The following is a 55261-nucleotide window of genomic DNA, read 5'->3' as shown; positions in this document are numbered from 1 at the left end:
TTCAGCAACCTCAGTCTGGCCTCAGACCCGGTCGCTATCCACTCCCCATGGAATCTTCGCTGCGCTCGCAATGACGATGTGGAGACGGTGTACTTGCACAACGCAAGGAAAAAGGCCGGGATCGCTCCCGGCCTTCGTCGTTCTCGGATGGCGTGGGCTGGTACGCCTTACTTCACTTCCGCGCGCTTGGGCGGGGAGGCCGGCCACGACTTGATCAGCGTGTCATAGTCGACCGTTTCGCCCTTCGGCTTCTCGTTGGCGAGCTTGCGCTGGGGCGCGATGGTGCCGTCCTTCTCGGCCTTCGCGAACCAGTACTCGGCCGACTCCTTCTTGTGGAGCTTCGGACCGCAGGCGCCCTGCACGCCGGACTTCTCGATGCGTTCCATGACGGCGTCCTGGGCAGCAGCGAGCGAGTCCATCGCGGCCTGCGCGGTCTTGGCACCCGACGACGCGTCGCCGATGTTCTGCCACCAGAGCTGCGCGAGCTTCGGATAGTCAGGCACGTTGTTGCCGGTCGGGGTCCACTGCACGCGCGCGGGCGAGCGGTAGAACTCGATCAGGCCGCCGAGCTTCGGCGCACGCTCGGTGAACGACTTGTCCCAGATGTCGGATTCACGGATGAAGGTGAGACCGACATGGCTCTTCTTCAGCGACACCGACTTGGAGACGATGAACTGGAGATAGAGCCAGGCCGCCTTGCGGCGGTCAGCCGGGGTCGACTTCAACAGCGTGAGCGAGCCCGCGTCCTGGTAGCCGAGCTTCATGCCTTCCTTCCAGTACGAGCCGTGCGGCGAGGGAGCCATACGCCACTTCGGCGTACCGTCCGCGTTCATCACGGCGATGCCCGGCTTCACCATGTCGGCGGTGAAGGCGGTGTACCAGAAGATCTGCTGCGCAATGTTACCCTGCGCCGGGACCGGACCCGACTCGGAGAAGGTCATGCCTTGCGCCTGCGGCGGGGCATACTTCTTCAGCCACTCGAGATACTTCGAGATGGCGTAGACCGAGGCCGGGCCGTTGGTGTCGCCACCACGATCGACGCTGGAGCCGACCGGACGGCAGCCTTCCATGCGGATGCCCCATTCGTCGACCGGCAGACCGTTCGGAATGCCCTTGTCACCATTGCCGGCCATCGAGAGCCAGGCGTCGGTGAAACGCCATCCGAGCGACGGGTCCTTCTTGCCATAGTCCATATGGCCGTAGACCTTGACGCCGTTGATCTCCTTGATGTCGTTGGTGAAGAACTCGGCGATGTCCTCATAGGCGGACCAGTTCACGGGCACGCCGAGCTCGTAGCCATACTTGGCCTTGAACTTGGCCTTGTAGTCGGGGTTGGTGAACCAGTCGTAGCGGAACCAGTAGAGGTTCGCGAACTGCTGGTCGGGAAGCTGATAGAGCTTTCCATCCGGCGCGGTGCCGAAAGACTTGCCGATGAAGTCGTTGACGTCGAGCATCGGGTCGGTGACGTCCTTGCCCTCGCCGGTCATGTAATCCGACAGCACGATGGTCTGGCCGTAGCGGAAGTGCGTGCCGATCAGGTCGGAGTCGTTGATCCAGCCGTCGTACACGTTCTTGCCGGACTGCATCTGCGTCTGCAGCTTCTCGACGACGTCACCTTCCTGGATGATGTCGTGCTTGAGCTTGATGCCGGTGAGCTCGGTGAACGCCTTGGCGAGCGTCTGCGACTCGTATTCGTGAGTCGTGATCGTCTCCGAGACGACGTTGATTTCCATGCCCTTGAAGGGTTCGGCGGCCTTGGCGAACCACTCAAGCTCCTTCTTCTGGTCGTCCTTCGACAGGGTCGAGGGCTGGAATTCCGCGATCCACTTCTGGATCGTGGCGTCATCGGCGGCGCGAACCGGCGCCGAGGTCGCGAATGCAGCCGCAATGATAGCTGCGGCACTGGATACCGTCAGAAAGCTAATCTTGGTCAATGGACCTTTCCTTCTCCTAAACTGTCGCATGTTGTTCCTCCGTTGCAGCGACAAACTCTAACAGGCCCGGGTTGACCCCGGATCTGGTCTTCTTCGCGAGCTTCAGACCGTGCGGAATATGAGCGCGGCCGTGACAAGCGAAATTCCTGATGCGAGCCACAGGCTCGACAGTTCAAACCCCTCCTCGCCGATCGGCAGCGTGCCGATCGTGTCGGTGCCGACGAGGCCGATCCACGCGAGATGGATGACGGCGGCCGCAATCAGCGAGATGAAAAGGCGATCGCCGCGCGTGGTCGGAATGCGCAGGACGCCCACGCGCTCCGCCTCGGGATAGACCGCAGCAAGATATGTCATTACCGCGAGCGTGCAGGCGAGCGCGCCGAAGAAGATCGCGGTCGGTATCGTCCAGGCCATCCATGCGATGGATTCCATGGTCGCCTCCTTAAACCCGGCCCAGCGCGAAGCCGCGCGCGATATAGTTGCGGACGAACCAGATCACGAGCGCGCCCGGAATGATGGTGAGCACGCCAGCGGCAGCGAGCAGCCCCCAGTCCATGCCGGCCGCGGACACCGTGCGGGTCATGATCGCCGCGATGGGCTTGGCCTGCACCGAGGTCAGCGTGCGCGCGAGCAGGAGCTCGACCCACGAGAACATGAAGCAGAAGAAGGCGGCGACGCCGATGCCACTTGCGATCAGCGGGATCAGGATCTTGACGAAGAAGCGCGGGAAGGAATAGCCGTCGAGGAACGCGGTCTCGTCGATTTCGCGCGGCACGCCGGAGACGAAGCCTTCGAGGATCCACACCGCGAGCGGCACGTTGAAGATGCAGTGCGCGAGCGCCACCGCCCACGGCGTATCGAACAGCCCGATCGCCGAATAGAGGTTGAAGAACGGCAGCGCATAGACTGCGGCGGGCGCCATGCGGTTCGACAACAGCCAGAAGAACAGGTGCTTGTCGCCGAGGAACCGATAGCGCGAGAAGGCGTAGGCCGCCGGGAGCGCCACGGTGATCGAGATGAGAGTGTTGAGAACGACGTATTCCAGCGAGTTGATGTAGCCTGAATACCAGCTCTCGTCGGTGAAGATGCGCTTGTAATGCTGCAGCGTCGGCGCATGCGGCCACAGCGTCATCGTCGAGACGATCTCGCTGTTGGTCTTGAAGCTCATGTTGACGAGCCAGTAGATCGGCAACAGCAGGAAGATCAGGAACAGCGCCATGATGACGCGTCGGCCGGGGATCGAGTGCATCAGGCCACTCCTTCCTTGGGCTGAAGCGCATGCGCGGGCTGGAGCGCGCCGGCGGGCTTGAGCTCCGCCGCGGGCTCTTTCTCGGCCTGCGTCTTGCGCTCGACGCCGGCATTGGTCATCACGGTGTAGAACACCCAGCAGACGATCAGGATGATCAGATTGTAGACCAGCGACAGGGCCGCGGCCTTGCCGAGGTCGAACTGGCCGAGCGCGATCTTGACGAGCTCGATCGAGACGAAGGTCGTGGAGTTGCCCGGACCGCCGCCGGTGACGACGAACGGCTCGGTGTAGATCATGAAGCTGTCCATGAAGCGCAGCAGCACCGCGATCAGCAGCACGCGATTCATCTTCGGGAGCTGGATCGCGGTGAACACTGCCCAGCGCGAGGCACCGTCGATCTGCGCCGCCTGGTAATAGGCATCGGGAATCGACTTCAGGCCGGCGTAGCACAGAAGCGCAACCAGGCTGGTCCAGTGCCAGACGTCCATCACGATGACGGTCAGCCAGGCATCGATCTCGTTCGACACGTAGTTGTAGTTGATGCCGAGACTGTTGAGCGTGTAGCCGAGCAGGCCGATGTCGGGACGGCCGAAAATCTGCCAGATCGTTCCGACCACGTTCCACGGAATCAACAGCGGCAACGCGAGGATCACGAGGCAGGCGGCCACCGTCCAGCCCTCCCGCGGCATCGACAGCGCAATGACGATGCCGAGCGGCACCTCGATGGCGAGGATGACGAGCGAGAAGAACAGGTTGCGGCCGAGCGAAGCCAGGAAGCGGCCGCCCAGATCGGTCGAGGGGTCGAGCAGCTCCTTGAACCAGCCGACGCCGTTCCAGAAGAACTGGTTGTTGCCGAAGGTGTCCTGCATCGAATAGTTCACCACCGTCATCAGCGGAATCACCGCGGAAAAGGCGACGACCAGGAACACCGGCAGAACCAGGAACCAGGCTTTTTGATTGATGGTCTTGTCCATCAGACGGCTCCCTCTACCAGAAGGCTGTCCGCATAGACGTGGACATGCGACGGGTCGAACTTCAGCCCGGCGGAGCCGTCGGAGCTGGTGAAGCCGCCCGGCGCGCGGGCAGCGAGCTTGGCATCGCCGACGCGCACGCGGGCGAAGCGAATGCGACCGAGATCGTCGATCCGGTCGATCTTCGAGGTGAGCAGCCCCGGCGCCGGCGCGACCACGTCGACGAATTCCGGACGCACGCCGATCTCGATCTTGGCCCCCGTGGGCAGATTGTCGTAGCTGCGGTTGAGCGCGATGACGTGGCCGTCGATCCGCGCCTCGCGGCCCCTCACCTCCGCCGGCAGGATGTTCATGCCGGGCGAGCCGATGAAGTAGCCGACGAAGGTATGCGCGGGCTTGTCGAACAGCTCGGCCGGCGTGCCGCTCTGCACCACGCGGCCGTCATGCATCACGACCACCGTGTCGGCGAAGGTCAGCGCCTCGGTCTGATCGTGGGTGACGTAGATCATCGTGAGGTCGAGCTCGCGATGCAGCGCCTTCAGCTTCGAGCGGAGCTGCCACTTCAGCTCGGGATCGATCACCGTCAGCGGCTCGTCGAACAGTACGGCGGCAACGTCGTTGCGCACGAGGCCCCGGCCGAGCGAGATCTTCTGCTTGGCGTCGGCCGTGAGCCGCGTCGCCTTGCGGTTCAGATACGGCTCGAGATCGAGCAGGCGGCCGATCTGGGTCACGCGCTTGTCGATATCGGCCTTCGGCACGCCGCGGTTCTTCAGCGGAAAGGCCAGGTTCTCCCCCACCGTCATGGTGTCGTAGATCACCGGAAACTGGAACACCTGGGCGATGTTGCGCTTCTGGGTTGACAGCGGTGTGATGTCCTTGCCGTCGAACAGGATTTTTCCGCGCGAGGGCGTGATGATGCCTGAGATGACGTTGAGCAGCGTGGTCTTGCCGCAGCCAGAAGGCCCGAGCAGCGCATAGGCGCCGCCCTGCCGCCAGGTCATGGTCACCGGCTTCAGCGCAAAGCTCTCGGGGGCGGCATCATTGCCGCCGTAGGAATGCGCGAGATCGACGAGGTCAATGCGGGCCATGGCGCACCTCCCTCACGTATTTATGGAGCTGGGCGCGGCGACCAGGCGGTCGGCCGCGTCGAACACGAAGACATCCTGCGGATCGAGCACGGCGTCGAGCGTCTGGCCGGGCTCGAACTCGTGCACGCCGTGCAACACCGCAACCCAGTTCGATCCGTCGCGGGTCAAATGCACGAAACTCTCCGAACCGGTGATCTCGGTCACCGTCACTGTGGCGTGGAAGGCGTGGCGATCGGCCTGGCCATTGGCGATCCCGAGCTGGTGGGCGCGAAAGCCGACGCGATAGGGTCCGTCGGCGAGCCCGGCGTAAAGGCCGGAGGCCGGCGCCGAGCTGCCGCCGGCATAAGCGACCTGCCCGTTCTTCTTCTCGATACCGACCAGATTGAGCGGCGGGTCCGAAAATACCTGCGCAACGCGGAGCGTCTGCGGACGGCGGTAGACGTTGGAGGTCTCGCCCATCTGGAGCGCGCGGCCCTCCCACATGCAGACGGTGTTGCCACCGAGCAGCAGCGCTTCGGACGGCTCGGTCGTCGCATAGACGAAGATCGCGCCGGAGGCCTCGAAGATGCGCGGCAGCTCGGCGCGCAGCTCCTCGCGGAGCTTGTAGTCGAGATTGGCGAGAGGCTCGTCGAGCAGCACGAGATCGGCGCCCTTCACCAGCGCACGCGCGATCGCGGTGCGCTGCTGCTGGCCGCCGGAAAGCTGAAGAGGCGTGCGCTTCAGGAACGGCTCGAGCCGCAGCAACTTTGCGGCCTCCGCGACACGCTTCTCGATCTCCTCGCGCGGCTTGCCCTGGACACGCAGCGGCGAGGCAATGTTCTCGTAGACCGTGAGCGAGGGGTAGTTGATGAACTGCTGGTAGACCATCGCGACCGAGCGCTGGCGCACGTCGATGCCGGTGACGTCCTTGCCGTTGACCAGCACCCTGCCCGTGGTTGGCTTGTCGAGGCCCGCGAGCAGCCGCATGATCGAGGTCTTGCCCGACAGCGTCGGCCCGAGCAGCACGTTGAGCGTGCCGCCGTCGAGCATCAGCGAGACGTCGCGGATGTGCGGAACGCCGTCCACAGAACGGCTGACGTGATCCAGTGTGACGGTCATGAGCGTCCTCCTGCTTCGAGCAGGGGACTTTGCGGCACGGCATGGCTGGCGATCCAGTCGTCAAGTGCCGCGATCTGATCGGCACTTAGTCGCAGGCCAAGCTTGGAGCGCCGCCAGACGATATCCTCGGCGGTCACCGCCCATTCGTTGTTCATGAGATAGCGCACCTCACGTTCCGTCAGCGTGGCGCCGAAGGACTGGCCGAGATCGGCCAGCGACTTGGCATCGCCCAGGAGCTTGATGGCACGGGTTCCATAGGCCCGCGCCAGACGGCGGGCATGCTCGACGGAGAGGAACGGATAGCCGCGCTGGAGGTCCGCGATCAGGGCATCGACGGCCGACACGTCCATGTCGCCACCGGGCAGCGGCCATTTGCCGGTCCAGCCCTCGCGCGCCTTGGCGCTGCGCAAATAGGGCGCGAGACGCTCGAGCGCCTCTTCGGCGAGACGGCGGTAGGTCGTGATCTTGCCGCCATAGATCGAGAGCAGCGGCGCGCCACCGGGCGTGTCGAGCTCGAACACATAGTCACGGGTCGCGGCCTTCGCCTCGCTGGCACCGTCGTCATAGAGCGGGCGGACGCCGGAATAGGTCCAGACGACGTCCTCGGGCTTCACGGCCATCGCGAGATATTCGCTCGCGGCGGTGCAGAGGTATTGGATCTCTTCGGCCGTCGCCTTCACCTTGGCGGGATCGCCGTCATAGTCGCGATCGGTGGTACCGATCAGCGTGAAATCATCCTGGTAGGGAATGACGAAGATGATCCGGCCATCCGCATTCTGGAACATGTAGGCGCGGTCGTGGTCGTAGAGCTTTTTGACCACGATGTGCGAGCCCTGCACCAGGCGGACTTTTGCCTTGGCGTTCACTCCGGCGCCGCGGCCGAGCACGTCCTCGACCCAGGGACCGCCGGCATTGACCAGCGCGCGGGCGCGGATTGTCGAGCGCGCGCCGGTGATGGTGTCGACCATGCCGACGGTCCAGACGCCGTCGGACTGACGGATTTCGGTGGCACGGGTGCGGGTGCGGATCTCCGCCCCCTTGTCGGCGGCATCGCGCGCGTTGAGCACGACGAGGCGGGCGTCGTCGACGAAGCAGTCGGAATATTCGAAGGCGCGTGAATAGCGGTTCGGAATCAGGGGACGGCCGACTTCATCCTTGGTCAGATCAACCGAACGGGTCGCCGGCAACAGGTGACGGCCGCCAATATGGTCGTAGAGGAAAAGGCCAAGGCGAAGCAGCCAGGCCGGGCGCAGGCCGGCGTGATGCGGCAAAACGAAACGCAAGGGACGAATGATGTGGGGTGCGACGCCCCAGAGGATCTCGCGCTCGATCAGCGCCTCGCGGACCAGGCGGAACTCGTAATATTCGAGATAGCGCAGGCCGCCATGCACGAGCTTGGTCGACCAGGACGACGTCCCGCTCGCCAGGTCATTCATTTCACACAGGAAAACCGTGTTGCCTCGGCCGACCGCATCGCGCGCGATGCCGCAACCGTTAACACCGCCTCCAATGATGGCGAGGTCGAAAATACGCTCCAACAGACGCATCCCCCGGCGACCGCCCGTTCGCTTGGGCGATTTTGCTTTCGGTTTCGATTAGATCAGAACCAAAAACGAAAGCAAGACGAAAGAAAGCGAAGATGGAACTTTTTTCGTGGGCAATTGGGGGGTTTTTGGTGGGCAATTGGATGAAAGGGTAGGCACTCGCGCGCACCCTCTGGAAGGCGGCTCACATGGAGCGCAACCGAATGTGGGCCGAGGCTGCGGCGATTACCTCAGCCGCACCACCGGCGTGGCTTCTGGCGCGGAATCCTGTGTTGGTTCCGCCGCCGCGTCGTCGTCGGGCGAGCCTTTCGGCATTGCCTCGACCACCTCGATGCCCTTGCTGTGGCAGATGGTGGCGAGGCGCTCGGGCAATTCCTGGTCGGTGACGAAGGTCTGGATCTGGCTGATATGGGCGATGCGCACCGGCGCGCTGCGCCTCAGCTTCGTGGAGTCGGCGACCAGCATGACGCTGCGCGCATTGGCAATGATAGCCTGCGCCACCTGCACCTCGCGATAGTCGAAGTCGAGCAGCGCGCCTTCTTCATCGATCGCGGACGCACCGATGATGGCATAGTCGACCTTGAATTGGCCGATGAGTTGCGTCGCGGTCGAGCCGACCACCGCGCCGTCGGCGCGCCGCACCGTGCCGCCGGCGACCACCACCTCGATGCGGGGATGGCGATAGAGCAGCATCGCGACGTTGAGATTGTTGGTGATGACGAGCAGGTCCTCGTGCGAGGTCAGCGCGCTTGCGACCTCTTCCGTCGTGGTGCCGATGTTGATGAAGAGCGAGCAGCCGTTCGGAATCAGCGAGGCGGCCGCGGCGCCGATTGCCTTCTTCTCGTCGGCGGCGACGAAGCGCCGCGCTTCATAGGCGAGGTTCTCGACGCCAGAGGCGATGATGGCGCCACCATGGATGCGGGTCAGCGAGCGGCGCTCACAGAGATCGTTGAGATCTTTCCGGATGGTCTGCGCCGAAACCTCGAAACGGCGCGCGAGCTCCTCGACCATCACCCGGCCCGAAGCGCGGGCGATGTTGAGGATTTCGGCTTGGCGATGGGTTAGTCCGGTCACGGCAGCCACCTCAGATCAGAGTTTTGCATGGTGCGGCGGTTCGCCGCCGCGGTCAACGAGAGAGCGGAGCAAGGTTAACGGCGGCGCGAGCGCCTCTCCCCTGCCCTCACCACTTCATGGCGGCCGCGACCAGCTTCATCAGGGTGTCATCATCGTAAGCAAAGGCCGAGGCGACGGCGCCGGCAGCGACCAGATCGTCGTGACTGAGCGAGGTCCGCATTCCGATCGTTGGTATGCCCGCGGCCGAGGCCGATTGAATTCCGGAACGGGAATCCTCGAACGCGATCGAGGCATGGGCAGCAGCGCCGGCGAAGCGCAGCCCTTCCAGATAAGGCAGCGGATGCGGCTTGCCGTGCGGCAGTTCGTCGCCGATCACGATCGCCTTGAAACGATCCATGATGCCGAGACCCGACAGCAGCATCTCCGCATTCAGCCGCGGCGCGTTGGTGACGGCGACCATCGGAATGCCCGTCGCGTCCGCCTTGTCGAGCAGCGCCATGAGACCCGGCACGGGTTTGATCTGCCCGGCCACCAGCGTGCGGAAGATGTGCTCCTTCTCGTCCATGATGGCTGCGCGGGCTTCGAGGGATTCGCGCGGCAGGAACCGCTCGCCGATCGAGGCATTGGAGAAGCCCTGCAACTCCTTCGAAAAACGGGCGTGATCGAACACATGACCGCGCGGGCCGAAGATCCGGTTGAACGCCTCGCGATGCAGCGCGTCGGTATCGGCGAGCGTGCCGTCGATGTCGAACAGCAGCGCATGGCCCGTGGCTTGCGACATTTCAAATGATTCCTTTTCGTCGGGACGCACCAATAGCCGAGAAAAACTCGTTCGTCATTCCGGGGCGCGGCGTAAGGCGCGGGCCCGGTATCCATTCATCAGCAGTCTGCAGCGGCTCAATGGATTCTCAGATGCGCAATTGCGCCTCATAGCTCGCGCTTCGCGGGCCCCGGAATGACAAAAGTGGGTGCTCGACAAAATCGAGCGTGACTGCAACACTACCTGCAAGAGCAAAAGGAGCAAACGATGACCATCAATCGGCGCGAACTGGCCGTCTCGGCCCTTGTACTGACAGCAGTCGGCGCGGCCCCCGCGCTCGCCGCCTCGGTTGACGAAGAGGCGGTCGCGAAAAAAGTCGAGGCTTTTCGTCTTGCCCAGATCGCAGCGGATCCCAAGGCGCTCGGCGCGCTCTGCTGGGACGATCTCAGCTACAGCCATTCCAGCGGCAAGGTCGAGGACAAGGCGACCTTCATCGCCAACGCCACCGATGGAAAGTCGAAATTCCTGTCGATCGAGTACAAGGACCCGACCATCAAGGTGGTCGGCCCCGCCGCGATCGTGCGTTTCCACTGGATCGCCGAGCAGGAGATGGTGGCTGATGGGAAAAAAGTGCCGACCAACCTTCACATCCTGATGAACTGGCAGAAGCAGGGCGACGACTGGAAGCTGCTGTCGCGCGCCGCGACGAAGCTTTAGCGCGAAACTTTCACCGATACGTCATTCCGGGGATACGTCATTCCGGGGCGCGCCGTGAGGCGCGAACCCGGAATCCATTCATCAGCAGACTTTTCATCAGCAGCCTTTGCGGCCCGATGGATTCTCGGATGCGCAATTGCGCATCATGGCTCGCGCTACGCGCGCCCCGGGATCACGAGGCAACGATCTGCAAGTTTGGCCCCTCACGCCGCTTCCTTCAAATCGCCATTCGCGAGGCGTCGCGCTGCGCGTTCCGCTTCGCGGGCGTTGCGGAAGATCTGGCCTTCGAGGCGGTTGAAGCGGTGGGAGGAAGCGAAGAAGCGGTATCCTTCCGGGTTGCGTACGACGATACCTGCGGTCTGCGAATTGACTTCGATGATGTAGCTGTCCGGCATTGCCCGTGATTCCTCGAGTGCGGGCAAATAACGGTGCTCTTGCCCAAAGGTTCCTATGGGCATTGCCGCCGTTTCCACCCCGAATCGACACGCAATGGAGTACGCTGCGACCTCATCCGTTTTATGACTTGTTCTTGGCGAAGCCGCGACATCCGCGGCGCACGATCACCACATGCGTTAAGGCAACGCATGCGTTGAGGCTCCGCGCGCCTACGTCGCGATCGGCGGCTCGGTGCGGCTGACGGTCTGCGGGCGGCCATGTTCGTCGATCGAGACATAGGTGAAGTTGCCGTCGGTGACGAGGAACGGATGCTCTTCGCCGCGACGCAGCGCCCAGGCTTCGAGATTCACGGTGAGCGAGGTACGCCCCACGCGCACGAGATTGGCGTAGACCGAGACGAGATCGCCGACATAGACCGCCTTGCGAAAATTCATCGCCTCGATCGCGACCGTCACGGTGCGCGACTTCGCGACTTTCGAGGCGAACACGCCGCCGCCGACGTCCATCTGGCTGAGCAGCCAGCCGCCGAAGATGTCGCCATTCGCGTTGGTGTCGGCCGGCATCGCGAGCGTGCGGATGCAGAGATCGCCGCGCGGTCCGGTGTGGGTCTGTTCGGTCATGCGTCTCTCGTTTGAAAATATTTTCGTAGCCCAGATGGAGCGAAGCGCAATCCGGGGAGCCGCGCAAGAATATCCCGGATTTCGCTGCGCTCCATCCGGGGTACCCATCGACGAGAGAGAGGCAAGATCAATCCGGCCTGAGCATCTCAAACATGTTTTCCGGCTTGATCTCGAAATAGTCACCGCGCCGTCCCGCACGGACGATCGGACGGGGCGCAGCCGTCTGGTAGACGCCATCCTTGATGAAGGCCTTGTCGATGTGGACGGCGACGACCTCGCCGAGCGTCAGCCAGGCGTCGGCCTGCCGGCCGTCGGCGCCCTTGAGGCGCACGATGTCGGACACCCTGCACTCGAAGGCGACCGGGCTTTCGCCGACGCGCGGCACGTTGACGAGCCGGCCGGGCACCGCGGTGAGCCCCGCAATCCTGAATTCGTCGACCTCGGGGCCGACGTGGGCGGCGGTCGCGTTCATCTGTTTCGCCAAATCCATGGTGGCGAGATTCCACACGAACTCCTTTGTGGCTTCGATATTGCCGACGGTGTCCTTCCAGTTGGTGGAGGAGAAGCCGATGATCGGCGGGGTGTAGCAGAAGGCATTGAAGAAGCTGTAGGGCGCAAGGTTGACGTGGCCGTTGGCGTCACGCGAGGAGATCCAGCCGATCGGCCGCGGCGCGATGATGGCGTTGAAGGGATCGTGCTTGAGGCCATGGCCCTTGGCGGGCTCATAGAAGTGCAGGTCTTTTTCGGTCACGCGCTGCTTCCTTTTCGCCACTGCGAGCGAAGCGAAGCAATCCAGACTGCCTCCGCGGCAAGGATTCTGGATTGCTTCGCTAGGCTCGCAATGACGGAGTGTGTCGATCCGTCCTGACCTGCCATCAGGCGGTCAGTCCGCGGCGGTCGACCCATTTATAGGAGAAATTCCTGCCCCGTCAGTGACGCGGCGACAGTCCTGCGATGACGAAATCGATCATCTGGTCAATCGTGGGCCCCGGCTTGGTGGCGCATTGGGCGATCATCTGGGGATGAAAGAAGCGCATCATCGCGGTGCAGGCGCAGAGCGAGGCCAGTTGCAGGTCCGGAGCCTCGAATTCGCCGGAGGCAGCACCTTGCGCGATCACCTGGCCGATGATCGAGGCGATGCACTCCATATGGGCTACGCAGACGTCCCAGTCCTCCTGCATCGCGATCTCGACCATCTCATGCAGCTTGGAATCACCGACATAGCGCTCGGTGTTCATGCGATGGATGGTCGTCAGAAGCTGCCGGAAGCGGTCGCGCACCGGACCGGGCTGGGCCACGATCCGCTGCGCCTCGAGTTCGACCTCGCCCATCAGCGCCCGGGCGACGGACTGATGGATCGCCTTCTTCGATTCGAAGAACCGATAGACGTTGGCCGGGCTCATCCGGAGCTCTTTGGCGATGTCGCCGACAGTGGTCTTCTGGTAGCCGATCTGGCGGAACAGCCGCTCGGCCACCTCGAGAATGCGCTCCCGGGTGTCGCTTTCGATATGTTCCGAAACCAGTGTCATCTGTCAGGACTCGTCAGTAGTCACTCTTCATCTATTCAGCGGCCTCAGCAAGCGGAAATGCTGGCTCGGCATCGCTGCCATGCTGCGGTGCCGCTTCCGGATGCTCGGCCGAACCGGCCTCGTCGAGGCTCTTGCGGAACCACAGGGCATAGAGGCCCGGCAGATACAGGAGCGTCAGGAAGGTCGCAACGAACAAGCCGCCCATGATGGTGATCGCCATCGGTCCCCAGAACGCCGAGCGCGACAGCGGGATCATGGCGAGGATCGCGGCAAGTGCGGTCAGCACGACCGGGCGGGCGCGGCGGACGGTCGCCTCCACGATCGCCTCGCGCCGGGTCAGGCCATGGGAGACGTCGGTCTCGATCTGGTCGACCAGGATGACCGTGTTGCGCATGATCATACCGGCGAGCGCGATCAGGCCGAGCAGTGCCACGAAGCCGAACGGCTGGTTGGCGACGTTGAGCCCGAGGGACGCACCGACGATGCCGAGCGGTGCGGTGAGGAACACCAGGATCAGGCGCGAGAAGCTCTGGAGCTGGATCATCAACAGCGTCAGCATCACCATGACCATCACCGGGAAGAGAATGAAGATCGAGGCATTGCCCTTGGCGGATTCCTCAAACGCGCCGCCCGGCTCGATTCGGTAGGCCGGCTCAAGGTAGTCCTTGATCTGTTGCAGCTTCGGCGTGATCTGGCTGGTGACGTCGGGCGCCTGCACGCCATCGACGACGTCGGAGCGCACGGTGATCGCCATGTCGCGGTTGCGCCGCCACAGGATCGGCTCCTCGTGGGAATACTCGATCTTGGCAATCTGCTGGAGCGGCACGGCGACGCCGTTGCGCGAAGTGATGGTGAGATCGCCGACATGGGCGAGGTCGAGCCGCTCGGACGGGATCGCACGGGCGACCACGCCGACCTTTTCGATGCCGTCACGAACGGTCGTCACCTGCGCACCGGAGATCAGCATCGCGAGCGACTGCGATACCTCCTGCGGGGTAAGGCCCATCGCGCGCGCGCGGTCCTGGTCGACGACGAGCTTGAGATAGGGCGACTGCTCGTTCCAGTCGAGCTGGACGTCCTTGACGTTCTTGTTCTGCCGCATGACGTCGCGGACCTGGTAGGCGATCTCGCGCACCTTGTTGGGATCGGGGCCGATCACGCGGAACTGAACGGGGAAGCCGACGGGCGGACCGAAATTGAAGCGGTCGACGCGGACGCGGGCTTCGTTGAGCGCGCCGTCGGCGACGGCGTTCTCGAGCTTGGCCTTGATGCGCTCGCGCGCTTCGACACCCTTGGCAACGATAACGATCTCGGCAAAGGCCTCGTTCGGCAGCTGCGGATTGAGGCCGAGCCAGAAGCGCGGCGAGCCCTGCCCGACATAGGCCGTGTAGGTCGCGATGTCCTGGTCATCCTTCAGCAGCTTCTCGGCATCCTTCACCGCCTTTTCGGTGACGTTGAAGGCGGTGCCTTCCGGCAGGCGGAGCTGGAGGAACAGCTCGGGCCGCTCGGACAGCGGGAAGAACTGCTGCTGCACATGGCCGAAGCCGACGATCGAGGCGGCGAAGACGCCCACGGTCGCCACCACCACCGTGATACGGTGGTTGACGCACCACTGCACGATGGCGCGAAGGCCGCGGTACATCCGCGTCTCATAGACTGCGTGCGGATCGTGGCTGTGATGCACCTTCATGTTGGGCAACAGCTTGACGCCGATATAGGGCGTGAAGATCACCGCGACGAACCAGGAGGCGACCAACGCGATCGCCACGATCCAGAAGATGCTGCCGGCATATTCGCCGACCGCCGAGTTGGCAAAGCCGATGGGGAGGAAGCCAGCGGCCGTGACCAGCGTTCCCGTAAGCATCGGAAAGGCGGTGGATTCCCAGGCAAAGGACGCGGCACGGATGCGGTCCCAGCCCTGCTCCATCTTCACCACCATCATCTCGACTGCGATGATGGCATCGTCGACCAAAAGACCGAGCGCGATGATCAGCGCGCCAAGCGAGATGCGGTGCAGGTCGAGCGACATCGAGTTCATGACGATGAAGACGATGCCGAGCACCAACGGCACCGACAGCGCGACCACGATGCCGGTGCGCCAGCCGAGTGCAACGAAAGAGACAAACAGGACGATCGCGAGCGCCTCGACGAAGGAGTGCACGAACTCGCCGACCGCATGCTCGACCACGTTGGGCTGGTCGGCAATCAACTCGACGTCGATGCCCTGCGGCACCGCCTTCATGAATTCGCCGGTTGCCTTCTCGACCTCCTTGCCGAGTTCGAGGATGTTGGCGCCCTTGGCGGTGACGACGCCGATGCCGATCGCGGGCTTGCCTTCCTGGCGCACGACGAAGCTGGGCGGATCGACATAGCCATGCGTGACGGTCGCGATGTCTCCGAGGCGGAACACGCGGCCGTTGCTTTCCACGGGCGTTTCGGCAACGGCCTTGGCCCCGTCGAGCGCGCCGGTGACGCGCAGCGGCACGCGCTGCGAGGACGTCTCGACTGTGCCGGCCGGGGTCACGTTGTTCTGCTTGGCCAGCGAATCGAACAGCGCCTGCGGCGTGATGCCGAGGGTTGCGAGCTTGGCGTGGCTGAACTCGACATAGATGCGCTCATCCTGCGTGCCGTAGACGTCGACCTTGGTCACGCCGGGAACTTTAAGGAGGCGCTGGCGGAAACCTTCGGCAGTCTTCTTGAGCTGCGCATAGTCCGCGCCATCGCCGGTCATCATGTAGAGAATGGAATCGACGTCGGAGAACTCGTCGTTGACGACGGGCCCGAGAATGCCGGCGGGCAACTGCCCCTGGACGTCAACGAGCTTCTTGCGCAGGAGATAGAAGAGATACGGCACGTCCTTCGGCGGCGTGTTGTCGCGGAAGGTCACCTGCATCGCGGTGAAAGCGGGTTTCGAGTAGGTCTGCACCTTCTCGAAATAGGGCAGCTCCTGGAGCTTCTTCTCGATGGGATCGGCGACCTGGGTCTGCATCTCCTGGGCGGTTGCGCCCGGCCATATCACGGAGACGTTGACCACCTTCACGGTGAAGAACGGATCTTCGGCGCGGCCGAGCTTCTGATAGGAGAAGAAGCCAGCGGCGCCGAGCACGATCATCAGGAACAGCACCAGCGTCGGATGGCTGACGGCCCAGGCGGAAAGGTTGAAGCGCTTCATCGCACTCTCTCCAGAGATGACCCAATTGCCAAGAACAAAACAACCACCCCTGTTGAAACCCGTCATTGCGAGGTAGCGAAGCGATCCAGGGGGCTGGGCAGGATCTGGATCACTTCGCCGCTTCTTCCGTCGCATTCGCGCGACGGCCGAAACTCACCTCGCAATGACGGAACTCTTTATTGTTTGAGCATGATCTTTCTCGGAAAACCGCTGCACACTTTTCCGGATCATGCTCGGTAACTAGAACGACAGCGAGGATACGATCCGGACCTTCATGTTCGGATCGAGCTTTTGCACGCCGAGCGCGACGATCTTCGCGCCCTCTTCCACGCCACTGGTGATGACCACGTCGTTGCTTTCGTAGGATTTGACCGTGACCGGCCTCAGCGCGACGGCGCCGTTGTCGTCGACGACATAGAAGGAGGGCTTGCCACCTTCGTTGAACAGCGCCGACAGCGGCAGCCGCGCGACGCGTTCGGTCGCGGCATCGGACAGCGTCAGCGTCGCCGTCATGCCGAGCGCGACCTTGTCGTCGGCTTCCGGCAGCGAGAACTTTGCAAGATAGGTGCGCGTGGCAGCATCGGCGGCAGGCGCGATCTCGCGCAGCTTCGCGGCGTACTTCTTGTTGGGTTCCGACCAAAGGGTGACGCTGGCGGTGCCCGACTTGGCGCGTCCGACCAGCGTCTCAGGGATCGCGACGACCGCTTCCTTCTCGGCAAAGCGGGCGACGCGGATCGAAGCCTGGCCCGCGGCGACCACCTGGCCGGGCTCGATCAGCGTTGCAGTGACGACGCCGCGGGCGTCGGCGTTGAGCGTCGCGTAGGAAAGGGAATTCTTGGTCAGCTCGACCGAGCGCTCGGCGCGATTCAACCGCGCGCGGGCCTCGTCGGCGGCGGCGCGGCTTGAATCCATCTGCGCGTCGGTGGTCCAGCCCTTGGCCTTGAGATCCTTGGCGCGTTGCTCGGCGGCGGCGGCCTGGGCCAGCACACCGGTCGCGGCGGTCTGCTCGGCCACGGCCTGCTCGGCCTGGAGCTTCAGATCAACTTCATCAAGGGTCGCGAGTGGCTGGCCCTCCTCGACGGTCTGCCCGACCTCGACCAGGCGCTTGGCCACCTTGCCGGCGACGCGAAAGCCGAGGTCGCTCTCGATCCGGGGCCTGATGGTGCCGACAAAGCTGCGCTCCGGCGTCTCGGCCTCGTAATGGGCGGTAGCGACCAGAACCGGCCGCGGCGGCTCGGCCTTTTGCGCCACGGTGTCATTACACCCGGCCAGCGCGATTGCCATCAGGGCCAGCGAAGCACCTGCCAAGAGCCTGGAATAGCTCGACAAAATCGACCGGACGAACATCGGACACTCCTGCGGCTGTGTTCCGGAGAAATGTCGACTAATCACTGATAAAAGTCAATAATCGTCAGTCATCAGAAAAACGTGAGCGTTAAGGGCTCGTAAGGGGCCCCTGTTCGGAGAGGTGGCATAGCAGGGTGGGCAAAGCCACCAGGTCGCGCGAACGCGCGCCCGATGACAGGCTCCGCGTGCCCACCGCGTCTGTCGCCATCGAGCAAAGATGGTGGGCACGGCGCGCGAAGCGCGCGCCTCTGCCCGCCCTAGGAAGCCGCTACCGGCCCTCCTCCGCGAACTCGTGCTCGCTCTCGTGGCCGCCGACGAAGACCAGGATGCCGGCGATCAGAGGCAGAACCGCCAGGACCAGGAGGCCGGTCGAGGTCTGGCCGGTGGCTTCCTTGACCCAGCCAATCAGATAGGGCCCGGCGAAGCCGGCGAGGTTGCCGATCGAGTTGATCAGAGCGATGGCGCCGGCGGCCGCCATGCCGGACAGCCAGGCGGTCGGCAGGGTCCAGAACACGCCGAAGCAGCAGAATACGCCGATCGCGGCCACCGTCAGCGCCACCATCGTCAGGATGGGATCGGTCAGATAGGAGGAGACGCCGAGCGCAGCGGCCGTGAGAAGGAGCGGCGCGCCGACATGCATCACGCGTTCGCGCGTGGCATCGGAATGACGCGCCCACAGAATCATCGCGATGGTGCCGAACAGGTACGGGATCGCGGTGACGAAGCCAGTCTGCGCGTTGGTGAGGCCAAACGCCTTCACGATCTGCGGCAGCCAGAACTGCATGCCGTAAAGTGCACCAACGAAGCCGAAATAGATCAGGCTCAGCGCAATCACCTTCGGCGACGACAAGGCTTCGCCGAGCGAGAGGTGCTTCACCGCCTGCTTGGCCGCGACCTCCGTATCAAGCCTGGCCTTGAGCCAGGCCTTCTGCTCGGCCGACAGCCAGTCCGCCTTCTCCGGCTTGTCCGTGAGATAGAACCAGGTGACGATGCCGAGCAACACCGACGGCACGCCCTCGATAATGAACAGCCACTGCCAACCCTGCAAGCCCAGCACACCATCGAGCCCGAGCAGCAGGCCCGAGATCGGCGCGCCGATCACGGTCGAGACCGGCACCGCGATGGCAAAGGCCGCGAGGAAGCGCGCGCGATATTCGGCCGGGTACCAATAGGTGAGATAAAGGATGATGCCGGGGAAGAAGCCGGCCTCGGCGACACCGAGCAGGAAGCGGAGGACGTAGAAGCTCGTGACGCCGTTCACAGTCGCCATCAGCGCCGAGATGATGCCCCAGGTCACCATGATGCGGGCGATCCAGCGGCTTGCGCCGAACCTCTCCAGCGCCAGGTTGCTCGGCACCTCGAAGATGAAATAGCCGATGAAGAAGATACCGGCGCCCCAGGAGAAAATCAGCGGCGTGAACTTCAATTCCGCATTCATGGTCAGCGCGGCGAAGCCGAGATTGACGCGGTCGAGATAGGAAAAGAAATAGGCCAGCACCAGGAACGGAATCAGGCGCCAGGAGATGGCGCGGATGGTCGAAGTCTCGATCGCGCTTTTGTTGGGGTTCTTGGCAGTGCCTGCAGAACCGGCGAAGGTTGTGGTCTGGCTCATGGCGTCCCCCTTGGTTTTGCTTTTTCTCGGGCTAGGGGCGGTTTTGAGCATCGCGGCGAAAGAGTCAATGGAGCAAGCAATGCACGGAACGCAATCGACCACCCCCGTTGCGCCGTTGCAGGTGTCGCTTACCCGCGCTGCCCTCGCCCTCGTCGTGATCGCCTGCGGCCTTTCCCTGCGCTGGTATGGCTTTCCGCTTGGGCTGCCCGCCTTCATAGTGAAATATGGCGGCTCGCTGCTCTGGGCGACCATGGTGTTTTTCCTGGTCGGAGCCGTGCTGCCACACCTGACGCGGACGCAGATTGCGGCCATTGCGGCAGCGATTGCGGTTCTGGTCGAGCTCTCCCGGCTGGTGCATACGCCCTGGCTCGATGCGTTCCGCCTCACGACCGCAGGCGCGCTGCTGCTGGGGCGAATCTTCTCGCCGTGGAATATCTTGGCCTATGCGATCGGTATCGTGTTCGGCACCTGGATCGACTGCTTCGTAGGGTGGGCAAAGGCGCCCTAGCGCCGTGCCCACCATCTTGCCTCAAAGAAACAGAAGTGGTGGGCACGCTTCCGCCTTCGCTCTTCGAGCTACGGCGGACAAGTCGCTTTGCCCACCCTACGAAGCCTAACCCACCCGACGCGGGCTACGAAGCCGCATCCTGCTCCGCCAATTGAAAGCGCTCGAAACGATCGAGCTCGTCCTCGATCCTGCGCTTCAACTCCTTGCGGCCGGCCGTCTTCCTGCCGTTGCCGACCCAGGTCCATTTCTGCATCAAGAGTTTTCTGTTCTGCCGGTCGGTCTTCAAATCGAGCGCGGCGGCGATCTCGTCGCCGACGAGCACCGGTAGCGCAAAATAGCCGAGCTTGCGCCTGGCCTTCGGCACATAGGCTTCAAAGAGGTGATTGTAGCCGAAGATCAGGTTGGTGCGCTTGCGCTGGATGATCAGGGGATCGAAGGGCGAGAGGATGTGCACGAGATTCGGCGGCGCGCCCTCGCCCGGCTCCAGCGCTGACGGCGCCGCCCAATGCTCCTGCTTGCCGGCGCCCTCGAGCGCGATCGGCACGAGATCGCCGCGACGGACCCGCGATGCGATCAGGCGCGCCACCGCCTTCTTGCTGGGCGCGTCGAGATGGCAGATCGAATCGAGGCTCACGAGCCCTTGCGACCGGAGCGCGCGGTCGAGCAGGTAGTTCGTACTGTCCTTCGCGGAGGCCGGCTTCGGCAGCTTGTCCCAGCCGAAATGGCGCGTCATCAGCTCATAGGTCTTGAGCATGCCCTGCCGTTCGCTGATCGTAACGGCGCCGGTGTAGAAGGCGAGTTGCAGCGCCCGCTTCGAGGGCTTGCGGCTCTGCCACAGATGCTCCTTCTCGGTGAGGACGTCATCATCGATGTCGCGGATCGTCAGTGGACCGGCCCGCACCAGCCGCATCACCTTGCGCATGTCGGCCGGGGTCACCGATGCGAACCATTTGTGCCCCTCACGGCGGTGCTCGCGCATCGCCGGCAGAAAAAAGCGGAAGTCGCTCGACGGGACGTACGACAGCGCATGCGTCCAGTATTCGAACACGCTTCTGTCGACGCTCTGGGCGTGGTGCAGATCGGCACGGCGATAGGACGGAATGCGGCTGTAGAGAATGTGGTGATGGCAGCGCTCGATGACGTTGATGGTGTCGATCTGCACGTAACCCAGATGGGCGATGGCATCGGCGACCGCTTGCGCGCCCGTGCCAAAGGGCTCGCACCTATCGAGCCGCTGCGCGCGCAGCCAGATCTGCCGTGCTTGCGACGTATGCAGCGGGAGTGGTTTGGGCGTTCGGGACATTGCGAGCGGCAATGTAGCGGGATTCGCAGGGAGTCAAACAAACAACGGCAAAGAAAAAGCCGCGCTGCCACCTGCTGACAGCGCGGCCGTAACAGGCACGAACGTCTGTGCTACTTTATCATCTGCGCCTTCATGTAGTGTTTGCAGGCGCTGGGCATCTTGCCGTTGCTCATGTCAGTGTTGGCCATCGCCATTTCCTTGCTCATGCCCATCTTGGTCGTGCTGTCGGGCATGGCAGCCACCGTCGTGAGCGTGGCGCCCATATTGGCGCCCGTGCAAGCCATCATCTTCGCCGAAGCGGGCGAAAGCGCGAGTGCGACAAAGGCGGTGGCCGTCAGCAAAGTTTTCATCGAAAAGCCTCCTCCATAAAACGAAACCGGCGTCATGCCGGCCTTCGCAATTACGTATTGTCTGCGAGGAGCGTTTCGCGGAGAAGACAATTTCATTGCTGCAATGCAAAGGGCCGGCCGGCTCAAGGGCTGCGCTTCGATCCCTTGGCGCGGTCGCCAACACTGCCAGTCGCGATATCAGGCTCGCAGGCGGCCTTGCCGCGGTCGGTCGCCTGGCAGCGATAGACGCTGCCGGTCAGGCGGTCGACCAGCCACATATTGTCCTCGGTCGCGCCTTCGAGGCCGACATAGCGATTGGTGAGACCCGTGACCAATGTCGATAGCAGGATCGCGACCGCGATCATCGCCGCGCCGATATAGACGGGCATTGAACTTTGCGAAGTCGTCCGATCCGGCGGGCCCCCACGATAGGACTGATACTCACTCGGCCTTGGCACTGTTCGGAACCGGCTCTCTTCGCGTGGCTAGCGCTTCTTCTGGGGTGAAGGGTTTTGCTAGGCGCCCATCTGGCCGATTTCTTGTTCGCAGCCGGGCCGCGCGACGACCGCTTTGCGGCCATCGTCGAGCAAGGTTGCCAAAACGAAGAGGCGGCCCGGATCGGGCCGCCGTTGCTTCGCCTGTTTGCTTATCAGCGGCGGCCGAACAATCCGCCCATCATGCCGCCGAAGAGGCCGCCGGGGCCGCCCATTGGGCCGCCACCGCCGCCACCACCACTATTATAATAGCGTCGGCCGCCACCACCGGAGGAGCGCCGGCGCGTTGGCTCGTCGTCAGCAGATTCTGAGGAGGCAGAGCGCGTCGAGATAATCTCCGACTGCAGAGCCTTGTGCTGAAGCTTGTTGAGGTAGCCGGTGGCGGGATAGCCACGTGCCGCCTGCCAGCGCTTGACCACTGAGCGCGTCTCGTCGTCGAACTTGCCGGTCGCCTTGACGTCAAAGCCGAGCCCGGTGAGGCGGCGCTGCACGTCGCGGCGCTGACCTTTGTCGAGACCGATCTGGTCCTCAGTGACCTGGCTGGCTTCCTCGGTAAAAGTGGCGGGATCGACCCCGGCGGTCAGATTGCGCGTGGTGTTCGACGGACCGTCCTGCAATGCCGCAATGCGAGCGAGAGCAATCGCCTTGAACGTGCCGTTCGGATAATTGGTGAGATAGGCGTTGAGCTCTTCCACCTTGTTGGAATCCTTGATCGAGCGCCAGAACTCGAGCTCGACGTCGGTGCCCGGCTTGGCCGAAGCCGATGCCGACGCACTCGAGGCATCGCTCGCGGCGGCATCCGGCGCCCCAACCGGATTGAGATAGACGTTACCAGTGAGGTTGGTATGGCCCCAGGGCAATTGACTCTTGTTGGTCTCGTCGTTGACCTGGGCACGGACCTTGGTCATCGCCTGCTGGATCTCGAGGCCGGGCTGGGCAATGTTGGCCACGAGCGCGCGGGTGAACGGGCTGTTGGTGCCGGCCTCGCCATCGAGAGCGGTCTGGCCAGGGCCGGTGGCAAACGCGATCAGCGTACCCTCGCCCGATTTCATCTCGGCAAGGCCGGTCTGCACGTTGACCGAGCGCGTGGCCTTGGCTGAACGAATCTTTGCCGCGAACGGATTATCACGGCAGGCGTCCAGAAACACGAGCTTCACCTTGGCGTCCGCCATGGTCTGATCGAGCGTGAGGTCCACGTTGATTGCCGCGCCCAGCTTGACGTCCATCTCGGATTTCAGGTCGGCATCGATCGGCAACAGGTAGTTGACGCCGTTCACGGCGATGCCGTGGCCGGCATAGAAGAACACGGCGACATCGGCGCCTTCACTCTTCTTGCCGAACTCCAGGAGCTTTGCCGTCATGGCGTCGCGGGTGAGGTTGGATCCCTCGACGACATCGAAGCCGACGTTGCGCAGCACCCTGGCCATCGCCTTGGAATCGATCGCCGGGTTGGGAAGCTGCGGGACATTCTTGTAGGCGGAGTTGCCGACCACGAAGGCGACACGCTTGTCGGCCAAGGCTGCGTTGCCGCTGATGAGAAATGTGGCGATTGAAATTGCTGCTAACAAGAAGCGCATGATCATTCTCCCCTGATCCAAACTTCCTGGCTGCCCTCGGATCGACCAAAGCCGATCCGATGTTAGCAATCTGATCCAGTCCACGAGAAAGCAATGTGATCTGGATCACTCGGGGATTTCTGCTGCTCGAACCGAGCTGGACGACGCTGCGACGTCTACTTTTCGGGCTGCTGACACAGCGGCAATAACGGCGGGTGACGAGCAATAAGAAGAGAATGTACCCGTTGGTGCGAGGAGTCCAGCGAGCCCGATGCCTGGCGACACCAACGGTTTGAAAAAGTCGACGATCGACGCCGCGCCCATTCGAAGCGCGAAAGAGACAGGCGTGCTTCCCGACCAACGCAAACGTCCCTGTCTTGTCGTGGTGAGGTGCTGCGCCAACCAACAGGCGATTGGATGCCGGCCGGCTCCGGCGCTAGAATAAGCATCGAGATCAATCCATTTCTGAATGTGATATGTATCACATCAGGGTGTTTGAACCTGACCTAGACTCGCAGCATCAAATCGCTATCAGGCGTCACAGCGAGGATTTGAGACAATGCCCCATTTCAACAAGCTTTTCGGATTGAAGGCGATTACCCTTTCGGCCGCGCTGTCGCTGACGGCAGGCCTGGCGTTCGGCGGCGACAACAACATCACCGCCAACCAGATCCTGAATGCGCTGAAGCCAAAGCCCCTGACCCGCGGCCTGTCCGTCGGTCCGCAGGCTGAGACTGCGGATCAGGCCAAGGAGGCGAGCTTCCTGAATACCGTGCGCAACCGGCAGACCCGTTCGCTCTCGATGGGCGAGCGCGATCAGATCGCCGACCTCGCGGCGAGCAAGCCGAAGATCGATCTGGAGATCCAGTTCGACTACAACTCGGCCAACATCGCCACGACTTCGGTGGGCTCGGTGCAGGCGCTCGGCAAGGCGCTGTCGGATCCGGCGCTGAAGGGCTCGACCTTCGTGGTCGCCGGCCACACCGACGCGATCGGCAGCGATCCGTTCAACCAGGATCTGTCCGAGAGGCGCGCCGACACCATCAAGAAGTACCTGGTGCAGAACTATGGCCTCAACGGCAGCGATCTCGTCACCGTCGGCTATGGCAAGACCAAGCTGAAGGACACCGCGAACGGTGCCGACCCGATCAACCGTCGCGTCCAGGTCGTGAACATGGAAACCAAGTCGACCGCCTCGAAGTGATGGCGGCATCCCATTCGAACACTCGCCCGCCGCGCCCGCGGCGGGCGAGTTTCATATCCAGTTCTGGAAGATCATCAACCGGTTGAAGGTCTGCATCGAGGTGCCGACGAAGGCCGCGGAGATCGGCAGCATGACGGCGAAGCCGATGGCTGCGACCGCGACATAGGTCCACAGCACCCAAGGTGGGAGCTTCTCACGTCGCAGCACATAGACCAGTGCCAGCGAGGACGCGGTTGCAGCCGGCAGATAATAGTAAATAAAGCCGAGCGTGCGCGGCAGCAGTGCCCATGCGAGATATGGGCCGAAATAAAATGCCGAGATCAGGAACACATCCCAGCGCCGCGTGACGATGAAGTCGCGCAACACGACGGCCAGCGCGAGCAGCGCCGGCCACAACACGAGGGGATTGCCGAGGAAGACGACCGCGGAGATGCTGTCGTCGCCGACCTTGTCGAACAGGAACCATACCGGGCGCACGAGAAACGGCCAGGACGGCCATGAGCTCATGTAGGTATGCCCGGCGATCGCAGTCGTGGTGTTGTCGGCAAAGATGCGCCGCTGCGCCTCGATCAGATCGGATGGCGACAGCCCATACAGCGGCACGAAGGTCGCAAGATAGAACACCGCCGGCAAGGCGACGAAGCAAAGTGCAAAATGCTGCGCCCTGAAATCGGGCCAGAGGTCGGGGCGATACCAGTCGGTCGGCTTCGCGTCGGCAAACAGCGTGCGCCAGCTCTGCATCAGACGGATCGCCGCGACGATGACGATGCAGACCGCGAGCGGAAACAGCCCGCTCCATTTGCAGGCGGCGGCAAGACCGAACAATCCGCCGGCCAGCGCAAACAACCGGTGCGGCCGCTCTCTCCGAAAGCCATGCATGAAGGCCGCTGACGCCAGCAGGCCGAAGGCAAGCGAAAAGACGTCGAGCATGGCGATGCGCGACTGCACGAACAGCATCTGGTTGAAGAAGGCGATCAGCGCCGCCGCGATCGCGGGCCCTTCCGCCGAAAACAGCACAACGCCGCAAAGATAGACCGCGACGACCGCGAGCGCGCCGAACAGCGTCGCCGGATAGCGCCAGCCCAGCGAATTGTCGCCGAAGATCGCTATCGACAGCGAGATCAGCTCCTTTGCGAGCGGCGGATGCATCGGATTGAGCACGGGCTTGGGCATCACCGGCTCGAGCATCTGCCGCGCCGCCGGCACGTAGTGCACCTCGTCGAACACGAACTTATCCGGCGTGGAGACACCGATCAGAAGCACGAGATGTGTGATCAGGAAAATCACGACAGCGATCACTGCTCTCCGCGACATAGGCGACGCAGGATTCACTTCGTGCTGTCGTTGTGGGGATGCTTTGCGTGGCAAATCTGCTTCACCGCGAAGAAAAATATCTTTGGTCGACGCATTGAACGCATTCTGCCGCTACTGTCACTAACCATGACGCTCGTGCTGCGCTACTAGTGATAATTATACCACATCGCAAGCGAGCGCGATCCGGTACGATACGGGACACATCGATCGGCGACGAAATGAATTTGCGACTTCGCGTTCTTCTTTCCTTCTTGCTCGGGGCTCTCTCTTGCGCGGCATCCGCCGCACAAGCACAGACGCGCGTCGGCGAAGCCGTGGTAATCCAGAACGAAGTGGTTCGCGTCGCGGCGACGGCGACGCAGATCAACGTCGGCGACGGCATGCTGCGCGACGAGACCGTGCGCACCGGCGCCGACGCCGCGGCACGCTTCGTGATGGCCGACAGCACCAATCTATCGCTCGGGCCGGGCGCCACGCTCAAGCTCGACCGCACCGTCTTCAACGACGAGCACAGCTATCGCGACGTTGCGATCCGCATGACCACGGGCGCGTTCCGCTTCGTGACCGGACATTCGGAGAAGGCCGCCTACAAGATCACGACGCCGCTCGCGACCATCGGCGTGCGCGGCACCACGCTGGACATCCTCTCGCAACGCGGCCGCTCCGTGGTCGTCTTGCAGGAGGGTGCGGCCAGCGTCTGCACGCTGGGCTTCCAGTGCGTGCAGCTCACCCAGCCCGGCGACACCGCGATCATCACCTCGACGGGCGGTCGGACCACGATCACCAAAACCAACTCGCCACCCTGGACCTTTGCCGCGACCTGCACGGCTGCGGCCGGGTTGTGCTCGGTCAACCAATATGCCGACGCCGCGCCGACCATCACGCCCGCCGTCCATGACGACGGCATGCTGTGCGGGCGGTGACCATGGCGAAGCTCGGAGTTCGCAGCATCGTCCTCTCGGCCGCCTTGATCGCGGTGACCACGCTCGTGCTGCTCGCGGTACAGTTGCAGCCGGCTGCCGCCCAGAGCTGCACCGAGTGCTCGCCGACGCCGACACCCACTCCGACGTACAGTCCCTCGCCGACCCCTACGCCCACGCCCTCACCCAGTCCTTCGCCGTCGCCTGCTCCCTCACCGACGCCCGGGGCGAACCCGACCACGTCGGGAGCCGACACCAGCGCCGGCTCGATCGGCGACCTCGCCAACCAGCGCTTCAACCAGATGATCACGAACCGGGTGCTCGGCTCGGTGCTGCTCGGCGTCAACGAGCAGGTCAATTGCAGCGACTGCATCAGCGCGTTCGGCTCGGCCGGCTCGTTCTCCGCCGGCGTCCATGGTCGCAAGGAGCTCACCAGCAATCTGTCCCTGCTCGCGGGCCTCGCCTACACGCAATACAATGAGGGCGGCTATCACGTCACCAGTGCGCCGATCGGCGCCTTTGCACTGCGCTACGATTTCACCGACTGGGGCTCGTCACGCCCGTTCTTCGACATAGGAACGGTGCTCACGCCCTGGGAGAAGGTGCGCTATACCCGCAATTATCAGACGAGCCTTGGCGCGGTCACCGTCACTGGCTCGGCCGACAGCTCGAATTACGCCGTCTACGGCCGGGCCGGCTGGATCAGCCGGATGTCGCCGCGCGACGAGGTCGCGGCCTCGGTCGAGTTCTGGCAGCTCTGGCAGCGAGTGTCCGGCTATAGCGACCCGACCGTCGCGTTCAACCCGTTCGATGCAACGATCGCCGGCGGCACCGATCGCACCAGCCTCGTCAAGCTCGGCGGGCAATGGACGCATCTGTTCGGCAGCACGGTGGAGGCCAACGTCAACGGCGGCTGGGTGCAATCGTTCGGCACGCATTCAGGCATCGTCGCTACCGTCACCGGCAACGGCACGGTGGTGCCGACCATCGGCAATCAAGGCTGGTTCGAATATGGCAGCCGACTCGGCTTCCGCTTCGCGCAAGGGTGGATCGTCGACCTCTTCGCCAACGGCACGCTCGGCCCGCAGCCCGTCGGCAACACCATCCACGGCGGCGTGGGCTTGCGTATCAATTATTGATGTATTGTAGGGTGGGAAAGCGAAGCGTGCCCACCGCTTCTATCGCAATTGGGGGAAGATGGTGGGCACGGCGCTTCGCGCCTTTGCCCACCCTACGATCCGTAGTCGTGGCGCGAGCGCGCCGTCATGCCGCGGACTTCCCCTCGAATGCGCGGCGCAAGATGTCGACATCCAGCTTGACCATCTTCATCATCGCCTGCATCGCGCGTGCAGCGGCGGCCTTGTCCGGACTCGACAGAAATTCGAACATCACCTTCGGCACCACCTGCCAGGACACGCCGTAGCGATCCCTGAGCCAGCCGCACTGCCCTTCACTGCCGCCATGAGCGAGGAACGCACTCCAGACGCTGTCGACCTCGGCCTGGTCGTCGCAATGGATCATCAGCGAGAGCGCGTGGGTGTACTCCATCTTCATGCCGCCGTTGAGCGCGACCAGGGGCTGACCGGCCACCGTGAACTCGACGACAAGCACGGAGCCTTCCTTGCCGGACGGATTGTCGGAAACGTTGCGCTGGACGTGCGTGATCGCCGAATTCGGAACGAGCGAGACATAGAACTTGGCGGCTTCCTCGGCATCGCCGTTGAACCACATGCAGGGCACGAGCTTGGACATCGTGAAGGCTCCTCTTCGATCCTCTGGGCTTCGATCAGGCGTTCGCCATGCCGGGCCGGTTCGGCGCCGCCGCCATGTCCAGCCAGTTCACACCCCACATATGACCATCGGGATCCTCGAAGCTGCGGCCGTACATGAAGCTGTATTCGTCCTTCGGGCTGGGATCGGCCACCCCGCCCGCAGCCTCGGCCCTGCCGACGATATCGTCGACCTCGCTCCGACTGTCGGCGGACAAGCAGAACAGCGCCTGGTTCGAGATCTTTGCATCTGCAATCGGCTTCGGCGTGAACTGGCGGAATTTGTCGTGGGTCGTCAGCATCGCGTAGATGGTCTCGGAAATGACCATGCAGGACGCCGTGTCGTCACTGAATTGCGGGTTCCTGGTCGCGCCTATTGCCTCGTAAAAGGCGGTTGCGCGCTTGAGATCGGTCACCGGCAAATTGACGAAAATCATCCTTGGCATCGGAAGCTCCTTGGGCGGGGTTTCTGCCCAAGGACGGATGGCCCGCCGGCCATCCGACACGGCTTCCAAATATTTTTCGGACTGTCACACTGCTGGGTTCTGTCGCCCGCGCGCAATTTTTGCGGTCAGGTCGCGATCGGCGTCGGCATCGTCAGGAATGCCCGCGTGGCGTGCCAGAACAGCGCCCGATTGATCGCCAGCACCACCGAATGCGCGGTTCCCGGCAGGATGGCGAACTGCCGATCGCCGTTCGGCAGCTTGTTGTAGAACGCCTCGAGGTCGGCAACGGTCGCGATGCCGTCGAACTCCCCGCGCACCAGGAGCACCGGCGCGAGCACCTTCTCCGGGTCCACCACGGGCAGGTTGGTCGTCATGTCGAGGTAAGTGCCGGTCGGGATCTGGTCGCCGAACTGAAGCTCGACGTCGGCGAGCACGTCCATCACGGCGGGATCGCTGGTGCCGGGTTTGTCGCGGGTCGCGATCGAGCGGATCATCTCGCGATCGCGCTTGCGCATGTTGTGGGTGCGGTAATAGTCGACCTGCTCGGCGCGCTTCGTCAGCGTCGGCGAGCCCTCGCCCTTGTAGGTGAAGGCGGCGAACACCAGCCGGTCGATGCTTTCAGGGGCAACCATCGCGTAAGCGCCGGCCCGCAACGCACCTGAGGACTCTCCGACGAAATGGAATTTCCTCTGCCCGGTTTCGCGCGTGATCACCTCGACCGCGGCTTTCAGATCGGCAACGCCGCTTGCGATGTCGGAATTGCCGGAAGTGCGCCCCGACTTGCCGTAGTTCTCGTGGTCCAGCGTCCAGCAGTCGAAGCCGTAGCGAGCGAACTCGTTCATGGTCGAGTATTCGCCCTTGCCGGGCACGCTGAGATCGAACACTCGCGAGGTGACGGAGGAGCCGTGCACGAACACCACGACCGGCCGCGCCGCCTCACCCACTCTGGGCGCACCGAGCCGTTTGCGGAACATCCACAAGGGCACGTCGCCCTTCTTGGCCCAGTATTCGCTGGACCAGACGTCGGCGGGTTGATCGGCGGCGCGGGCCTGCGGCAGAGCGCCAGCCAGCGTGGCCCCGAGCGCTCCGGCTCCCTTGATCAGAGCACGCCGCGGCAGCAAATGATTGGACTCCGCCATAGAGACCTCCCTCGCCTTGTCTTGATGCAGGCTCTGGCGAAGCCTAGCAGACATGGGCGAAAGCGTCAGCCACAACCTCCGTCATTCCCCGCGAAGGCGGGGAATCCAGTACACAGCGGCTTCTCCGTATCCTCGCACTATCTCTGGAATACTGGATCGCCCGCCTGCGCAGGCGATGACATCGAGAATGTAGGACGAACCTGCCGCAAGCTCGCTATTGCGAGCGCGACGCCTAACTCAGACCGTTCACTTCGCTTCGTTCGGATCACGGTGCACCGGGTCGATCCACAGCACGGTCTGGGGCTTCTCGACCGGCTCGATGTCGAGATTGATCGCGACCGCCTCGCCGTCGCTGCGCACCAGCACGCATTCGAGAACCTCGTCGGGGCTGGCGTTGATCTCCTGGTGCGGCACGTAAGGCGGCACGTAGATGAAATCGCCGGGGCCAGCCTCTGCCGTGAACTGGAGATGATCGCCCCAGCGCATGCGAGCCTTGCCTTTCACCACATAGATGATGCTCTCGAGATGGCCATGATGATGCGCGCCGGTCTTGGCGTCCGGCTTGATGCTGACCGTGCCTGCCCATAATTTCTGCGCGCCGACGCGCGCGAAATTGATCGCGGCCTTGCGATCCATGCCGGGCGTCGAGGGAACATTGGGATCGAGCTGGTTGCCGGGAATCACCCGCACGCCGTCATGTTTCCAGCGATCGTCATGATCGTGATGGGAGTGCGTGTGGTCATGGCCGCTCATGTGTCTGCTTTCCGTTGGTTCCGTGCACGGCAGGCTAACCAAAGCCGCGGCATCAAGCCATACCAAAAACGGAACGCTCTTAGGCGCCCAACGTTGTCTTCCTAAGAAAACCGGAAGGAGATTTTCATGGGAAGCACGAGCGACAAGATCAAGGGCGCCACCAACGAGGCGATCGGCAAAGCCAAGCAAGGCATAGGCGAGGCCACAGGTTCCGACCGCATGAAGGGCGAAGGCACCGTGCAGGAGATCAAGGGCAAGGGCCAGCAGGCCATGGGCGACGCCAAGGATGCCGCGAAGGAAGCGATCGATCGCGCGGCGGCGAACGCCAAGCGCACCGCAGAGTAAAGCGCGCGCGACTGAATACGAAAAGACCGGCCTTGCGGCCGGTCTTTTTGTTTGCGCTTGGTACCCGGCGTCACTTCACCCCGAGCAATTCCACGTCGAACATCAAGGTCGCATTCGGCGGGATCACGCCGCCGGCGCCGCGTGCGCCGTAGCCAAGTTGCGGCGGGATGATCAGCGTACGCTTGCCGCCGATCTTCATTGTGGCGACGCCTTCGTCCCAGCCGGCGATCACGCGGCCCTTGCCGATCGGAAACTCGAACGGCTCGTTGCGGTCGACGGAGCTATCGAATTTCTTGCCCTTCTTGCCGTTCTCATAGAGCCAGCCGGTGTAGTGCATCACGCAGATCTGGCCGGGCTTTGGCGAGGCGCCGGTGCCGACGACGCTGTCGATGATCTCGAGGCCTGAAGCTGTGGTCATGGTTTTTCCTGCGGTCTGGGCCGATGCCGGGGTGGAAACGAATGTCGACACTGCGCCGATTACGGTAATCGCGAGCGCCGACATGAGGGTGAGGAGTGCACGCTGGACACGCTGCATAAGACACCTTCCGTTTGGAGCGGGAGGTGTCTAGCGCAACGCGACAGGCGTGACCAGCCTTATCAGGCCTCGATGTTCTCCAGCCGCACCGGCAGCTTGCGGACGCGCTGGCCGGTAGCGTGATAGACCGCATTGCAGATCGCGGCATTGGTGCCGACATTGGCGAGTTCGCCAAGTCCCTTCACACCTGCGGGATTGATGCGGTCATCCTGCTCGGAGAGCATGATCACCTCGACATCGGGCACATCCGCGTTCACCGGCACGAGATAGTCGGCGAAGTTGTCGTTGACGTAGCGCGCGGTGCGCTCGTCGATCTCGGTGGCCTCCAGCAGCGCCGAGGACATGCCCCAGATCATCCCGCCCATCAGCTGGCTGCGCGCCGTACGTGGATTCATGATGCGGCCAGCGGCAAAGGCACCGACCAGGCGCGGCGTGCGGATCTCATGCGTGAAGCGATTGATCCTGACCTCGACAAATTCGGCACCGAAAGCGTAGGCGATCCCGTCCTTCAAGCTGGGTCCGCCGACCAGCCGCACGTGGCCGCTGTGCATGGCCTCGAAGGCATCCGGCGGCGCGCCCTCCGGCTTCCACTCGCCATACTCCTCGACCACGCTGATGCCGAGTGCGTCGAACGCCTTTTCCCGGTCGAGCGGCTGGTCGCTCCGCGCAGCCTGGGTCGCCGGCGTCTGCCCCATGCCCACGGTCTCCTTGGCCCTGTCAGTGAGGCCTTCGTTCGGCATCAGCGCGCGGAACAAGCGCTGGCGCACCTTGTCGCACACCATCATCACGGCAGAGCACGTGCTGGCCGTCGAATTCGAGCCGCCCGCAACCGGGGCCGGCGGCAGGTCGCTGTCGCCGATATAGACCGCGACCTTCTCCAGGGGCACACCGAGGCGTTCGGCCGCAGCCTGTGCGATCACCGTGTAGGCGCCGGTGCCGATCTCATGGCCGGCCAGCTCGACGCGGGTGCGGCCGTCACGTTGCAGGCGCACCCGCGCCGCCGACGGTCCCATCTGGGTCGGATAGCACGTGGCCGCGCAGCCATAGCCGATCAGCCAGTCGCCATCCGCCATCGATTTCGGCTGGGCTGAACGCTGCGACCAGGCGAACGCCTTTGCACCCTCGTCGAAACAGGCCATCAGCGATCGCGACGTGTAGGGCTTGCCCCCGATCGGCTCGGTCGCGGTGTCGTTGACGCGACGCAGCTCGATCGGGTCCATGTCGAGCTTGACGGCGAGCTCGTCCATCGCGCTCTCCAGCGCGAACATATAAGGCACCTCCGGCGGCGAGCGCATGAAACCGGGCGTGTTGCGGTCGGCGCGCACGATGGACACGAGGCTGTCGACATTCGGGCAGGCGTAGAGCCGCGTCGTGGTCTTGGTGCCGCCGACGCAATAGGAATCGGGGCGCGAGGAGATCTCGGCTCCCTCATGGCGGAGCGCGACGAGCTTGCCGTCCCTGCTCGCGCCGAGCTGGATCTGATGCCGCGTCTCGGCGCGGTAAGTCGCAATGGTAAAGCCCTGGTCGCGCGGTGGCACCAGTTTGACCGGACGGTTCAGACGGCGCGCGATGCTGGCGATGATCGCGGTCCGCGGCGTCATCGAGCCGCGCGAGCCGAAGCCGCCGCCGACGTAAGGATTGACCACCCGGACGTTGTCGGCGTCGATGCCGAGCTGTTCGGCGACGCCGTTCTTCAGGCCATAGACATATTGGCTCGGTTCATAGACGAGCAGATTGTCGCCCATCCAGACGCAGCTCGTCGTGAACAGCTCCATCGGATTGTGGTGCTGTGTCGGCGTCTCATAGGACGCGGTGAGCTTGACCTCGGCCTCGTCGAACGCCTTCGCGAAGTCGCCGACCTTCGGGTCCTCCTTGAACATCGCGTTCTGGCCCTTCGCGGCGGCCGACGTCGTGCCCTGCGAATCGAACGTCGCCGCCGGCATCAGCGCGGTGGTGTTGACCTTGACGCGATTGGCGGCTTCGCGTGCCGCTTCGTAGCTCTCGGCAACGACCACCGCGACGATTTGGCCGTCATGGGCGATATCGGCCGATTTCATCGGTTGGATCGTGGTCCCGGCATAACCGCCGTTGGAGAACAGCTTTGACTCCTTCAGCTTCGGCCCATTCTCGTGCGTGAAGATGTCGATCACTCCGCGCACCCGCTTCGCATCATCGAGCTCAAAACTGTCGATGCGGCCCTTGGCGATCGCGCTGGTCACCAGGAAGGCATAGGCAGGATTGGCGAGCGGCATGTCAGACGCATAGGCCGCCTTCCCCGTCACTTTCGCGGCGGCATCGTAACGCGGCACCGGCTGGCCCATATTGGCCTTCGGCTCGGGAGCAGCAGTGGTCATGGTCAGATCTCCATCGTTACGGCCTGCTGGAGCGCGCGAGCCACCACGCGCCTGCCGAGCGCGATCTTGAACGTGTTGTAGCGCCGGCTCCTGGCGTCGGCGAAGGCCGCCTCCGCGGCACGCTGAGCGAGGCCATCGTCGAACCGCTGGCCCTTCACCAGCGCCTCCGCCTCGCGCGCGCGCCACGGCACGGTGGCAACGCCGCCGAGCGCGATCCGGGCGTTACGGATCACGCCGTCCTGCACGTCGAGCGCAATCGCGGCCGACGACAGCGCGAACTCGTAGGACTGCCGGTCGCGCGCCTTTAAGTAGACCGAGCGCGGCCAGCGCCCGGGAATCGCGAAAGCCGAGATCAGCTCGCCCGCCTGCAACGTCGTCTCGATCTCCGGCGAATTGCCGGGCGGCTTGTGCAATTGCGCAAACGGCAGGCTACGCGTCCCGGATTTTCCAGTGATCTCGACCATCGCGTCGAGCGCGATCAGAGCTTGTGCGAAATCACCGGGATAGGTCGCGATGCATTGATCGGAGGTGCCAAGCACGGCATGCATTCGGTTGAAGCCATCCATCGCCGCACAGCCGGAGCCCGGATTGCGCTTGTTGCAATTCTCATAGGAAATGTCGCGGAAATAGCTGCAGCGGGTGCGCTGCATGACATTGCCGCCGAGGGTGGCCATGTTGCGCAGCTGCGGGCTTGCGGCCAGCTTCAGCGAATTGGCGATGACGGGATAGTTGCGCTGAATTTCAGGGTTCGCGGCAATATCGGACATCTTTGCGAGCGCGCCGAGCCGCAGATTGCCGCCACCGAGATCAACCGCCGACCAGCTCCGCGCCAGCGGATTGATGTCGACGACCGTGACAGGCCGCATCACGTCGAGCTTCATCAGGTCGATCAGCGTCGTGCCGCCGGCGAGCGGCTGTGCGGACGCCTGCGGCAGCGGGTTGTTGTCTTGCGCCGACGAGGCGAGAGCCGAAACGGCGGCGCCGGCATCGGTGGCTCTCTGATAGGAGAACGATCGCATGCGCCTAGCCTTTCATGATGTCGGGCGCAGCCTGCTTCACGGCCGCGACGATGTTGGGATAGGCGGCGCAGCGGCAGATGTTGCCACTCATATATTCGCGGATGTCCTCGTCACTGCCGGCGTGCCCTTCCTTCACACAGGCGACCGCGGACATGATCTGCCCGGGCGTGCAGTAGCCGCACTGGAAGGCGTCGTTGTCGATAAACGCCTGCTGCATCGGATGCAGCCGGTTGCCGCTTGCGAGCCCTTCGATGGTGGTGATGTCCTGGCCTTGCGCCGCGAGCGCCAGTGTCAGGCATGACACCACGCGCCGGTCGCCGATCAGCACTGTGCACGCGCCGCACTGGCCGTGATCGCAACCCTTCTTGCTGCCGGTGAGACCGAGATGCTCACGCAGCGCGTCGAGCACGGTGGTGCGCGCATCGATGCGAAGATGCTTGTCCTCGCCATTGACGCGCAATGTCACATCGACCGGCAGCGTCGGGTCCTGCGCAGCCGCAGCGCTCGATCCTTGCGTGGCTGCACGTGCGGTCAGCGGAACGAGCGTGCTTGCGGCCGTGCCCGCCATGAAGGCGCGACGATCGAAACCGGAACCTGAATTGTCGGACATGTCGGCCTCCGCCGCCTTCTAAAGAAAGCAGCGCACGCCTGCGCCGCTCATCGCCCGTTAACCGGGGGCGATGAGCTCCGTTCCTCCGTCAACTTTTCCTGATCGCGCGAGGAACCCCGCCTCGCGCATCGAGCTCAATAGCCGAGCGCGCAGCCGTCCTTGCGCGGATCGGAGCCGCCGGTCAGCGTGCCCTTGTCCCAGTCGATCCAGATCGCCTGGCCGCCGCCGAGGGGGCCGACCACGCTCGTGGTCTTGTGGCCGAGCTTCTTCAGGCCGTCGACGACCGCGGCCGGCACGCTATCCTCCAGCTGATAGACACCCTCGTAATGCAGTCCGCGCGGCATATCGATCGCCTCCTGCACGTCGCAGCCATAATCGAGGATGTTGGTCAGCACATGCGTCTGGCCGACCGGCTGATACTGCCCGCCCATCACACCGAACGGCATGACCGCGCGGCCCGCCTTGGTGAGCAGCGCCGGAATGATCGTGTGCAGCGGACGCTTGCCGCCGGCGATGCAATTGGGGTGACCCGGCTGGATACGGAAGCCGCCGGCGCGATTTTGCAGCAACACGCCGGTCTTGTTCGACACGATCGCCGAACCGAAGGAATGCGCGATCGAGTTGATGAAGGAACAGACGTTGCGATCCTTGTCGACCACCGTGATGTAGATGGTCGAAGGATTCATCGGCGGCGCGACATTGGGCAGGTCGAGCAACCCGTCCATGCGGATTTTTGCGATGTACTCGTCGGCGAATTCCTTGGCGAGGATTTTTGCGACATCGATCTTCATGTGGGCGGGATCGGCGACATGCATCTCGCGGATCATGTAGGCGATGCGCGCGGCTTCCGCCTCGAGATGGAAGCGCTCGACGCTGAGCGGCGCGAACTTCTTGAGGTCGAACCGGGAGAGGATGTTCAGCATGACCAGCATGGTGATGCCGGGCCCGTTGGGCGGGCACTGCCAGACGTCGTAGTCCTTGTACGTCGTGCCGATCGGTGTCGTCACCTCGGTCGTATGATCTGCGAAATCGTCGAGCGTGTGCAGGCCGCCAATTCCGCGCAGCGTCTCGACCATGTCCTGTGCGATCGCGCCCCTGTAGAAGGCGTCGCGGCCATCCTTGGCGATCGCGCGCAGCGTCTTGCCAAGCTCGGGCTGGCGGATGACGTCGCCGGCAACCGCCGGCTTGCCGTGCGGCAGCAGATAGCGCTCGGTGTTGGTGCCGTTCTTCAGCTTCTCGAACTGGTTCTTCCAGTCGAAGGCGATACGGGGGGCGACGACATAGCCCTCCTCCGCCGCCTTGATCGCCGGCTGCGCCAGACGGTCGAAACCGAACTTGCCGTGGTCGCGCAGCACGGCCGCAAAGGCATCGACCGCGCCGGGGATCGAGACCGCGTGCGCCGAGGTCAACGGCACGGAGTTGATCTTGCGCTCCAGATACCACTCGACATTGGCGGCCTTCGGCGCCCGGCCCGAGCCGTTATAGGCCGTAATCTTGCCCTCGCCGCGTGGCTGGATCAGCGCGAAGCAGTCGCCGCCGATGCCGGTCGATTGCGGCTCGATCACCCCGAGCAGCAGGCTGCCCGCGACCGCCGCGTCCGCGGCAGTGCCACCCTCGCGCAGCACCTCGACGGCCGCGAGCGCGGCCAGCGGGTGCGAGGTCGCCACCATCGCGTTCTGGGCGTGGACCGTGGACCTGCCGGGGAAATGGAAGCTTCTCATTGGCTGTTCTGCTCTCTTGCCGCGGGCACGCGTAGGTCGCGCCCTCTCGAAAATCCGGGTTTACATGGCACATCCGGACCCTGCGGGGCAATGCTGGCATACCACGGAAATGGCTGCCATCCGCTGCGCGAATGGGGCGCATTTCTGCGGGTTTTCCGGGCGGCTGCCGCCTGCTAAACGAACCGCCATGACTTCTGAGAACACCGCGTACAAGGTCGCCGCCTTCTACCAGTTCGCGCGGCTCGCAGATTACCGCGAGCTGCGTGAGCCGCTGGGCGCGTTCTGCGCCGGCCTCGGCATCAAGGGCAGCGTGCTGCTGGCGCGGGAAGGCATCAACGGCACGGTCGCCGGCTCCGCGGAGGCGATCGATGCCTTCGCGCATGAACTCGCCCACGGCGACATGTTCGGCGGACGGCTCGACAATCTTGAACTGAAATTCTCGACCAGCGAGGCGATGCCGTTCGGCCGGCTCAAGGTGCGGCTGAAGAAGGAGATCGTCACGCTCGGCGACGCCGCCGCCGACCCGACGCGGCAGGTCGGCACCTACGTCGATGCCGCAGAATGGAATGCGCTGATCGCCGAGCCGGATACGCTGGTGCTCGACACCCGCAACGCCTTCGAGGTGGCGATGGGCACGTTCGAAGGCGCCGTCGATCCCGGCATCAGGAGTTTTGGCGAGTTCAGGGACTTTGCCGCGCAGCAGCTCGATCCGGCAAAGCATCGCAGGATCGCGATGTTCTGCACCGGTGGCATCCGCTGCGAGAAGGCGAGCGCGCATCTGCTCGCGCGCGGCTTCGCCGAGGTCTATCACCTCAAGGGCGGTATTCTCCGATATCTCGAGAATGTGCCGGAGCAGCAAAGCCGCTGGCGCGGCGAATGCTTCGTATTCGACGAGCGCGTCGCGCTCGGCCATGGCTTGCGCGAGCGGCAGAAGGACGCCTCCGCCGATGAATGAAATCAAGACGCTCAGCGACCGCATCGACACGCTCGAAGCACGGCTCGCCTATCAGGACGACACTATCGAGCAGCTCAACCAGACCATCACGGCGCAGTGGAAACAGATCGATGCGCTGACACGGCAGATGGCAGCGCTGAACGAGCGTCTCCTGGAGGCCGAAGCCAACGCGCCCGGCCCCGCCAACGAACGCCCGCCGCACTACTGACGCGCCTGCTTTAGGTCTTTTGTTTGAGCATGATCTGTTCGGAAAACCGCTTCACACTTTTCCGGATCATGCTCTACTGCCCTGAAGCCATCGGCAGCAGGTTGAAGACCTCGACCGACATCACCAGCCGGTCGCGCCCGTCCTGCTTGGCGCCATAGAGCGCGCGATCGGCGGCCTCGACGAGCGTTCCCGGCCCACCGGTTCGCTCCAGCCACGGGCGGCAGGCGGCGCCGCCGATCGAGGCAGTGACGCAGCCAGCGGATTCATTGGAGCCATGTACGAGCCCCGCGGCACGGATCGCCTGGCGGATCCGCTCGCCGAGCCTGGCGCAGCCGGCCGCATCGATGTTCGGCAGCAGCACGGCAAATTCTTCGCCGCCGTAGCGCGCAGCGAGGTCGCTGACGCGCTGGGTCTCCGCTGCGATGATTTTCGCGACGGTGCGCAGGCACGCATCGCCCGCGGGATGGCCGTACTGATCGTTGTAGGCCTTGAAGTGATCGACATCGATCATCAACAGGCCAAGGCTCGAGCGATCGCGATAGGCCCTCGCCCATTCTTCCTTCAGCCGCTCGTCGAAGCAGCGGCGGTTGGCGAGCCCGGTGAGGCTGTCCTCGATCGCGAGTGCCTCCAAGCGCTCTTCCAACTCCTTCTGCTCCGTGACGTCGCGGGAGATAGCTACCGCACCGTCAATGCTGCCGTCGGCTCTGCGCGTGGCGCGCAGGGTCGATTCGATCCAGATATCGCCCTTCTCGCTGTGACGGGTGCGATAAACTGTGCGAGCCTCGTCGATCTCGCCCTGCTTGAGCCGATCAATGATCGCCTGAGCGGCCGGCAGATCGGCCGGGTTGATTCCGGCAAGTGCCGAATGCCCAACCAGCTGGTTCGGTCGCCAGCCGACCACGCGCCGGGATGACGGCGAGGCGTATCGGATGCGATCGTCGATGCCGATCCGCGTCACCATATCGCTCGATCCCTCTGCGATCAGGCGGAAGTTGGATTCACTGGCCGCAAGCGCCGCCGCCATGCGCTGGCCGCGCTGCAACTGCCGGACAAGCACCGCACCGATGATCGCAATCAGCATCACCAGCGCGAGCACGTACAGCATCCGCGAGATGGCCGCCGCCCGCCAGGGCGCCAGCAATTCCTGGCGATCGACGGTCGCGATCAGGAGAAGCGGAAAGCGCCCGCTGCGCTTATAGAAGCTGACGCGATCCACGCCGTCCAGCATCGACTTGAACTGATAGGCTCCGCTCGGCTGCAGCTTCGATTCGCGAAACAGCACCCCATCGGCCACGCTGCGTCCGACGAACTTGTCATTGCTGGGATCGCGCGCGATGATGATACCATCGCCATGCACCAGCGTGATGGAGCTGTTTCGACCGATCAGGAACTGCTGGTAGAAATGCGACAAATAGTTCGCACTGATGGTCGCGAGCACGACGCCGCCAAAGCTGCCGTCGAGCTTGTTGAAGCGGCGCGACAGGGTGATCACCCACTCACCGTCGACCAGGCTCTTGATCGGCCGGCCGACATAGGGCTCCCGCTTCGGCGAGAACTGGTGATGCCTGAAGAACTCGTCGTCGCTGAGCGTGGAAGTGACGGCGCCGGCGGACGTCAGCCAATTGCCCTTGTCGTCGATGATAGCGAGGCTGTGAATGCGCTCGATCGCCTTCTTGCGGATTTCGAGGAGGTTGCGCAGTTTCGCGATCGTGGCTGCATCGGTCCCGTCCATCTCCAATCGGCTGACGACGCCAACGACGCCGGAATCGAGCAGGTCGAGGCTGTCCTCGGCGTGCTGGGTCAGCGATCGCGCGAGGTTCGCCATTTCCGTCTCGGTGCCGCGCAGCAAGGCCTCGCGCGAGCTCCATTCACGCCAGCCGCTGATGCCGAGGATGGCCGTGCAGGTGAGCACGACGAATGCCGCCGCCCGCAACGGCAGGCGGCTCAAGCCGGCTCTATAGCTCATGACGTTCATGCGAACAGGATTCTCCGATGCCCGGAAAATCCGCTGCTTCTGTTATCGAAACCTGAAAAGCACGGCGCAATTCGCCTCAAACTGCGCCGATTTACGTAGTCCTACGGTGCTCGCGATCGTCTGATCGCTAACGGCAGGTTAGCGCGTCGAAGGGGAATCTGCCCTCGCGGGGCCTCAGCTGAAGATCGCCTTAACCTTGTCCCATAGCGAGGGACTGTCCGCCTCCGCATCGGCCTTCGATGGCGTCGGCTGGGCGGCGCTCACGGGATCAGAGGCCGGGAAGGTGTCGACCAAGCCGGCATCGAGCCTGGCATGGGTCTCGCGATCGGCGGCGAGCGCCTCGCGCAGATCGTCGGCGTGCTTGTCGTGGGGCGCAGGGTTGAATTTCTCAGCCATGATCTCCTCCATTGGCCGGTCAACGTCGCCGCCTGCCGCGTAGTTCCGCTGTTCCGCTTGGCCCGGCGGGAGCGGCGGTGTATCAGGAACCGCAACATGTCCCGGGGATCATTCGTGCCACGCTCCTCCGCAAAGCCTTTTATCGACGTGCTCTCAGGCCAGCGGCAGACCATTCCGCCGGCCTGGATGATGCGGCAGGCCGGTCGCTATCTGCCCGAATATCGCGAAGTACGCGCCAAGGCTGGTGGCTTCCTCGATCTCTGCTTTACGCCGGAACTCGCCGCCGAGGTGACGATGCAGCCGATCCGCCGCTTCGGCTTCGATGCGGCGATCATCTTCTCCGACATTCTGGTGATCCCCTATGCGCTCGGCCGTTCCGTGCGCTTCGAGGTCGGCGAGGGGCCGCGGCTGGAACCGCTGGATGATCCCGACAAGGTCCGCACGCTGTCGCCGCGCGCCGATTTCGGCAAGCTCGAGCCGGTGTTCGAGGCGCTGCGGATCGTGCGGCGCGCCCTCGATCCGAAGACCGCGCTGATCGGCTTCTGCGGCGCGCCCTGGACGGTCGCGACCTACATGGTTGCGGGCCAGGGCACGCCGGACCAGGCGCCGGCGCGGATGATGGCTTACCGGCATCCGGAGGCGTTCGGAAAAATCATCGACAGGCTGGTCGACAACTCCGTCGACTATCTGCTTGGGCAGCTCGCCGCCGGCGCAGATGTGCTGCAGATTTTCGACACCTGGGCGGGCGTCTTGCCGCCGGCAGAGTTCGCGCGCTGGTCGGTCGAGCCGACGCGGCGCATCGTCGATGGCGTTCGGGCCAAGGTGCCGGATGCGAAGATCATCGGCTTTCCCCGCGGCGCCGGTGCGCTGCTGCCCGGTTATGTGGAGGCGACCGGCGTCAATGCGGTCAGCATCGACTGGACGGCGGAGCCGACCTTCATCCGCGAGCGCGTGCAGTCACGTGTCGCCGTCCAGGGCAATCTCGATCCGCTGGTGCTGATCACCGGCGGCGATGCCCTGAACCGCGCCATCGACGAGGTGCTGGCGAATTTCGCCAAGGGGCGGCTGATCTTCAATCTCGGCCACGGCATCCAGCCGGAGACGCCGATCGCCCATGTCGAGCAGATGCTGAAGCGCGTGCGCGGCTGACGCGTCACAAAAAACTCGAAAACAACCCCATGCAAAGTAGAACGGCACCCCGCCGGGCGTCCCCGGCTGCGCCCAAGGCATTTGACGCGTCGGGCAAATCAGGAGCGCGGAGGCTTACCGCGGCCTGCTGCGCTCGATGATCTCAGCCGCGCCCTTGGCCAAGAGATCGAGCCCGACCGCGCGGCCAAGCTCGCGCGGGCGGTTCGCGGGGCCTGCGCGCGAAGCTTCGATGATGGTGTTGCCGGAGAGATCGAGCACCGATGCGGTCAGCGACATCTGGTCGCCATCGATCGTCGAGAACCCCGCCACCGGCGAATTGCAGTGGCCGTTAAGCACCCACAGCACCTCGCGTTCGGCATCAGCGCAGGCATGCGCGGCGGGATCGTCGATCGACGCGAGGATACGGCGCGTCTGCCAGTCCTGCGCGGCACATTCCACGGCGACGATGCCCTGCCCCGCCGCAGGCAACATCTCCGTTGCCGAGAATTCGTAGGCAATCCGGCTCGCAAGGCCGACGCGGTCAAGCCCCGAGCGCGCCATGATCAGCGCATCGGCAGGACCGACTGCGCCGCCATCGGGCAGCCGCTGCAACTCACGGTTAGCGAGCTTGCGCACGCGGGTGTCGGCGGCGCCGCGGAAGTGGATCACCTCGGCCTGCGGGAACAGCCGCCGCGCATAGGCCGCGCGCCGCACCGCATTGGTGCCGATCTTGAAACCCTTGCCGCGCGACTGCCTGAACGCATCGAGCGAAACACCGTCGCGCAGCACCAGCGCATCGCTGGGCGGATCGCGCGACAGCGTGGCGCCGATCACGAGGCCAGGGGTGTCCTCGTTGCCCGGCATGTCCTTGAGCGAATGCATCGCCGCCTGCAACTCGCCTGACAGCACCGCCGCGCGGATCTGTGCGACGAAGGCGCCGCCCTTGCCGCCATGGGGCAACAGCTTGCTGGTCTGGTCGAGATCGCCCGTGGTGTCGAACTTGACGATCTCGACGTCGATCTCGGGCACGGCGGCGGTCAGGCGGCGCGCGATCTCTTCCGTCTGTGCCAGCGCCATCGCGCTCTTGCGCGTGCCGATCCGCAATCGAATAGCCAAGCCCAGTGCTCCCTCTAGAAGCGCGAATTACCGCGCATCCTCCAATATCATGTCGGAGGCCTTTTCGGCGATCATGATGATCGGCGCGTTGGTGTTGCCCGACACGAGATCAGGCATGATCGATCCGTCGACCACGCGCAAGCCCTCGATGCCCCTCACCTTGAGCCGCTGATCGACCACGGCGAGCGCATCATTGCCCATACGGCAGGTCGAGGTCGGATGATAGATGGTGCTGCCGCGCTGGCGGCAGAACTCCAGCAGCTCCGCATCGGTCGCGACCTTGGGCCCGGGATCGACCTCCTCCACCACAAAGGGCTTTAGCGCCGGCGCGTGCAATATCTTGCGCAGGATCTTCAGGCCCTCGACATTCGTGGTGCGGTCGGTCTCGGTCGACATGTAATTGATGCGGATTTCCGGCGGCACGGTCGGATCAGCACTCTTGATCCGCAAGCTGCCGCGGCTTTCCGGGCGGAGCTGGCACACCGAGGCAGTGAAGCCGGAAAAATCGTGCAGCTTCTCGCCCATCTTGTCGGTCGAGAACGGCAGGAAGTGCACCTGGATGTCGGGCGTCGCGAGCCGTGGACTGGTCTTGAAGAAGGCGGCCGCCGTGCCCGCCGCGATCGTCAGCCAGCCCTGGCGGAACAGTGCGTAGCGAACGCCCGTCAGCGTACGCCGGATCGGATGGTTGATCGCATCGTTGAGCGTGATCGGCTGCGAGCAGCGCATCACGATGCGGACCTGCATGTGATCCTGGAGATCGTGGCCGACGCCCGGCGCGTCGAGCACGACGTCGATGCCATGCTTGCGCAGCAGGTCGGCCGGGCCGACGCCGGAGAGCTGCAACAGTTGCGGCGAGTTGTAGGCGCCGCTCGAGACCAGCACTTCCTTGCGCGCCCGCGCGCGGTGCAAGACTGAAGCTTGGCGATATTCGACTCCGACGGCGCGCCGACCCTCGAACAGGATGCGCTGGCCCAGTGCCGAGGTTTCGATCTTGAGGTTGCCACGTTTCTTCGCGGGACCGAGATAGGCGACAGCCGTGGACGCGCGGCGGCCTTTTTCGCGTGGTGGTCTGGAACAGGCCGACACCTTCCTGCGAGGCGCCGTTGAAATCTGGATTGTAGGGCAGGCCTGTCTCGACCCCTGCCTTGATGAAAGCTTTCGACAGGGGATCTGAGAGGATCAGATCGGAGACCGGCAACGGACCTCCGGTGCCGTGAAACCGATCGGCGCCACGCACCTGGTTCTCGGCCTTCTTGAAATAGGGCAGCACGTCGTCATAGCCCCAGCCGGCATTGCCGAGTTGACGCCAGCGGTCGTAATCCTCGTGCTGACCGCGGACGTACAACAACCCGTTGATCGAGCTCGAGCCGCCCAGCGTCTTGCCGCGCGGCTGGAACACCTGACGGCCATTGAGCTCGGGCTCCGGCTCGGTCTGGTACATCCAGTTGACGCTCTTCTCCTTGAACAGCCGGCCGTAGCCGAGCGGCACGTGGATCCAGATGTTGGAATCCTTCGGGCCGGCTTCGAGCAGCAGCACCGAATGCTTGCCGTTCGCCGACAATCGGTTGGCGAGCACGCAGCCGGCCGAGCCGGCGCCGACGATGACGTAGTCGAATTCGGGATCGTTTGAATGGGCGGATTGCTGCTGGGCGGTCATGCTTTTTCGAATTCTTATTGTTGTTGTCTGCGTTTCGGATCGAAGGTCCATAGCATACTCGTTGCCGCGGACGCAGCGCCTCGATCAGCGACGCCCGGGCATATTCCGCACCCGCCTTGGCGAGGTCGGCGCGCCCGGCGCAGGCCACCGCGGCCTCCGTCACCGCGCCCAGCGGCAATGGCGCCAGCGGCTCGATCGGCTGCCGTATGATCAGGCCCGCCTTCATCGCGCAATTGGCGCGGTGATATCGCACGCGGGAACCGAAGGACGCGGGCATTTATATCGATTTGTTACCGATATCGGCGGTTCCGTATGCACATCGTGCCGCAGCGCTACCGACGCGGGCGATAATTCATAGTTCGTCAAAGGTTTGCAGCGAATTCTCGGGCCAGAGCCGAATATGAACGGCCAATGCTGCGGGCTCTGGAATGCGGTCCCAACTGACGTCCTATCTGACCAAGCTGTTCGCCGGCGATCTCGCCGCGTTCGGCGGACCGGCAACCGACGACGCCGTCGCCGGCCACATCCGCGCGGAGCAGATGGCTCTCGTGCTCGGCTATTCCGTCGGCATCATGCTGGCCAATGCCTGCAATGCGGCCGTGCTTGCCATCGCGCTCTGGCATTCGCCGGACTGGAAATCCGCCGTAGCCTGGGCGGTTACGGTCGCGGGCGCTGCGATCCTGTTTGGCGTGCAATCCCACAGCGCGCGCCGGATCACGAAGCCGCAATTCGTATCCCGTCGCGCCATGCACCGCCTGGTGCGCAACGCGTTCATCCTCGGCTCCGCCTGGGGCATCGTGCCGATGGCGTTCTTCGCCAACGCCTCCACCGGCGGACAGCTCGTCATCACTTGTCTGTGCGCCGGAATGCTGGCCGGCGGCGCGCTCGCCTTCGCCACCATTCCGATTGCGGCCATCGCGTTCACGACTCCTCTCTTCCTCGGCATCGGCATCTGTCTCGGCAGCGGCGGCGATCCCGCCTATCTGCTGATGGCGGTCCTGGTCGTGGTCTACGGATCCGTGCTGCTGCGTGGCGTGTTCGTCAATTCCTTTACCTTCATGCGACGCGTGATGCGGCAGCTCGAAGCGGAACGGTCGGTTCGCCAGGATCCACTGACGCTCCTGCCAAACCGTGTCGCGTTCAACGAGACACTCGATGCCGCCTTGAAGCGACTGGCCCTGTCCGGGGAGGAGTTCGCCGTGCTGCTGCTCGACCTCGACCGCTTCAAGGAGGTGAACGACAAGCTCGGCCATCCGGCCGGCGACGAATTCCTGGTCCAGGTCGCCAGCCGCCTGCAACGCTGCACGCGGGCGGCCGAGCATGTCGCGCGCATCGGCGGCGACGAGTTCGCGCTGGTCATGACCAATCTCACCCGGGCCGAGGACGCCTTGGAAATCGCGGAGCGATTCGTCGCTGCCTTCGCCGAACCGTTCCTGATCGAGGGCCGCGAGATCATCGGCGGCACCAGCGTCGGCATCGTGCTGGCGCCGCGGGACGGCGATATGCAGCTTGACCTGCTCAAGCATGCCGACGCCGCGCTCTACCGCGCCAAGAAGGCCGGCCCCGGCACGATCTCATTCTTCGAGGCCGCCGACGACAAGTCGGCGCGCGACCGCAAGGCGCTGCAATCGGATCTGGAGCTCGCCGTCGCACGGGACGAGCTGTTCCTGGTCTTTCAGCCGTTCCTCAATCTCAGGGAGAACCGGATCACCGGCTTCGAGGCTCTTCTGCGCTGGAAGCATCCGGTGCGCGGACTGGTGCCGCCGAGCGAGTTCATTCCGATCGCCGAGGAAACCGGCCTCATTCACGAGATCGGCGAGTGGGTCATCCGGCGCGCCTGCGCAACGCTGGCACAGTGGCCCGACGATATCAGGGTCGCGGTGAATTTCTCCGCTGCGCAATTCCACAACACGGGCATTCTCCAGACCATCGTCCAGGCGCTGGCCGATGCCAACGTCACGCCTAGCCGACTGGAGATCGAGATCACCGAATCGATGCTGCTGTCGAAATACGGCTCGGCCGCATCGACCTTGAACGCGCTGCTGCAACTCGGCGTCACGGTGGCGCTCGACGATTTCGGCACCGGATTCTCGTCGCTGACCTATTTGCGCAAGCTGCCGTTCAGCCGCATCAAGATCGATCAGTCCTTCATCAGCGACATGCTGGCGCAGCCGGACTGCGCCGCGATCGTGAAGTCGGTGATCGCACTCGCGCGTGACTTGAACATCGGCGTGGTCGCCGAAGGCGTCGAGACTGCCGATCAGCTCGAATATCTGCGCCAGACCAATTGCGACGAAGTCCAGGGCTATCTCATCAGCCGCCCCGCCTCGGCCGAGCAGGTCTTTGCGCTGCTCGACCCGAAGAAACAGCGAGCGACCTACGCGGCGTAGGCCAACCTCTCGTTTTCAATCTCACACGCCGTAGTCAGACAACCGCATGTGTGAAAGAGATCACATTTGTGGATTTGATATTCGGCTTACATTTATCTTTCCGAGAGCCTACTCTCGCCGGACAATCGCTGCCGCGCTCTCGGGAGATAGAGGGCAAGCCTGGGGAATGGTGCCATGCGCTATTTCTTTGAGGACTATGCGTTAGATACCGACCGGCGCGAGTTGCGGCGCGGGCCCGATGTCGTGCCTACGACGCCACAGGTTCTCGATCTGCTCGAGTATTTGATCCGCAGCAGGGATCGCGTCGTCAGCAAGGACGATCTCATAAACGCGATCTGGAACGGTCGGATCGTATCCGACTCGGCGCTGACGACCCGGCTGAACGCCGTCCGACGCGCGATCGGCGACTCCGGCGAGCAACAACGTCTTATCAAAACATTTCCACGAAAGGGTTTTCGTTTCATAGCCGCCGTACGCGATGAGGATCGGTGCCCGGGAACAGCAATGGTCTCCCTCGCAGAACCGGTAAAGCTCGCCGGTGCGGCCGGGAGCGCAACGGTTTCGGTCCCAGATCCCTCTGAAAAAGGAGTTGGCCAACGGCGATCCCATCATTGGCTGGGTCACCTCAGAGGTCGTTTGAAGCTCGTCGGCGGGGCGCTGGCGTCGGTTGCCACCATCGGCGCAATTGCCGGCGGCCTTATCGGCTATTGGAATGTCTGGAAGACGATCCGTACCGACGTAGTTCGGGAAGCTCAAACAATCCAAGGACAACCGACAGTCAGGCCCGAGATCGCGCCTCGTCTCTCGCTCGTCGTGTTGCCCTTCGCCAACCTCAACAACGATCCAGAGCAGGACCACCTTGCCGACGCCATCACGACAGATTTGACGACCGATCTCGCGCGAACGCCCGCCACTTTCGTTATTGGACGCGAGACTGCCTTTACCTACAAGAGCAAGTCAATCGATCTGAAGCAGCTCGGGACGGATCTCGGCATCCGCTGGGCCGTACACGGCGCGGTGAGACGCAACGGGGACCAGGTGCGGATCAACGTCACGCTAACCGACCTTCAGACCGCCCGCGACATCTGGTCAGATCGGTTCGACGGCGACCGAACGAACCTGGCCGTCTTGCAGGACAACATCACGGCACGGCTTCTCTGCATTGCGCACCTGCACCTCCGTCAATATGAAGAAGCCATCGAACAGTGCAGCCGCTCGTTGAATATCGGCGCGAACTTTCAAGCTTACGTAAGCTGATCTAGATCGCATCCGCCCGTTGCAGCGTGTCCACCGTGATGGTGCCCCGTGCCCGCGAGACGCAGGCGCAGATCTTCTGGTTCTCCTGCTTCTGATGGTCGCTGAAGAAGACGTCGCGATGGTCGATCTCGCCATCGACGTCTACGATGTCGATGGCGCAGAGACCGCATTCGCCGCGCTTGCAGTCGTACATCACCTCGTGGCCAGCGGCGTTGAGCACGTCCAGAATGGAGCGTTCGCGCGGGATTTCGAGCTCGACATCCGAGCCTTTCAGGCGAACGCGGAAGGCCTCCGTTGGCAACGTGCCGCTGGAGCCGAAGGTCTCGTAACGCAGATCGGAGAGCGGGCGCCCTGCACCCAGCCAGGCGTGGCGCGCGGCGTCCAGCATGCGCATCGGGCCGCAGAACAGGGCCAGCGCATCCGGCGGCAGCGAGGCGAACAGCGCGTCGAGATCGAGCCGCGCTCCCTCGTCGCTGGCCTGGACGACCAAACGGTCGCCGAGCAGCGCGGCGAGGTGGTCGAGATAGGCGGCGTCGTGACGCGAGCGCACCGCATAATGCAGCGTCACGTTTGCATCGCGCCGGACCAGCGCCTGCGCCGCCCCGACGATCGGCGTGATGCCGATGCCGCCGGCGACCAGGCAATAATGCTTGCGGCTCCAGTCGACCGACAGCAGCGATGATGGCCGGGTGATATCGAGCCGCGCGCCCGGCTGGAGCGACCACATGTAGCGCGAGCCGCCACGGGAATCCTCGGCACGGCGCACAGCGATTCTGAAGCCACGGGGATCGGCCTCGCCGACCAGCGAATAGGACCGCGTCTCCGGCTGGCCGTTGATGGTCACGGCGACGTTGATGTGGCTGCCGACCGGATAGGCGGCGCCGTCGAATTGATCCGGCCTGATCAAGAACTCGCGGATGCTGGGCGCAAGATCGCGCGTCTCGACCAGCGTCGCCGGAGTCCAGGTTTCGATGAATCGCATGGCACTCCCCTATTCGGTTGCGGACTTGATCAGCGCGAGCGCTGGCAGCAGGTCCAGATGCGTCCGGTTGCGCAGGGCAAGCCGCAGGTTTCGCACGGCGAGTCGCGCATGCTCGCGCATGATGGCTTCGGCGCGGGCCCCTTCCCGGTTCTCGATGGCGTCGATCGCGACGCGATGATGCTCCTGCCCGATGATCAAAATCTGCTGCGCCTCAGGCAGCGCCGATTGCGCCATCACGAAGCCGCTGGGCGAAGCGAACGGCAGCGCCGAGGCGCGGTCGATCTGCCGGATCAAGGGCGGACTGCGCGACAGCTCGGTGAGAAGCGCGTGGAAGCGTGCGTTCAGAGTGACATAGGACGAGAACGCATCGACCGATATCGGCACCTGGCTCAGCAACCGGTCGATCGCGGCGTGGCACTCCCTGAGCGGCTCGAGCTCGCGCGCCGAAACACCGCGCTCGGCGGCAAAGCGCGCGGCGAGCCCTTCCAGCGTGCCCCGCAGCTCGATGGAATCGAGGATGTCGCGCTCGGAAAAGGCCTTCACCATGAAGCCGCCGGAAGGGATCGCCTCCAGCAACCCTTCCTCCTCCAGCCGGACCAGCGCCATGCGCACCGGCGTGCGCGAGGCGCCGGTGGTCTCGACCGCCTGGAGCTCGGAGATGCGCTCGCCGGGACGCAAACTGCCCGACAGGATCTGGTCGCGCAGCGCGAGCTGGGCCTTCACAGTCTGCGAGACGGAGCGATCGACCTCGCGCTCGGCCATGACCTACTCCGCGGCCTGAAGATGTTGCGGGCCGTTTTCCTTCGCGACCATCTTGTCGATCAGCCGCCGCGACCACATCGCGCCGGCGTCGATGTTGAGGTTGTAGAAGACGCGATCGGGGTTCTCGTCCATTGCGCGCTGCTGCGCTTCGAGGATCAGCTCATCCTCGCGGAAGATTCCGGAGACGCCATCGCGGATTTCGGTCGTGATCCGCTGATCACCCAGACGATAGTTGCGCGCGAAGGCCCAGAAGTAGTGGCAGGTCTTCTCGGTCTCGGGCGTGATGGTGTTGAGCACGAAGCCGTTGACGCCCTGCGAGCGATCGCCCTCCGGCGCGCCAGTCCCGGCCGGCGCCACGCCGACGTCGATGGCGACCGTGCACGGCGCCTCGAAGCGGATGATCTGCCAGCGGTCGACCGGGCCGGACTTGCCGAGCTGCTTGGCCCAGAACGGCGGCGACTCGATGTTCCGCATCCAGCGCGTCACCGTGACCGTCTTCTCGCCATGGGTGACATCGAACGGCGCTTCGGCCACCGCGTCATTGCCGATCGAGGAGCCGTGCACGAAGGTCTCGTGCGTGAGGTCCATGAGGTTGTCGACTACGAGGCGGTAGTCGCAATTCGCGTAGATGGTCTTGCCGTCGCCGGCCCATGCCGGATCGTCGTTCCAGTGCAAGTCCGGCACCAGCGCAGGGTCAGCCAACGCGGGATCGCCCATCCACAGCCAGATGAAGCGATGGCGCTCGACGGCGGGATAGGCACGGACGCAGGCCGACGGATTGATGGTCTCCTGCGAGGGCATGAAGGTGCAGCGGCCTTGTGCGTTGTATTTGAGGCCGTGATAGCCGCAGACGACGGTGTCGCCTTCCAGCCGCCCCTTCGAGAGCGGCACCAGGCGGTGCCAGCAGGCATCTTCCAGCGCCGTCACGGCGCCGTCGGCCTTCCGATACATCACGACGTGCTTGCCGCAGATCGTCCGCGGCAATAGCGCCTGCTTCACCTCGGCGTCCCAGGCGGCTGCGTACCAGGCATTCATCGGGAATGGTTTTGTCACGGTCTCTCTCCCACGGGCTTATGAATACGTTATGTATACAATAACAGATGGATCCATGACATTGGAGGTTATTTGATACCTTCAAACCAATTTTTGTATACAGGGTTGCGAGGTCTGGTCGCCGGGGCGGTGTGTTAACCTCTCCCGCTTGCGGGAGAGGTCGGCGCGAAGCGCCGGGTGAGGGCTCTCTCCACCCCCGGATTTTCTCCGCAAACCTCAGACAATCCTGATGCGGAGACACCCTCACCCCAGCCCTCTCCCGCAAGCGGAGAGGGAGCAGGCCGTCGCCATGGAGGTCGAGAGGCTCGCCCTCTCAGAAGAATTACGCCCCGAAGACTTTCTTCAGGCCGGCCTGGGCTTCCTGCTGGATGCGGTGGAGGTGATCGGCGCTGCGGAAGCTCTCGGCGTAGATCTTGTATACATCCTCGGTGCCGGAGGGCCGCGCGGCGAACCAGCCGTAGTCGGTCTCGACCTTGATGCCGCCGAAGGGCTGGCCGTTGCCGGGCGCCTTACTCAGCGTGGCCCGGACGGGGTCGCCGGCGAGGTCTTTCAGGCCGAGCTGCTCGGGCGTCACCGACTTCAGCACGCCCTTCTGGGCCGAGGTGGCGGCGACGTCGATGCGCTCATAATGGGGCACGCCGAGCTCGGCGGTGAGATCGGCAAAGAGCTGGCTCGGGTCGCGGCCGGTCTTCGCCAGGATTTCGGCCGCAAGCAGGCCGAGGATGATGCCGTCCTTGTCGGTGGTCCACACCGTGCCGTCGCGCTTGAGGAACGAGGCCCCTGCACTCTCCTCGCCGCCGAATCCGAACGAGCCGGTGACGAGGCCATCGACGAACCATTTGAAGCCGACCGGGGTCTCGACCAGCTTGCGGCCGAGCTTCTTGGCGACGCGATCGATCACCGAGCTCGAGACCACGGTCTTGCCAATCGCGGCATCCCTGCCCCAGTGCGGCCGGTGCGCGAAGAGGTAGGCGATCGCGGTCGCAAGATAATGGTTGGGATTCATCAGTCCGCCGGTCGGCGTCACGATGCCATGGCGATCCGCATCGGTGTCGTTGGCAAAGGCGACGTCAAAGCGATCTTTCATGTGGATCAGGCTCGCCATGGCGTAGGGCGAAGAGCAGTCCATGCGGATCTTGCCGTCCCAATCCACCGTCATGAACCGGAAGGTCGGATCGATCGCCTCGTTCACCACCGTCGCCTTCAGGCCGTAGCGCTCGATGATCGGTTGCCAGTAATGCACGGCAGCGCCGCCGAGCGGATCAATGCCGATGTTGACGCCGGCCGATTTGACCAGCGCGAGATCGACGACATTGCCGAGATCGGCAACGTAAGGCGTGACGAAATCGAAAGCGTGGACAGAGGACGACTTGCGCGCCTTCGCGTAATCCATCCGCGCGACGCCCTTCAGCCCATCGGCGAGCAAGGCGTTGGCGCGCTTCTCGACGACGCCAGTGACGTCGGTGTCGGCGGGACCGCCATGCGGCGGATTGTATTTGTAGCCGCCGTCCTCAGGGGGATTATGCGACGGCGTGATGACGACGCCGTCGGCGAGGCCACTCGTCCGGCCCCTATTATGGGACAGGATCGCATGCGAGATCACCGGCGTCGGCGTATAGCCGCCGGCCTGGTCAACCATGACGTCGACGCCGTTGGCGGCGAACACCTCGATCGCACTGACGAGCGCGGGCTCGGCGAGCGCGTGGGTGTCGATGCCGATGAACAAGGGACCGGTCAGCCCCTTCTCGCGCCGGTAGTCGCAGATCGCCTGCGTCGTGGCGAGAATATGGCCCTCGTTGAACGAATTCTTCAGCGAGGTGCCACGATGGCCTGACGTTCCGAATGCCACCCGTTGAGCCGGATCGGCCGGATCCGGCTTGTTGGCGAAATAGGCCGTGACAAGCCTTGGAACATTGGCAAGCGCGCTCGGCGCAACCGGCTTACCCGCCGCGGGATCGACTTTTGCCACTGCAACTCCTCGCACCTTCAAACGACTGCCTCGAACACCATACCATCGGTCCGGCCGTCGCCAAGCCGATTACCGGACCGGCAAAAGCCACGCGCCAGCCTACGATCAGCCGACAACGCCCATCCACCACGGGACGATCCATCGGCAATCGTCCATGGGCGATCTCATACTTTGGTGCCGGATGTCGGTTGATGCAGGACAAAGACGTTGCCGCGCCGCACCGGCAGGTTGCTTCCCGTTTGATCACTGAAGTGCCGGGAGTTGCAGCACTTTCACCGGCAGGTCCCAAGGGGAGCAGACTCGAGATGATTGGACGTCAGATTTTTGCGCTGATGCTGGCAAGCCTCGCCTCGTCAGCTCTCGCCGCGGAGGGCGATCCGGCCGCCGGCAAGACCGTTTTCGAGCGAACCTGTGCAAACTGCCACGCGAGTGTGATCGGGGTGAACAAGGTTGGCCCGAGCCTCTGGAATGTCGTCGGCCGCAAGCCAGCCGCCGTCCCCGACTTCGCCTATTCGGAGGCGATGAAGGCCAACAAGGAGGTCTGGACACCGGGCGCCCTGGACACCTATCTCGCCGATCCCAGAGGCGACGTCCATGGCGTCAAGATGTTCTTCAAGGGGCTGCCGGACCCCACAGAGCGCAGCAACGTCATCGCCTACCTTCAGACGCTGAAGTAAGCGATTGAAGCTGGCCGGCCGCTGGCAAAACCGGTGAACGTCCGTTCGCCGGATCGTGCGGCTCTGCTATGGTCACGCGCGGTCACGGAGAATCATCCCGCCTATGGACTTCGCGCGCCGGCTTTTGCCCGTGCTCTGCCTGCTCGTCATCGCGGGCCTAGCCGCTCACGCGAATGCTGCCGAGTTCTACGCCGAGGATCTCCGCATCCCGATGGCGGCGGCCGGGCCGCAGGGGCTCGAGGCCTTCCTGGTGCGGCCCGCAGCGCCCAAGCGCTATCCGCTCGCGCTGCTGAGCCATGGCACACCGCGAGACTTCGACGACCGCGCGACCATGTCGGCGCACAAATATTACGCCATCGCGCTGGAGTTTGCCCGGCGCGGATTTGCCGCGCTGATCGTGCTGCGGCGCGGCTATGGCACCTCGCCGGGCGACCGGGTCGACAGCCTGGGCCCCTGCGCTCGTGCCGCCTATCTGCCGGCCACCGCCATTGCGGTTGCGGACCTGCGCGCTGCGATCGATGCGATGGCGCGGCGGAGCGACGTCACGACGACCGGCATGATCGCCGTCGGTCATTCCGCGGGTGGGCTTGCCACCGTGGCGCTGACTGCGCAGGCCCCACCAGGGCTCGTCGCCGCGGTCAGCTTTGCCGGCGGCCGCGGCTCCTCCAGCGACAATTTCGTCTGCAATGCGGATGACCTCGTGCAGGCCTTCGCGACCTTCGGCAAGACCTCGCGCCTGCCAATGCTGTGGGTCTATGCCGCAAACGATCTGTTCTTCGCGCCAGTGCTGGCGCATCGCTTCTACGATGCGTTCCGCAGCGCTGGCGGCAACGCGAAGTTCATCGATGCGCCCGCCTATGGCGATGACGGCCACTATCTCTATTCCACCGTGACGCGCCCACTTTGGACACCGCTGGTCGATGCCTTCTTGCGCGAGCGCGGGCTGGGCAGCAGCGAGACGTTGAGTCCGCCGGATCCGCTGCCGGCGCCCGGACAGCTCTCGGGCTCGGGCAAGGACGAGTTTGCGCGCTATCTCGCCAGCATCAATCCACACAAGGCGTTCGCGGTCGCACCCAGAGGCGCCTTCGGCTGGCGTTCCGGCCGCGCCACGACCGACGACGCGCAGCGCGATGCGCTCGCGGCCTGCGGCAAATGGGCAGCCGATTGCAGCCTTTATGCCGTCGACGACCGGCTCGCGGGCGGCCGGGCGGCATCCGCGCGTTGACGCTCTAATCTTACTGTGTCATAAAATCATCCGCACGGTACGTCTTTGGATGAGAGCAGTACAGCACGGACATCGTCGCAG

50 protein-coding genes and 1 pseudogene are annotated in these 55261 nt (G+C 63.9%); 13 read left to right on the top strand and 38 right to left on the bottom strand.

Annotated elements, in window-relative coordinates; genetic code table 11:
- Positions 1–167: 167 nt before the first annotated feature.
- From SO139_RS27625 to SO139_RS27585, 9 genes are all read right to left on the bottom strand, one after another.
- Complete coding sequence (locus tag SO139_RS27625) at positions 168–1964, bottom strand: ABC transporter substrate-binding protein (RefSeq protein ID WP_449380496.1); 1797 nt, start codon at positions 1962–1964, stop codon at positions 168–170.
- Positions 1965–2036: 72 nt separating this feature from the next.
- Positions 2037–2366 carry a DUF2160 domain-containing protein gene (locus SO139_RS27620; protein ID WP_449380497.1) on the bottom strand — a complete coding sequence of 110 codons (330 nt, stop codon included), beginning with the start codon at positions 2364–2366 and terminating at the stop codon, positions 2037–2039.
- A 10-nt stretch (positions 2367–2376) separates the two neighbouring features.
- Positions 2377–3183, bottom strand: a complete 807-nt coding sequence (locus SO139_RS27615) for a carbohydrate ABC transporter permease (RefSeq protein WP_449380498.1) — start codon at positions 3181–3183, stop codon at positions 2377–2379.
- Complete coding sequence (locus SO139_RS27610; protein ID WP_449380499.1) at positions 3183–4157, bottom strand: carbohydrate ABC transporter permease; 975 nt, start codon at positions 4155–4157, stop codon at positions 3183–3185. Before SO139_RS27610 ends, SO139_RS27615 begins: the two co-directional genes overlap by 1 nt.
- Positions 4157–5242 (bottom strand): ABC transporter ATP-binding protein, encoded by a 1086-nt coding sequence (locus SO139_RS27605; protein WP_449380500.1) that lies wholly within the window; start codon positions 5240–5242, stop codon positions 4157–4159. Before SO139_RS27605 ends, SO139_RS27610 begins: the two co-directional genes overlap by 1 nt.
- A gap of 12 nt (positions 5243–5254) precedes the next feature.
- Positions 5255–6340, bottom strand: coding sequence for an ABC transporter ATP-binding protein (locus SO139_RS27600; RefSeq protein ID WP_449380501.1), 1086 nt, complete (start codon positions 6338–6340; stop codon positions 5255–5257).
- Positions 6337–7887, bottom strand: a complete 1551-nt coding sequence (glpD, locus tag SO139_RS27595) for a glycerol-3-phosphate dehydrogenase (protein WP_498540976.1) — start codon at positions 7885–7887, stop codon at positions 6337–6339. The genes SO139_RS27600 and glpD overlap by 4 nt, the downstream gene beginning before the upstream one ends.
- Positions 7888–8109: 222 nt before the next feature.
- Positions 8110–8958 carry a DeoR/GlpR family DNA-binding transcription regulator gene (locus tag SO139_RS27590; protein WP_449380503.1) on the bottom strand — a complete coding sequence of 283 codons (849 nt, stop codon included), beginning with the start codon at positions 8956–8958 and terminating at the stop codon, positions 8110–8112.
- 106 nt (positions 8959–9064) lie between these two features.
- Positions 9065–9739 (bottom strand): HAD family hydrolase, encoded by a 675-nt coding sequence (locus SO139_RS27585; RefSeq protein WP_449380504.1) that lies wholly within the window; start codon positions 9737–9739, stop codon positions 9065–9067.
- Positions 9740–9985: 246 nt separating this feature from the next.
- On the opposite strand from SO139_RS27585, the gene SO139_RS27580 reads away from it, so the two are divergent.
- Entirely contained in the window at positions 9986–10435 is a 450-nt protein-coding gene (locus tag SO139_RS27580; protein WP_449380505.1) for a nuclear transport factor 2 family protein, read from the top strand.
- Between the two features lie 203 nt (positions 10436–10638).
- Here the strand turns inward: SO139_RS27580 and SO139_RS27575 are convergent, their stop codons facing one another.
- The 7 genes from SO139_RS27575 to SO139_RS27545 form a co-directional block, all read right to left on the bottom strand.
- A complete protein-coding gene (locus tag SO139_RS27575; protein ID WP_449380506.1) occupies positions 10639–10830 on the bottom strand; it encodes a hypothetical protein in 192 nt (63 codons plus the stop codon).
- 210 nt (positions 10831–11040) lie between these two features.
- Complete coding sequence (locus SO139_RS27570) at positions 11041–11451, bottom strand: acyl-CoA thioesterase (RefSeq protein ID WP_449380507.1); 411 nt, start codon at positions 11449–11451, stop codon at positions 11041–11043.
- A gap of 127 nt (positions 11452–11578) precedes the next feature.
- Positions 11579–12202, bottom strand: coding sequence for a flavin reductase family protein (locus tag SO139_RS27565; protein WP_449380508.1), 624 nt, complete (start codon positions 12200–12202; stop codon positions 11579–11581).
- A 178-nt stretch (positions 12203–12380) separates the two neighbouring features.
- Positions 12381–12980 (bottom strand): TetR/AcrR family transcriptional regulator, encoded by a 600-nt coding sequence (locus SO139_RS27560; protein ID WP_449380509.1) that lies wholly within the window; start codon positions 12978–12980, stop codon positions 12381–12383.
- Between the two features lie 31 nt (positions 12981–13011).
- Positions 13012–16152 carry an efflux RND transporter permease subunit gene (locus SO139_RS27555; protein WP_449380510.1) on the bottom strand — a complete coding sequence of 1047 codons (3141 nt, stop codon included), beginning with the start codon at positions 16150–16152 and terminating at the stop codon, positions 13012–13014.
- A gap of 240 nt (positions 16153–16392) precedes the next feature.
- The gene (locus SO139_RS27550; protein ID WP_449380511.1) at positions 16393–17499 is read right to left on the bottom strand and encodes an efflux RND transporter periplasmic adaptor subunit; all 1107 of its coding nucleotides are present in this window, start codon (positions 17497–17499) and stop codon (positions 16393–16395) included.
- Between the two features lie 268 nt (positions 17500–17767).
- Positions 17768–19111, bottom strand: a complete 1344-nt coding sequence (locus tag SO139_RS27545; protein ID WP_449380512.1) for an MFS transporter — start codon at positions 19109–19111, stop codon at positions 17768–17770.
- A 79-nt stretch (positions 19112–19190) separates the two neighbouring features.
- Here SO139_RS27545 and SO139_RS27540 point away from each other — a divergent pair, with 79 nt between their 5' ends.
- A complete protein-coding gene (locus tag SO139_RS27540) occupies positions 19191–19619 on the top strand; it encodes a ribosomal maturation YjgA family protein (RefSeq protein ID WP_449380513.1) in 429 nt (142 codons plus the stop codon).
- Between the two features lie 124 nt (positions 19620–19743).
- On the opposite strand, the gene SO139_RS27535 is transcribed toward SO139_RS27540, so the two are convergent.
- From SO139_RS27535 to SO139_RS27520, 4 genes are all read right to left on the bottom strand, one after another.
- A complete protein-coding gene (locus SO139_RS27535) occupies positions 19744–20922 on the bottom strand; it encodes a winged helix-turn-helix domain-containing protein (RefSeq protein ID WP_449380514.1) in 1179 nt (392 codons plus the stop codon).
- A 110-nt stretch (positions 20923–21032) separates the two neighbouring features.
- On the bottom strand, positions 21033–21272 hold the full coding sequence (locus SO139_RS27530; protein WP_449380515.1) for a hypothetical protein: 240 nt from the start codon (positions 21270–21272) through the stop codon (positions 21033–21035).
- A 122-nt stretch (positions 21273–21394) separates the two neighbouring features.
- On the bottom strand, positions 21395–21640 hold the full coding sequence (locus tag SO139_RS27525; RefSeq protein ID WP_449380516.1) for a hypothetical protein: 246 nt from the start codon (positions 21638–21640) through the stop codon (positions 21395–21397).
- Between the two features lie 260 nt (positions 21641–21900).
- The gene (locus SO139_RS27520) at positions 21901–23322 is read right to left on the bottom strand and encodes a caspase family protein (protein WP_498540975.1); all 1422 of its coding nucleotides are present in this window, start codon (positions 23320–23322) and stop codon (positions 21901–21903) included.
- 538 nt (positions 23323–23860) lie between these two features.
- Here SO139_RS27520 and SO139_RS27515 point away from each other — a divergent pair.
- Positions 23861–24505 (top strand): OmpA family protein, encoded by a 645-nt coding sequence (locus tag SO139_RS27515; RefSeq protein WP_449380518.1) that lies wholly within the window; start codon positions 23861–23863, stop codon positions 24503–24505.
- 51 nt (positions 24506–24556) lie between these two features.
- On the opposite strand, the gene SO139_RS27510 is transcribed toward SO139_RS27515, so the two are convergent.
- Complete coding sequence (locus SO139_RS27510; protein ID WP_449380519.1) at positions 24557–25819, bottom strand: phospholipid carrier-dependent glycosyltransferase; 1263 nt, start codon at positions 25817–25819, stop codon at positions 24557–24559.
- A 218-nt stretch (positions 25820–26037) separates the two neighbouring features.
- Between SO139_RS27510 and SO139_RS27505 the strand changes: the two genes are divergently transcribed.
- Complete coding sequence (locus SO139_RS27505) at positions 26038–26742, top strand: FecR family protein (RefSeq protein ID WP_449380520.1); 705 nt, start codon at positions 26038–26040, stop codon at positions 26740–26742.
- Positions 26743–26744: 2 nt separating this feature from the next.
- On the top strand, positions 26745–27878 hold the full coding sequence (locus SO139_RS27500) for a hypothetical protein (RefSeq protein ID WP_449380521.1): 1134 nt from the start codon (positions 26745–26747) through the stop codon (positions 27876–27878).
- Positions 27879–28002: 124 nt separating this feature from the next.
- On the opposite strand, the gene SO139_RS27495 is transcribed toward SO139_RS27500, so the two are convergent.
- The 4 genes from SO139_RS27495 to SO139_RS27480 form a co-directional block, all read right to left on the bottom strand.
- Entirely contained in the window at positions 28003–28491 is a 489-nt protein-coding gene (locus SO139_RS27495) for a VOC family protein (RefSeq protein WP_449380522.1), read from the bottom strand.
- 34 nt (positions 28492–28525) lie between these two features.
- Positions 28526–28954 carry a VOC family protein gene (locus SO139_RS27490; protein WP_449380523.1) on the bottom strand — a complete coding sequence of 143 codons (429 nt, stop codon included), beginning with the start codon at positions 28952–28954 and terminating at the stop codon, positions 28526–28528.
- A 125-nt stretch (positions 28955–29079) separates the two neighbouring features.
- Positions 29080–30093 (bottom strand): alpha/beta hydrolase, encoded by a 1014-nt coding sequence (locus SO139_RS27485; protein ID WP_449380524.1) that lies wholly within the window; start codon positions 30091–30093, stop codon positions 29080–29082.
- 246 nt (positions 30094–30339) lie between these two features.
- A complete protein-coding gene (locus SO139_RS27480; protein ID WP_449380525.1) occupies positions 30340–30846 on the bottom strand; it encodes a cupin domain-containing protein in 507 nt (168 codons plus the stop codon).
- Positions 30847–30972: 126 nt separating this feature from the next.
- Here SO139_RS27480 and SO139_RS27475 point away from each other — a divergent pair, with 126 nt between their 5' ends.
- Positions 30973–31191 (top strand): CsbD family protein, encoded by a 219-nt coding sequence (locus tag SO139_RS27475; RefSeq protein WP_449380526.1) that lies wholly within the window; start codon positions 30973–30975, stop codon positions 31189–31191.
- A gap of 70 nt (positions 31192–31261) precedes the next feature.
- Here SO139_RS27475 and SO139_RS27470 read toward each other — a convergent pair whose 3' ends face one another.
- The 5 genes from SO139_RS27470 to ggt all read right to left on the bottom strand — a co-directional run bounded on the left by SO139_RS27470 (position 31262) and on the right by ggt (position 37430).
- The gene (locus SO139_RS27470) at positions 31262–31726 is read right to left on the bottom strand and encodes an FKBP-type peptidyl-prolyl cis-trans isomerase (RefSeq protein ID WP_449380527.1); all 465 of its coding nucleotides are present in this window, start codon (positions 31724–31726) and stop codon (positions 31262–31264) included.
- Positions 31727–31788: 62 nt separating this feature from the next.
- Positions 31789–34080: a xanthine dehydrogenase family protein molybdopterin-binding subunit gene (locus tag SO139_RS27465; RefSeq protein ID WP_449380528.1), complete on the bottom strand. Its 2292-nt coding sequence runs from the start codon at positions 34078–34080 to the stop codon at positions 31789–31791.
- A gap of 2 nt (positions 34081–34082) precedes the next feature.
- Positions 34083–35099, bottom strand: a complete 1017-nt coding sequence (locus SO139_RS27460; protein ID WP_449380529.1) for an FAD binding domain-containing protein — start codon at positions 35097–35099, stop codon at positions 34083–34085.
- A gap of 4 nt (positions 35100–35103) precedes the next feature.
- Positions 35104–35709 (bottom strand): (2Fe-2S)-binding protein, encoded by a 606-nt coding sequence (locus SO139_RS27455; protein WP_449380530.1) that lies wholly within the window; start codon positions 35707–35709, stop codon positions 35104–35106.
- 134 nt (positions 35710–35843) lie between these two features.
- Positions 35844–37430 (bottom strand): gamma-glutamyltransferase, encoded by a 1587-nt coding sequence (ggt, locus tag SO139_RS27450; RefSeq protein WP_449380531.1) that lies wholly within the window; start codon positions 37428–37430, stop codon positions 35844–35846.
- Positions 37431–37617: 187 nt separating this feature from the next.
- Between ggt and trhO the strand changes: the two genes are divergently transcribed.
- Together trhO and SO139_RS27440 are read left to right on the top strand one after the other, a co-directional pair.
- Positions 37618–38385 carry an oxygen-dependent tRNA uridine(34) hydroxylase TrhO gene (trhO, locus tag SO139_RS27445; protein WP_449380532.1) on the top strand — a complete coding sequence of 256 codons (768 nt, stop codon included), beginning with the start codon at positions 37618–37620 and terminating at the stop codon, positions 38383–38385.
- Positions 38378–38593 (top strand): SlyX family protein, encoded by a 216-nt coding sequence (locus tag SO139_RS27440; protein ID WP_449380533.1) that lies wholly within the window; start codon positions 38378–38380, stop codon positions 38591–38593. The genes trhO and SO139_RS27440 overlap by 8 nt, the downstream gene beginning before the upstream one ends.
- A gap of 73 nt (positions 38594–38666) precedes the next feature.
- Here the strand turns inward: SO139_RS27440 and SO139_RS27435 are convergent, their stop codons facing one another.
- Together SO139_RS27435 and SO139_RS27430 are read right to left on the bottom strand one after the other, a co-directional pair.
- A complete protein-coding gene (locus tag SO139_RS27435) occupies positions 38667–40568 on the bottom strand; it encodes a diguanylate cyclase (protein ID WP_449380534.1) in 1902 nt (633 codons plus the stop codon).
- Positions 40569–40742: 174 nt separating this feature from the next.
- A complete protein-coding gene (locus SO139_RS27430) occupies positions 40743–40964 on the bottom strand; it encodes a hypothetical protein (RefSeq protein ID WP_498540974.1) in 222 nt (73 codons plus the stop codon).
- Between the two features lie 114 nt (positions 40965–41078).
- Here SO139_RS27430 and hemE point away from each other — a divergent pair, with 114 nt between their 5' ends.
- Positions 41079–42113 (top strand): uroporphyrinogen decarboxylase, encoded by a 1035-nt coding sequence (gene hemE / locus SO139_RS27425; protein ID WP_449380566.1) that lies wholly within the window; start codon positions 41079–41081, stop codon positions 42111–42113.
- A gap of 114 nt (positions 42114–42227) precedes the next feature.
- Here hemE and hemC read toward each other — a convergent pair whose 3' ends face one another.
- Both hemC and SO139_RS27415 read right to left on the bottom strand, forming a co-directional pair.
- Positions 42228–43208, bottom strand: a complete 981-nt coding sequence (gene hemC, locus SO139_RS27420) for a hydroxymethylbilane synthase (RefSeq protein WP_449380536.1) — start codon at positions 43206–43208, stop codon at positions 42228–42230.
- Positions 43209–43235: 27 nt separating this feature from the next.
- Positions 43236–44865 (bottom strand): annotated as a pseudogene (locus tag SO139_RS27415) (GMC family oxidoreductase).
- Between the two features lie 428 nt (positions 44866–45293).
- Between SO139_RS27415 and SO139_RS27410 the strand changes: the two are divergent.
- Entirely contained in the window at positions 45294–47255 is a 1962-nt protein-coding gene (locus SO139_RS27410; RefSeq protein WP_474799356.1) for a putative bifunctional diguanylate cyclase/phosphodiesterase, read from the top strand.
- Between the two features lie 174 nt (positions 47256–47429).
- Positions 47430–48512 carry a winged helix-turn-helix domain-containing protein gene (locus SO139_RS27405; protein ID WP_449380538.1) on the top strand — a complete coding sequence of 361 codons (1083 nt, stop codon included), beginning with the start codon at positions 47430–47432 and terminating at the stop codon, positions 48510–48512.
- A 1-nt stretch (position 48513) separates the two neighbouring features.
- Here the strand turns inward: SO139_RS27405 and SO139_RS27400 are convergent, their stop codons facing one another.
- From SO139_RS27400 to pgm, 4 genes are all read right to left on the bottom strand, one after another.
- Positions 48514–49494 (bottom strand): PDR/VanB family oxidoreductase, encoded by a 981-nt coding sequence (locus tag SO139_RS27400; RefSeq protein WP_449380539.1) that lies wholly within the window; start codon positions 49492–49494, stop codon positions 48514–48516.
- A gap of 9 nt (positions 49495–49503) precedes the next feature.
- Entirely contained in the window at positions 49504–50256 is a 753-nt protein-coding gene (locus SO139_RS27395; RefSeq protein ID WP_449380540.1) for a GntR family transcriptional regulator, read from the bottom strand.
- Between the two features lie 3 nt (positions 50257–50259).
- Positions 50260–51309 (bottom strand): aromatic ring-hydroxylating dioxygenase subunit alpha, encoded by a 1050-nt coding sequence (locus SO139_RS27390; RefSeq protein ID WP_498540973.1) that lies wholly within the window; start codon positions 51307–51309, stop codon positions 50260–50262.
- Positions 51310–51631: 322 nt separating this feature from the next.
- Positions 51632–53278, bottom strand: a complete 1647-nt coding sequence (pgm, locus tag SO139_RS27385; protein WP_449380542.1) for a phosphoglucomutase (alpha-D-glucose-1,6-bisphosphate-dependent) — start codon at positions 53276–53278, stop codon at positions 51632–51634.
- Positions 53279–53583: 305 nt separating this feature from the next.
- Between pgm and SO139_RS27380 the strand changes: the two genes are divergently transcribed.
- Positions 53584–53955, top strand: coding sequence for a c-type cytochrome (locus tag SO139_RS27380; protein WP_498540972.1), 372 nt, complete (start codon positions 53584–53586; stop codon positions 53953–53955).
- A 103-nt stretch (positions 53956–54058) separates the two neighbouring features.
- The gene (locus SO139_RS27375) at positions 54059–55180 is read left to right on the top strand and encodes an alpha/beta hydrolase family protein (RefSeq protein WP_498540971.1); all 1122 of its coding nucleotides are present in this window, start codon (positions 54059–54061) and stop codon (positions 55178–55180) included.
- Positions 55181–55261: the final 81 nt, after the last annotated feature.

This window comes from Bradyrhizobium sp. UFLA05-89, from assembly GCF_059803475.1.
Note: the sequence above shows the minus strand (reverse complement) of the source record. Positions and strands in the feature narration are given on the sequence as shown.

What these genes read in the sequence shown, in the direction of transcription:
- SO139_RS27625 (WP_449380496.1), bottom strand. Translation starts at nt 1,964, where the DNA reads ATGCGACAGTTTAGGAGAAGGAAAGGTCCATTGACCAAGATTAGCTTT.
- SO139_RS27620 (WP_449380497.1), bottom strand. Translation starts at nt 2,366, where the DNA reads ATGGAATCCATCGCATGGATGGCCTGGACGATACCGACCGCGATCTTC.
- SO139_RS27615 (WP_449380498.1), bottom strand. Translation starts at nt 3,183, where the DNA reads ATGCACTCGATCCCCGGCCGACGCGTCATCATGGCGCTGTTCCTGATC.
- SO139_RS27610 (WP_449380499.1), bottom strand. Translation starts at nt 4,157, where the DNA reads ATGGACAAGACCATCAATCAAAAAGCCTGGTTCCTGGTTCTGCCGGTG.
- SO139_RS27605 (WP_449380500.1), bottom strand. Translation starts at nt 5,242, where the DNA reads ATGGCCCGCATTGACCTCGTCGATCTCGCGCATTCCTACGGCGGCAAT.
- SO139_RS27600 (WP_449380501.1), bottom strand. Translation starts at nt 6,340, where the DNA reads ATGACCGTCACACTGGATCACGTCAGCCGTTCTGTGGACGGCGTTCCG.
- glpD (WP_498540976.1), bottom strand. Translation starts at nt 7,887, where the DNA reads ATGCGTCTGTTGGAGCGTATTTTCGACCTCGCCATCATTGGAGGCGGT.
- SO139_RS27585 (WP_449380504.1), bottom strand. Translation starts at nt 9,739, where the DNA reads ATGTCGCAAGCCACGGGCCATGCGCTGCTGTTCGACATCGACGGCACG.
- SO139_RS27580 (WP_449380505.1), top strand. Translation starts at nt 9,986, where the DNA reads ATGACCATCAATCGGCGCGAACTGGCCGTCTCGGCCCTTGTACTGACA.
- SO139_RS27575 (WP_449380506.1), bottom strand. Translation starts at nt 10,830, where the DNA reads ATGCCGGACAGCTACATCATCGAAGTCAATTCGCAGACCGCAGGTATC.
- SO139_RS27570 (WP_449380507.1), bottom strand. Translation starts at nt 11,451, where the DNA reads ATGACCGAACAGACCCACACCGGACCGCGCGGCGATCTCTGCATCCGC.
- SO139_RS27560 (WP_449380509.1), bottom strand. Translation starts at nt 12,980, where the DNA reads ATGACACTGGTTTCGGAACATATCGAAAGCGACACCCGGGAGCGCATT.
- SO139_RS27555 (WP_449380510.1), bottom strand. Translation starts at nt 16,152, where the DNA reads ATGAAGCGCTTCAACCTTTCCGCCTGGGCCGTCAGCCATCCGACGCTG.
- SO139_RS27550 (WP_449380511.1), bottom strand. Translation starts at nt 17,499, where the DNA reads ATGTTCGTCCGGTCGATTTTGTCGAGCTATTCCAGGCTCTTGGCAGGT.
- SO139_RS27545 (WP_449380512.1), bottom strand. Translation starts at nt 19,111, where the DNA reads ATGAGCCAGACCACAACCTTCGCCGGTTCTGCAGGCACTGCCAAGAAC.
- SO139_RS27540 (WP_449380513.1), top strand. Translation starts at nt 19,191, where the DNA reads ATGCACGGAACGCAATCGACCACCCCCGTTGCGCCGTTGCAGGTGTCG.
- SO139_RS27535 (WP_449380514.1), bottom strand. Translation starts at nt 20,922, where the DNA reads ATGTCCCGAACGCCCAAACCACTCCCGCTGCATACGTCGCAAGCACGG.
- SO139_RS27530 (WP_449380515.1), bottom strand. Translation starts at nt 21,272, where the DNA reads ATGAAAACTTTGCTGACGGCCACCGCCTTTGTCGCACTCGCGCTTTCG.
- SO139_RS27525 (WP_449380516.1), bottom strand. Translation starts at nt 21,640, where the DNA reads ATGCCCGTCTATATCGGCGCGGCGATGATCGCGGTCGCGATCCTGCTA.
- SO139_RS27520 (WP_498540975.1), bottom strand. Translation starts at nt 23,322, where the DNA reads ATGCGCTTCTTGTTAGCAGCAATTTCAATCGCCACATTTCTCATCAGC.
- SO139_RS27515 (WP_449380518.1), top strand. Translation starts at nt 23,861, where the DNA reads ATGCCCCATTTCAACAAGCTTTTCGGATTGAAGGCGATTACCCTTTCG.
- SO139_RS27510 (WP_449380519.1), bottom strand. Translation starts at nt 25,819, where the DNA reads ATGTCGCGGAGAGCAGTGATCGCTGTCGTGATTTTCCTGATCACACAT.
- SO139_RS27505 (WP_449380520.1), top strand. Translation starts at nt 26,038, where the DNA reads ATGAATTTGCGACTTCGCGTTCTTCTTTCCTTCTTGCTCGGGGCTCTC.
- SO139_RS27500 (WP_449380521.1), top strand. Translation starts at nt 26,745, where the DNA reads ATGGCGAAGCTCGGAGTTCGCAGCATCGTCCTCTCGGCCGCCTTGATC.
- SO139_RS27495 (WP_449380522.1), bottom strand. Translation starts at nt 28,491, where the DNA reads ATGTCCAAGCTCGTGCCCTGCATGTGGTTCAACGGCGATGCCGAGGAA.
- SO139_RS27490 (WP_449380523.1), bottom strand. Translation starts at nt 28,954, where the DNA reads ATGCCAAGGATGATTTTCGTCAATTTGCCGGTGACCGATCTCAAGCGC.
- SO139_RS27485 (WP_449380524.1), bottom strand. Translation starts at nt 30,093, where the DNA reads ATGGCGGAGTCCAATCATTTGCTGCCGCGGCGTGCTCTGATCAAGGGA.
- SO139_RS27480 (WP_449380525.1), bottom strand. Translation starts at nt 30,846, where the DNA reads ATGAGCGGCCATGACCACACGCACTCCCATCACGATCATGACGATCGC.
- SO139_RS27475 (WP_449380526.1), top strand. Translation starts at nt 30,973, where the DNA reads ATGGGAAGCACGAGCGACAAGATCAAGGGCGCCACCAACGAGGCGATC.
- SO139_RS27470 (WP_449380527.1), bottom strand. Translation starts at nt 31,726, where the DNA reads ATGCAGCGTGTCCAGCGTGCACTCCTCACCCTCATGTCGGCGCTCGCG.
- SO139_RS27465 (WP_449380528.1), bottom strand. Translation starts at nt 34,080, where the DNA reads ATGACCACTGCTGCTCCCGAGCCGAAGGCCAATATGGGCCAGCCGGTG.
- SO139_RS27460 (WP_449380529.1), bottom strand. Translation starts at nt 35,099, where the DNA reads ATGCGATCGTTCTCCTATCAGAGAGCCACCGATGCCGGCGCCGCCGTT.
- SO139_RS27455 (WP_449380530.1), bottom strand. Translation starts at nt 35,709, where the DNA reads ATGTCCGACAATTCAGGTTCCGGTTTCGATCGTCGCGCCTTCATGGCG.
- ggt (WP_449380531.1), bottom strand. Translation starts at nt 37,430, where the DNA reads ATGAGAAGCTTCCATTTCCCCGGCAGGTCCACGGTCCACGCCCAGAAC.
- trhO (WP_449380532.1), top strand. Translation starts at nt 37,618, where the DNA reads ATGACTTCTGAGAACACCGCGTACAAGGTCGCCGCCTTCTACCAGTTC.
- SO139_RS27440 (WP_449380533.1), top strand. Translation starts at nt 38,378, where the DNA reads ATGAATGAAATCAAGACGCTCAGCGACCGCATCGACACGCTCGAAGCA.
- SO139_RS27435 (WP_449380534.1), bottom strand. Translation starts at nt 40,568, where the DNA reads ATGAACGTCATGAGCTATAGAGCCGGCTTGAGCCGCCTGCCGTTGCGG.
- SO139_RS27430 (WP_498540974.1), bottom strand. Translation starts at nt 40,964, where the DNA reads ATGGCTGAGAAATTCAACCCTGCGCCCCACGACAAGCACGCCGACGAT.
- SO139_RS27410 (WP_474799356.1), top strand. Translation starts at nt 45,294, where the DNA reads ATGCGGTCCCAACTGACGTCCTATCTGACCAAGCTGTTCGCCGGCGAT.
- SO139_RS27405 (WP_449380538.1), top strand. Translation starts at nt 47,430, where the DNA reads ATGCGCTATTTCTTTGAGGACTATGCGTTAGATACCGACCGGCGCGAG.
- SO139_RS27400 (WP_449380539.1), bottom strand. Translation starts at nt 49,494, where the DNA reads ATGCGATTCATCGAAACCTGGACTCCGGCGACGCTGGTCGAGACGCGC.
- SO139_RS27395 (WP_449380540.1), bottom strand. Translation starts at nt 50,256, where the DNA reads ATGGCCGAGCGCGAGGTCGATCGCTCCGTCTCGCAGACTGTGAAGGCC.
- SO139_RS27380 (WP_498540972.1), top strand. Translation starts at nt 53,584, where the DNA reads ATGATTGGACGTCAGATTTTTGCGCTGATGCTGGCAAGCCTCGCCTCG.
- SO139_RS27375 (WP_498540971.1), top strand. Translation starts at nt 54,059, where the DNA reads ATGGACTTCGCGCGCCGGCTTTTGCCCGTGCTCTGCCTGCTCGTCATC.